General features: G+C 35.0%; 64 protein-coding genes and 2 pseudogenes (2 of these 66 only partly in view). 31 read left to right on the forward strand and 35 right to left on the reverse strand.

Features of this window, described 5'->3' with window-relative positions:
• The 3 genes from GKR88_01490 to GKR88_01500 all read right to left on the reverse strand — a co-directional run.
• A protein-coding gene (locus GKR88_01490) for a tyrosine-type recombinase/integrase (GenBank protein ID QMU63074.1) crosses the window boundary here: on the reverse strand, positions 1-411 show its start. The gene continues 486 nt to the left of window position 1, outside the view; the window shows 411 of its 897 coding nt (coding positions 1-411); its start codon is at positions 409-411; its stop codon lies beyond the left edge, outside the window.
• Complete coding sequence (locus GKR88_01495; GenBank protein ID QMU63075.1) at positions 408-1,355, reverse strand: tyrosine-type recombinase/integrase; 948 nt, start codon at positions 1,353-1,355, stop codon at positions 408-410. The genes GKR88_01490 and GKR88_01495 overlap by 4 nt, the downstream gene beginning before the upstream one ends.
• A gap of 141 nt (positions 1,356-1,496) precedes the next feature.
• A complete protein-coding gene (locus tag GKR88_01500) occupies positions 1,497-3,047 on the reverse strand; it encodes a hypothetical protein (protein QMU63076.1) in 1,551 nt (516 codons plus the stop codon).
• A 165-nt stretch (positions 3,048-3,212) separates the two neighbouring features.
• On the opposite strand from GKR88_01500, the gene GKR88_01505 reads away from it, so the two are divergent.
• A complete protein-coding gene (locus GKR88_01505; protein ID QMU63077.1) occupies positions 3,213-3,605 on the forward strand; it encodes a helix-turn-helix domain-containing protein in 393 nt (130 codons plus the stop codon).
• Positions 3,606-3,664: 59 nt separating this feature from the next.
• Here GKR88_01505 and GKR88_01510 read toward each other — a convergent pair whose 3' ends face one another.
• Together GKR88_01510 and GKR88_01515 are read right to left on the reverse strand one after the other, a co-directional pair.
• A complete protein-coding gene (locus GKR88_01510; GenBank protein ID QMU63078.1) occupies positions 3,665-4,606 on the reverse strand; it encodes a hypothetical protein in 942 nt (313 codons plus the stop codon).
• A gap of 52 nt (positions 4,607-4,658) precedes the next feature.
• Positions 4,659-4,871 (reverse strand): hypothetical protein, encoded by a 213-nt coding sequence (locus GKR88_01515; GenBank protein QMU63079.1) that lies wholly within the window; start codon positions 4,869-4,871, stop codon positions 4,659-4,661.
• 774 nt (positions 4,872-5,645) lie between these two features.
• Between GKR88_01515 and GKR88_01520 the strand changes: the two genes are divergently transcribed.
• Genes GKR88_01520 through GKR88_01530 form a run of 3 tightly spaced genes read left to right on the forward strand, consistent with a single transcriptional unit; the run spans position 5,646 to position 7,249 of the window.
• Entirely contained in the window at positions 5,646-5,915 is a 270-nt protein-coding gene (locus GKR88_01520) for a hypothetical protein (protein QMU63080.1), read from the forward strand.
• A 41-nt stretch (positions 5,916-5,956) separates the two neighbouring features.
• Positions 5,957-7,066: a hypothetical protein gene (locus GKR88_01525; GenBank protein QMU63081.1), complete on the forward strand. Its 1,110-nt coding sequence runs from the start codon at positions 5,957-5,959 to the stop codon at positions 7,064-7,066.
• Positions 7,067-7,249, forward strand: a complete 183-nt coding sequence (locus tag GKR88_01530; protein QMU63082.1) for a hypothetical protein — start codon at positions 7,067-7,069, stop codon at positions 7,247-7,249.
• Positions 7,250-7,301: 52 nt separating this feature from the next.
• Here GKR88_01530 and GKR88_01535 read toward each other — a convergent pair whose 3' ends face one another.
• A complete protein-coding gene (locus GKR88_01535) occupies positions 7,302-7,553 on the reverse strand; it encodes an XRE family transcriptional regulator (protein QMU63083.1) in 252 nt (83 codons plus the stop codon).
• A 129-nt stretch (positions 7,554-7,682) separates the two neighbouring features.
• Between GKR88_01535 and GKR88_01540 the strand changes: the two genes are divergently transcribed.
• Positions 7,683-8,231, forward strand: coding sequence for a hypothetical protein (locus GKR88_01540; GenBank protein ID QMU63084.1), 549 nt, complete (start codon positions 7,683-7,685; stop codon positions 8,229-8,231).
• A gap of 343 nt (positions 8,232-8,574) precedes the next feature.
• Here the strand turns inward: GKR88_01540 and GKR88_01545 are convergent, their stop codons facing one another.
• The 8 genes from GKR88_01545 to GKR88_01580 all read right to left on the reverse strand — a co-directional run bounded on the left by GKR88_01545 (position 8,575) and on the right by GKR88_01580 (position 13,966).
• Positions 8,575-8,940: a hypothetical protein gene (locus tag GKR88_01545; GenBank protein ID QMU63085.1), complete on the reverse strand. Its 366-nt coding sequence runs from the start codon at positions 8,938-8,940 to the stop codon at positions 8,575-8,577.
• A complete protein-coding gene (locus GKR88_01550; GenBank protein ID QMU63086.1) occupies positions 8,903-9,448 on the reverse strand; it encodes a hypothetical protein in 546 nt (181 codons plus the stop codon). The genes GKR88_01545 and GKR88_01550 overlap by 38 nt, the downstream gene beginning before the upstream one ends.
• Entirely contained in the window at positions 9,438-9,890 is a 453-nt protein-coding gene (locus GKR88_01555; protein QMU63087.1) for a hypothetical protein, read from the reverse strand. Before GKR88_01555 ends, GKR88_01550 begins: the two co-directional genes overlap by 11 nt.
• A complete protein-coding gene (locus GKR88_01560; protein ID QMU63088.1) occupies positions 9,890-10,360 on the reverse strand; it encodes a DUF2958 domain-containing protein in 471 nt (156 codons plus the stop codon). Before GKR88_01560 ends, GKR88_01555 begins: the two co-directional genes overlap by 1 nt.
• Before the next feature lie 29 nt (positions 10,361-10,389).
• Positions 10,390-10,725 (reverse strand): hypothetical protein, encoded by a 336-nt coding sequence (locus GKR88_01565; protein QMU63089.1) that lies wholly within the window; start codon positions 10,723-10,725, stop codon positions 10,390-10,392.
• On the reverse strand, positions 10,718-12,202 hold the full coding sequence (locus tag GKR88_01570; protein QMU63090.1) for a type IV secretion system DNA-binding domain-containing protein: 1,485 nt from the start codon (positions 12,200-12,202) through the stop codon (positions 10,718-10,720). Before GKR88_01570 ends, GKR88_01565 begins: the two co-directional genes overlap by 8 nt.
• 203 nt (positions 12,203-12,405) lie before the next feature.
• The gene (locus GKR88_01575; GenBank protein QMU63091.1) at positions 12,406-13,125 is read right to left on the reverse strand and encodes a hypothetical protein; all 720 of its coding nucleotides are present in this window, start codon (positions 13,123-13,125) and stop codon (positions 12,406-12,408) included.
• A gap of 19 nt (positions 13,126-13,144) precedes the next feature.
• Complete coding sequence (locus tag GKR88_01580) at positions 13,145-13,966, reverse strand: hypothetical protein (protein QMU63092.1); 822 nt, start codon at positions 13,964-13,966, stop codon at positions 13,145-13,147.
• A gap of 327 nt (positions 13,967-14,293) precedes the next feature.
• Between GKR88_01580 and GKR88_01585 the strand changes: the two genes are divergently transcribed.
• The 9 genes from GKR88_01585 to ettA all read left to right on the forward strand — a co-directional run bounded on the left by GKR88_01585 (position 14,294) and on the right by ettA (position 26,884).
• A complete protein-coding gene (locus GKR88_01585) occupies positions 14,294-15,907 on the forward strand; it encodes a Rieske 2Fe-2S domain-containing protein (protein QMU66610.1) in 1,614 nt (537 codons plus the stop codon).
• Positions 15,904-17,145: a sodium:proton antiporter gene (locus GKR88_01590; GenBank protein ID QMU63093.1), complete on the forward strand. Its 1,242-nt coding sequence runs from the start codon at positions 15,904-15,906 to the stop codon at positions 17,143-17,145. Before GKR88_01585 ends, GKR88_01590 begins: the two co-directional genes overlap by 4 nt.
• 4 nt (positions 17,146-17,149) lie before the next feature.
• On the forward strand, positions 17,150-19,099 hold the full coding sequence (locus GKR88_01595; protein QMU63094.1) for a Rieske 2Fe-2S domain-containing protein: 1,950 nt from the start codon (positions 17,150-17,152) through the stop codon (positions 19,097-19,099).
• 3 nt (positions 19,100-19,102) lie between these two features.
• The gene (locus GKR88_01600) at positions 19,103-20,284 is read left to right on the forward strand and encodes an NAD-dependent malic enzyme (protein ID QMU63095.1); all 1,182 of its coding nucleotides are present in this window, start codon (positions 19,103-19,105) and stop codon (positions 20,282-20,284) included.
• A 217-nt stretch (positions 20,285-20,501) separates the two neighbouring features.
• On the forward strand, positions 20,502-20,903 hold the full coding sequence (locus tag GKR88_01605; GenBank protein ID QMU63096.1) for a hypothetical protein: 402 nt from the start codon (positions 20,502-20,504) through the stop codon (positions 20,901-20,903).
• Positions 20,903-21,931 carry a Rieske 2Fe-2S domain-containing protein gene (locus GKR88_01610; GenBank protein ID QMU63097.1) on the forward strand — a complete coding sequence of 343 codons (1,029 nt, stop codon included), beginning with the start codon at positions 20,903-20,905 and terminating at the stop codon, positions 21,929-21,931. The genes GKR88_01605 and GKR88_01610 overlap by 1 nt, the downstream gene beginning before the upstream one ends.
• Positions 21,932-21,976: 45 nt before the next feature.
• On the forward strand, positions 21,977-22,768 hold the full coding sequence (locus tag GKR88_01615; GenBank protein QMU63098.1) for a hypothetical protein: 792 nt from the start codon (positions 21,977-21,979) through the stop codon (positions 22,766-22,768).
• A 158-nt stretch (positions 22,769-22,926) separates the two neighbouring features.
• Positions 22,927-24,951, forward strand: a complete 2,025-nt coding sequence (locus GKR88_01620; GenBank protein ID QMU63099.1) for a SidA/IucD/PvdA family monooxygenase — start codon at positions 22,927-22,929, stop codon at positions 24,949-24,951.
• A gap of 241 nt (positions 24,952-25,192) precedes the next feature.
• Positions 25,193-26,884, forward strand: coding sequence for an energy-dependent translational throttle protein EttA (gene ettA / locus GKR88_01625; GenBank protein ID QMU63100.1), 1,692 nt, complete (start codon positions 25,193-25,195; stop codon positions 26,882-26,884).
• A 108-nt stretch (positions 26,885-26,992) separates the two neighbouring features.
• Here the strand turns inward: ettA and GKR88_01630 are convergent, their stop codons facing one another.
• On the reverse strand, positions 26,993-27,643 hold the full coding sequence (locus GKR88_01630) for a hypothetical protein (GenBank protein ID QMU63101.1): 651 nt from the start codon (positions 27,641-27,643) through the stop codon (positions 26,993-26,995).
• A gap of 696 nt (positions 27,644-28,339) precedes the next feature.
• Between GKR88_01630 and GKR88_01635 the strand changes: the two genes are divergently transcribed.
• From GKR88_01635 to ssb, 4 genes are all read left to right on the forward strand, one after another.
• Positions 28,340-28,540: a hypothetical protein gene (locus tag GKR88_01635; protein ID QMU63102.1), complete on the forward strand. Its 201-nt coding sequence runs from the start codon at positions 28,340-28,342 to the stop codon at positions 28,538-28,540.
• Between the two features lie 143 nt (positions 28,541-28,683).
• Entirely contained in the window at positions 28,684-29,313 is a 630-nt protein-coding gene (locus GKR88_01640; protein QMU63103.1) for a hypothetical protein, read from the forward strand.
• Between the two features lie 21 nt (positions 29,314-29,334).
• Entirely contained in the window at positions 29,335-29,859 is a 525-nt protein-coding gene (locus GKR88_01645) for a helix-turn-helix domain-containing protein (protein ID QMU63104.1), read from the forward strand.
• Positions 29,860-29,864: 5 nt separating this feature from the next.
• Entirely contained in the window at positions 29,865-30,140 is a 276-nt protein-coding gene (gene ssb, locus GKR88_01650) for a single-stranded DNA-binding protein (GenBank protein ID QMU63105.1), read from the forward strand.
• Between the two features lie 714 nt (positions 30,141-30,854).
• On the opposite strand, the gene GKR88_01655 is transcribed toward ssb, so the two are convergent.
• From GKR88_01655 to GKR88_01675, 5 genes and pseudogenes are all read right to left on the reverse strand, one after another.
• Positions 30,855-31,421: a hypothetical protein gene (locus tag GKR88_01655; protein QMU63106.1), complete on the reverse strand. Its 567-nt coding sequence runs from the start codon at positions 31,419-31,421 to the stop codon at positions 30,855-30,857.
• 149 nt (positions 31,422-31,570) lie between these two features.
• A pseudogene (locus tag GKR88_01660) lies at positions 31,571-32,465 on the reverse strand (DDE transposase).
• 58 nt (positions 32,466-32,523) lie between these two features.
• A complete protein-coding gene (locus tag GKR88_01665; protein ID QMU63107.1) occupies positions 32,524-32,910 on the reverse strand; it encodes a hypothetical protein in 387 nt (128 codons plus the stop codon).
• Positions 32,855-33,604, reverse strand: a complete 750-nt coding sequence (locus tag GKR88_01670; GenBank protein QMU63108.1) for a hypothetical protein — start codon at positions 33,602-33,604, stop codon at positions 32,855-32,857. The genes GKR88_01665 and GKR88_01670 overlap by 56 nt, the downstream gene beginning before the upstream one ends.
• Positions 33,605-33,687: 83 nt before the next feature.
• Positions 33,688-34,164: an IS3 family transposase gene (locus GKR88_01675; GenBank protein QMU63109.1), complete on the reverse strand. Its 477-nt coding sequence runs from the start codon at positions 34,162-34,164 to the stop codon at positions 33,688-33,690.
• A 314-nt stretch (positions 34,165-34,478) separates the two neighbouring features.
• On the opposite strand from GKR88_01675, the gene GKR88_01680 reads away from it, so the two are divergent.
• Positions 34,479-35,474 (forward strand): transposase, encoded by a 996-nt coding sequence (locus GKR88_01680; GenBank protein ID QMU63110.1) that lies wholly within the window; start codon positions 34,479-34,481, stop codon positions 35,472-35,474.
• Positions 35,475-35,499: 25 nt separating this feature from the next.
• Here GKR88_01680 and GKR88_01685 read toward each other — a convergent pair whose 3' ends face one another.
• From GKR88_01685 to GKR88_01700, 4 genes are read right to left on the reverse strand one after another with little or no spacing between them, the layout of a single operon-like run.
• A complete protein-coding gene (locus tag GKR88_01685; protein QMU63111.1) occupies positions 35,500-35,844 on the reverse strand; it encodes an IS3 family transposase in 345 nt (114 codons plus the stop codon).
• A 41-nt stretch (positions 35,845-35,885) separates the two neighbouring features.
• Entirely contained in the window at positions 35,886-36,185 is a 300-nt protein-coding gene (locus tag GKR88_01690; GenBank protein ID QMU63112.1) for a transposase, read from the reverse strand.
• 40 nt (positions 36,186-36,225) lie between these two features.
• Entirely contained in the window at positions 36,226-36,903 is a 678-nt protein-coding gene (locus GKR88_01695) for a hypothetical protein (GenBank protein QMU63113.1), read from the reverse strand.
• Positions 36,904-36,905: 2 nt separating this feature from the next.
• Positions 36,906-37,067 (reverse strand): hypothetical protein, encoded by a 162-nt coding sequence (locus GKR88_01700; GenBank protein ID QMU63114.1) that lies wholly within the window; start codon positions 37,065-37,067, stop codon positions 36,906-36,908.
• Between the two features lie 240 nt (positions 37,068-37,307).
• Between GKR88_01700 and GKR88_01705 the strand changes: the two genes are divergently transcribed.
• Positions 37,308-37,694 (forward strand): hypothetical protein, encoded by a 387-nt coding sequence (locus tag GKR88_01705; protein QMU63115.1) that lies wholly within the window; start codon positions 37,308-37,310, stop codon positions 37,692-37,694.
• A 58-nt stretch (positions 37,695-37,752) separates the two neighbouring features.
• Complete coding sequence (locus tag GKR88_01710) at positions 37,753-38,646, forward strand: DDE transposase (GenBank protein QMU63116.1); 894 nt, start codon at positions 37,753-37,755, stop codon at positions 38,644-38,646.
• Between the two features lie 12 nt (positions 38,647-38,658).
• On the opposite strand, the gene GKR88_01715 is transcribed toward GKR88_01710, so the two are convergent.
• The 6 genes from GKR88_01715 to pheS form a co-directional block, all read right to left on the reverse strand.
• The gene (locus tag GKR88_01715; GenBank protein QMU63117.1) at positions 38,659-38,865 is read right to left on the reverse strand and encodes a hypothetical protein; all 207 of its coding nucleotides are present in this window, start codon (positions 38,863-38,865) and stop codon (positions 38,659-38,661) included.
• Positions 38,866-38,867: 2 nt separating this feature from the next.
• Complete coding sequence (locus GKR88_01720; GenBank protein ID QMU63118.1) at positions 38,868-39,287, reverse strand: IS1595 family transposase; 420 nt, start codon at positions 39,285-39,287, stop codon at positions 38,868-38,870.
• Positions 39,209-39,376 (reverse strand): hypothetical protein, encoded by a 168-nt coding sequence (locus GKR88_01725; protein QMU63119.1) that lies wholly within the window; start codon positions 39,374-39,376, stop codon positions 39,209-39,211. Before GKR88_01725 ends, GKR88_01720 begins: the two co-directional genes overlap by 79 nt.
• Positions 39,377-39,455: 79 nt before the next feature.
• Entirely contained in the window at positions 39,456-39,797 is a 342-nt protein-coding gene (locus tag GKR88_01730; protein ID QMU63120.1) for a hypothetical protein, read from the reverse strand.
• A 48-nt stretch (positions 39,798-39,845) separates the two neighbouring features.
• A complete protein-coding gene (locus tag GKR88_01735) occupies positions 39,846-40,382 on the reverse strand; it encodes a pyridoxamine 5'-phosphate oxidase family protein (protein ID QMU63121.1) in 537 nt (178 codons plus the stop codon).
• Between the two features lie 62 nt (positions 40,383-40,444).
• A complete protein-coding gene (pheS, locus tag GKR88_01740) occupies positions 40,445-41,464 on the reverse strand; it encodes a phenylalanine--tRNA ligase subunit alpha (protein QMU63122.1) in 1,020 nt (339 codons plus the stop codon).
• A gap of 206 nt (positions 41,465-41,670) precedes the next feature.
• On the opposite strand from pheS, the gene GKR88_01745 reads away from it, so the two are divergent.
• From GKR88_01745 to GKR88_01775, 7 genes are all read left to right on the forward strand, one after another.
• Positions 41,671-43,014 carry an NADP-specific glutamate dehydrogenase gene (locus GKR88_01745; protein QMU63123.1) on the forward strand — a complete coding sequence of 448 codons (1,344 nt, stop codon included), beginning with the start codon at positions 41,671-41,673 and terminating at the stop codon, positions 43,012-43,014.
• Between the two features lie 177 nt (positions 43,015-43,191).
• Positions 43,192-44,022 carry a hypothetical protein gene (locus tag GKR88_01750; GenBank protein QMU63124.1) on the forward strand — a complete coding sequence of 277 codons (831 nt, stop codon included), beginning with the start codon at positions 43,192-43,194 and terminating at the stop codon, positions 44,020-44,022.
• Complete coding sequence (locus GKR88_01755) at positions 43,985-44,497, forward strand: hypothetical protein (GenBank protein QMU63125.1); 513 nt, start codon at positions 43,985-43,987, stop codon at positions 44,495-44,497. The genes GKR88_01750 and GKR88_01755 overlap by 38 nt, the downstream gene beginning before the upstream one ends.
• A gap of 152 nt (positions 44,498-44,649) precedes the next feature.
• The gene (dinB, locus tag GKR88_01760) at positions 44,650-45,732 is read left to right on the forward strand and encodes a DNA polymerase IV (protein QMU63126.1); all 1,083 of its coding nucleotides are present in this window, start codon (positions 44,650-44,652) and stop codon (positions 45,730-45,732) included.
• A 428-nt stretch (positions 45,733-46,160) separates the two neighbouring features.
• Positions 46,161-47,156, forward strand: coding sequence for a transposase (locus GKR88_01765; protein ID QMU63127.1), 996 nt, complete (start codon positions 46,161-46,163; stop codon positions 47,154-47,156).
• 10 nt (positions 47,157-47,166) lie between these two features.
• Positions 47,167-47,574, forward strand: coding sequence for a GNAT family N-acetyltransferase (locus GKR88_01770; protein ID QMU66611.1), 408 nt, complete (start codon positions 47,167-47,169; stop codon positions 47,572-47,574).
• The gene (locus GKR88_01775) at positions 47,574-48,686 is read left to right on the forward strand and encodes an FAD-dependent oxidoreductase (protein ID QMU63128.1); all 1,113 of its coding nucleotides are present in this window, start codon (positions 47,574-47,576) and stop codon (positions 48,684-48,686) included. The genes GKR88_01770 and GKR88_01775 overlap by 1 nt, the downstream gene beginning before the upstream one ends.
• A gap of 30 nt (positions 48,687-48,716) precedes the next feature.
• Here GKR88_01775 and GKR88_01780 read toward each other — a convergent pair whose 3' ends face one another.
• The 4 genes from GKR88_01780 to GKR88_01795 all read right to left on the reverse strand — a co-directional run bounded on the left by GKR88_01780 (position 48,717) and on the right by GKR88_01795 (position 54,406).
• Entirely contained in the window at positions 48,717-49,643 is a 927-nt protein-coding gene (locus GKR88_01780; GenBank protein QMU63129.1) for an ATP-binding cassette domain-containing protein, read from the reverse strand.
• Between the two features lie 57 nt (positions 49,644-49,700).
• On the reverse strand, positions 49,701-51,782 hold the full coding sequence (locus GKR88_01785; GenBank protein QMU63130.1) for a M13 family peptidase: 2,082 nt from the start codon (positions 51,780-51,782) through the stop codon (positions 49,701-49,703).
• A gap of 17 nt (positions 51,783-51,799) precedes the next feature.
• Positions 51,800-53,956, reverse strand: a complete 2,157-nt coding sequence (locus GKR88_01790; GenBank protein QMU63131.1) for a prolyl oligopeptidase family serine peptidase — start codon at positions 53,954-53,956, stop codon at positions 51,800-51,802.
• A gap of 90 nt (positions 53,957-54,046) precedes the next feature.
• Positions 54,047-54,406, reverse strand: coding sequence for a DoxX protein (locus GKR88_01795; protein QMU63132.1), 360 nt, complete (start codon positions 54,404-54,406; stop codon positions 54,047-54,049).
• Positions 54,407-54,410: 4 nt separating this feature from the next.
• Here GKR88_01795 and GKR88_01800 point away from each other — a divergent pair, with 4 nt between their 5' ends.
• Positions 54,411-55,175, forward strand: coding sequence for a hypothetical protein (locus GKR88_01800; protein QMU63133.1), 765 nt, complete (start codon positions 54,411-54,413; stop codon positions 55,173-55,175).
• A gap of 179 nt (positions 55,176-55,354) precedes the next feature.
• Positions 55,355-56,362, forward strand: a complete 1,008-nt coding sequence (locus GKR88_01805; protein QMU63134.1) for a hypothetical protein — start codon at positions 55,355-55,357, stop codon at positions 56,360-56,362.
• On the opposite strand, the pseudogene GKR88_01810 reads toward GKR88_01805, so the two are convergent.
• Positions 56,346-57,510, reverse strand: a pseudogene (locus GKR88_01810) (IS3 family transposase). The gene GKR88_01805 and the pseudogene GKR88_01810 overlap by 17 nt on opposite strands.
• A 67-nt stretch (positions 57,511-57,577) precedes the next feature.
• Between GKR88_01810 and GKR88_01815 the strand changes: the two are divergent.
• Positions 57,578-57,671: the 5' end (the start) of a hypothetical protein gene (locus tag GKR88_01815; protein ID QMU63135.1), read on the forward strand. Its footprint extends 1,133 nt past the window's final position; 94 of the gene's 1,227 nt are visible here — the first part of the coding sequence; its start codon is at positions 57,578-57,580; its stop codon lies beyond the right edge, outside the window.

Consider the following 57,671-nt stretch of genomic DNA (forward strand, 5'->3'; position numbering starts at 1 on the left):
AATTGCAACCGACGGACAATTCGGAAATACAATATTTTCAGTTTGATATGAGTAGTATAAATCTTCCAGTTCATCGAAGTCTAAAAGGTTGTGATTGACCGTTCTTCGCTCACCTCTTACGTGGATATTTTGAATAGGGTTTTCAAAACGTATTTCTGTTTCAACCAGGTAATTGAAGTAAATTTTTAATGCGCCTATTTCACTTCTGACAGTGCTTTTAGAAACGGATTTCCCTTTTCTTTGTTTCTGAATATGTCCTACATATTCAATACAAGATTTATAGTCTATGGTTTGAGCATCATAATTTTGATAACTACACCAATCGGTAAACTTTAATAGATTGCGAGAGTAAGATTCTATTGTCGTTTTGGCGTAATCTTCTTTATGTAAATAATCTTTAAATGTCATCATGTAATAATTGGTTGTTGAGCATCCACCTCTTTGGCTAAATGCGTATACAGTTGTGTGCTTTCTAAAGACGCATGACCTAAAAAAGTACTAATAGATTTCATAGGTACTTTGTTTTGCATAAGGTGCGTGGCAATGCTATGACGCAATGTATGCAAGGTGATATTCTTGTTTTGGATATCTTCATTTTCAGTGGCCTCAATAATAGCTTTTAAACGATTGGCAATACTAATATCATTAATACGTCTACCCATCTGTGAAAGCAGTAAGGCATCCGTTTGGTAGTTTTTTATAAAAGCTGGACGTGCATCATATAAATACTCATCAATCATATCCAAGTTGTATTTATTAATTGGTACAAACCGTTCTTTGTAATTCTTGCCTTTTCTAACGTAGATACGTTGCTTTTCAAATAAGATATCTTCACAATTCACATGAACCGCTTCGTTACGTCTTAATCCACAACTATAGAGCAGTACTAATATCATCTTGTCCCGAAGCTGAAAATGCTCGTTCATGTGTGATACATTACAAGCCTCAAATAATGCTTTGATTTCATCTTGATTTAAAATAACTTTGTTATCGTGATAGTTGATTTTTTCGCCTTTGAGATGCACACCAAATTTTACGTTTGAATTATGCTCTTTGAGATAGATTAAAAATTTCTTTAAGGCTTGTTGGTGTTTGTTTAAAAAAGATTTGGAAAGTGAACCACCACGTCTTTGGTTGCCTCTATGGGATAAATATTGGTAATACTCTTTTACGATTTGGGTAGTGATTTTTGTAATATCGCTGTGCCCGTGGCACTCTAGGTAATGAAAAAACTCACGAAGATGATTTGGCAAATTGTAAACCGTAGAAGGAGCATAACCAAGCACGTCTAACCAGTTTTTATAACTATCAATCAGAGTAATAAACGTGTTGCTTTTTAGCTGTAATTTCTTCATTTTTATTTTTTAGCTTCCTTATGTTTCAATTTTTGTGGCGAATTGGCTCTTACTCTTTAATTATCAAACACTTAGGTTCGCCATTTTGCCAGTGGCGAACCTGTGGCGAGTGGCGGTCGAGAAGCTCGACACCTCATGTATTTAGCTCGCCTTTCTATCACCCATATTATCTAAATCTTCAATGCGTTTTATACAATTATCCAATGCTTCATTAATCTGCTTTTCTAAATTCTTGTACTCATTTGCATCCACAATTTCATAAGAAAAAGAATACCCTTTAATATCATTTCGTTTTTTGATATAGCCTTCTTGTACTAACAAGTGATGATATCTGCGTAATGTGGTTTCCGCTATTCGCATTTCCTTTCGGATATTTTGATTGGTAAATACAGTATCCTTTTTTTCTACCAAATACGTCTTGAGACGTTCGAGGTAATTTCGTGTTGCACCATTTAAAGGATCAGACTTACGTAACAAAATTGTTTTGATTAAGGCGTTAGCCTGTTTGATATCTTCTATACTCGTTTCAATATATTCTTCGCCAGTATAGATATCATATTTTTTCTCACGCCCATGCTGGTAGTAGAAAGTAATGGCTTCTATGAACTGCAAATAATGTGCATTGGTACGTCTTGGCTTAAATACCGATTTAGGCAGCGATAAATATTCTGCATAAGGATTTCGAATTGCAACAGATGATAAAAGGCGTTGGGCATTTCTTAACAGAGTTTGTGCTTTCAATTCATCATCTATATTAATCTTCCCTGCGGATAGTAACCTCTGATATTGCATGATACGTTCGTCTTGTGCTTCGCTTTCGTCTATGTAAAGCAAAAAGGAACGATTGGAATTATCCTCATACAGTTTTTCTTGGGTGGTACATCCTGCTACAGATACAGGACCTTCTACCGTTAAGTTTTTGGTCTTTCCTTGTCCACCAATTCCCTTTTGCACGACTGATTTTGTAATCTTCTTTTTGGTCTGTAACTCTAGTAGTGGATATAAAACATCATCTGCACCATCTAAGTCCTCAATTAATATCAATTTGTTTTTTAATTCATTTCGTTTGAAATAGTAAAATGAATTACTTGATAAAGACGTGAGGCTGAGCCTCTCTTCTTCGGGAATGAGTTCGGCTACTTTAGATTGTAGGTGTGTTTTTCCACTTCCACTAGAACCAAAAGAAATACAGTGTAGTGGATTGTCCATCTTTCTTGAAGTAAAGATAAGATACATCAACAGTCGGTTTCCGACTTCGCCAATCACACCACTAGTACCAATATGCTTATTGGTTTTCTCTAGCAAATTTTCAGACTTGAGAAAATCCATTGCTGAGCGTCTTTCTTTTTTAGATAACAAATAAGCTTCCGCTTCTTCGTCTTCCTCTTTGTCTAATAACTCAATTCGATATTTTTCAAGATGGTTAATGAGTTCTTGTAAACTTCTGCGGATAATAGAAGTTCCCACTTCTAAATATTCCGCTAACTTGCGAACCAGTTTTTCCACTGCATTAGAATTGTACAAATCAATGTTATGACGTAAGGCATGAAATTCATCTTCAATGGTATTTACTTTGAGGGTTATCCGCATGCGGTCTAATCCGAAAACGGATAAACCACCCAAAATATGGAAGTCTAAGACTTCGGTTGAGAATTTAAAATGATTAGGATTTGAAGTGTCGAGTTGATTCATAATGTATAGTCAATTATTTTAGAAACGTATTACACAATTAATTAAAGCAAATATAAACTTATAAGTTTATATATAAAAATAAAACTTGTGTTTTTTGCTGTTATAAATAATTTGACCTACATTTGAGTCGAAAATCGACACTTAATTATATAAAATAGCCTAAATATGGAGGCTACACACTTGTTTTTACTCCAAAACATCAAACGGATTCGTAAAGAAAAAGGACTCACCCAACAAGATGTAGTAGATGGTGCAGAGATGCTTGTACCTACCTATTCACGTTTAGAGCGTGGTGGTACGAATCCGAACTTATCTTCAATAGTCAGAATTGCAGATGCACTTGGTGTTGGTGTCATCGAGTTATTTCAATCCTCTGATATTAAAGATCGTTCGGTGGCTCAGAAAGTAGAGATGATAAATGACTTATCGGAATACAATAAAAACGTGATTAACATTATGCTTGATACGGTAATAGAGAAAGACCGTGTGGAGCAATTACAGAATGTAAAAATGAAACATCGTTTGGCAGAACTTAATGCCATTCGTGATAAAAGTTAACTTTTATTATTTACCTTTGTGATGTAATGAAAAAATTGGGTGCATAACATTTTGTCGTTTTAAGCAGCTTTATTTTTCTCAGTACAGATTAGGTTAACTACTTTGTTCCATTTATCACTCAGTTTAGTTGTTCTTAATGTGAGCATATTTTGAGCTCCAATTTTAGACCAACGTTGTCCAGAGAGTTTCATTCTTTTTTGAACAACCTCCCTGTTAGCTGCTTCTATGGCTCCAGATCCTATAATACCTGCTCCTGTATTTTGATATTGCTGATAGTCCATACGCGACCTATTTTCGGTATAATATGTGATAAGTTGGCTTTGTTGTTTACGTTGATTTTGCTTTGTCAATTCTAAGTTTTTGATATTCTCAATGACTTGATTTACTTGACTGTTTTTTAGTAGTTGCTCCTGTTGACCAACCCAACTGTTATATGACTCTTGATTAGAGAGACAAACCTTAGCAAAATCGTGTAAATGTTCTAAAGCATGATACCAATCCAATATTTGTGTGGCAAAAGGGTAATGTTGATCTACCCATTTCCATATCCATCTAGCACCATCACCAACAAAAATCAGTCGCTTATCAATACTCCTGTAACAGCCTAAGTATCTATCCATTCTATCTGTAAACTTATCAGCTTTGCCTAAATATGCTTCATACAACGAATGGCGTATCCATCCACGTTTATTTGATATGTCCATACAGCTACTCTGTTTAAAAATTCTGCCTAATTTTACTTCTTTCCAAGCCTCTTCCCGAGTGAAAAGCATCGACCCATCGACCATAGCATATATGCACTCTTGGTTATCTACCTTAAGAATATCAGGTTCAACGGCATCAACCTCCAATACTTTTTCTTGCTCTAATAAACCACCATAAAAGTCTGTGACTCTGTAAAGCTGCATCGCATTGACTGAAACACCTAGAAGATTCGATAAAACTTCATGACCATCTCCATAACAATCGTTTTGACCAATATAAATCATTTTGTCTTGCATATAGGGACTTATCTTAAATCCATTGACTTTTTCACTAAAGGGATGAGTGTTGTTAATCTCTATCTTTCCGTAACGTGATAAGTTTTTTTTTACGCCTGTCTTTAGATGGTTCGCTTATACTTCTCTCTAAAACCTCTCGACCATAGTCCGTCCATATTTGATCAAAAGTCTTTTCGTAATCATAGTAACTCTTTATGTTTGATAATTTTGCTATCGCTTGATAACGCTTCTTGGCTTGGGCTAAAAATTCCTCTTCGCTAATCATAATGGTGTCGCTTTTAAAAGTTAATCCTTAAAAATAACTATTTCGCGACAAGATGTTATGCACCCAAAAAATTAAATCCATTATTATCTTTTCTAATTCCAATTATCTTTATTGGTGGTTATATTTTATTTAAAAAATATGAACAAAATAATCAATTAGATTCCTTAAAAGAATTAGATGAAAAAATAATTCTAATCTTAAAAGATTCTAGTAGCGCTTCTTATAAGTATTTAAAAAAAGAATTTATAAATATACCTATTGATTCGGTAAAACCTCAAAAATGACTAGAAGAAATAATTTAAAAAAAATCTTAATTCCCTTTCTTTTGATTTTCGCATTATTTGATGCGTATTTTACATTTAAAGCAACGTTTGATACCACAAATAGTATTCTTCTTTCTATAATTATGATTTTAGTAATTAACTTATATATTTTGATGTATTATGCTTTACTAGATTTAGTGGATTCAAAAAAGATAAGGTAAGTGGCTCTTTTCTACAAATCATGTTTGCTTTCATGATATTCGGAGATACCATCTCATCCTTTTATGGAACTTACGTCGGTGTTTATAACAATAATCAAGGTGATTTTAGTAGTTTGGTTCAAATAGGATTTTTTCAATTTTTGATTTCTTTAGTAATATCTGTAGGTGTATCAGGTGGTACTTTTCTATTAGGAAGATTGCTTTTTAAAGATTCAAATTAAATTACTCGGCATTCTCTAATATTGACTTATATTATGGATTAGTGTATAGTATTAAAAACTATACACACAATGAAAAAATATATTTTATTAGCACTTAGTGCTTCCGTCTTTGTATGCTATTTAATTCATATTAACTTTTCTTCCTTGAAAGGCATTTATGTAATTGATGATAATTGTACTGCTGTTTTGAGAACTAGTGATAAATACACTATTGGAGATACTATTTATGTCGAAAAAACAAAATCGTTATTAAAAAATGTTTCTTATGATTGGTATTCGGTTTCTAAAAACCCCAAGAATAAAGGTGGATTAAAAAAAGCTATTATTACACATGATTAAAATTATGCTCATATCTTTGTTAGATATGAGCATATTTAAATATGAAAAAACTATTACTAATCATAGGCGGTATATTATTGTTAACTAGTTTCTATTATGTAGCCCGCATCGTTAATGACAATGTCGCTTGGGAAAAAGTAAAAAAAGAAAATACACCAGAAGCATACGATTTTTATTCAAATAATTTTAAACGGCATCTAACAGAATTAGAACCCTCAAGAGAAAAGTCTGCAATAAAGTTTATTCGAGAAAATATATCATTTGAAGAAGCTGAAAAATACATTGCCAGATATAAAATCAATGGATGCTGTTATGATCATTATACTCATTTAATTAAAAGTATTGCCTATAATACTGATGACTATAAGTGGTATAACTTTTATCTAAAATTACCTAAACTTAAAGATACACAAAAAATACTTGATTCTATTGAAACACTAGCTGACAAGTCATTATGGATTTTGACTAGAGCGAACGGCACTTGGCATAGATATATACAAAGGTTTCCTAAGGGAATTTATCAAAAAACGGCATTAAGAAATATAGATAATGAAGCATGGAATACAGCTTTGAAAATTAATTCAAAATATTCATTTAGTGAGTATGTTAGAAATTTTCCAAACGGTAGATTTTCAGAGACCGCAAAAAGTAATATTCATGAATTAGACTGGTTAGGTACAAAACAGTCTGATAATGTAGCAAGCTATAATTCTTTCTTAGATAGGTATCCAAATACAAAATATTATTCTAAAGCTATAAAATTGTTTGAAGATCGATTTGTTAATGATTTAATATCTGGTGTTTGCTATCAAGATATTCCAGAAAAACTAAAAACAAATACAATTACCAATTTCAATGGTTATTGGGTAAGTAGACAGCTATATAATGGTTTTAGTATTAGAAATAATAATGTCTTAGGGAGTAGTTTCGGTTACGTTTTCGCTAAAAAACGTCTTTGGTTTAAAAACAAAAAACATATCTGTTTCATTATTTATAGAAAAAATTACTCTGGTGCATTTTGTGATATTTATATTTATGAAATTATTGAAGAATTGCCCAAAGAAATTAAAGCTAGATGCTTAAAAAAATGTATTAAAAATGAGATACATATTTTTAAAAAGATAAAAGATTCTAACAACAAACGTATTTAAATGAATTATACCCTTACCTTCTTTGATACCTATTATCAAGATATTATCTGGTCGAAAACTGATTTTGAAAATACTACTGGAGCTTCAATGGAAATTGAGCATAATGTTAAAAATCATTTAGTATGGTTTGCTTTTGAACAAACAGCATACAAAATAGCTAAAGAAATTGGACTTGAGATATAGTTCTTTTTTCTTTTCATATTCTTAAAAAGCATCTTGGAAACAAGATGTTTTTTTATGCATCAAAATCAGAAAAGAACGTACTTAAACTCATCTTGTGAGCCTCCAATATTCTAAGCAGGCTTTCAAAGGTAAAGTTTGTTCCCTTTTCCATACGCCAGTACTGCATCCTTGAAATCCCATGTTCTATGGCAAAGTTCTCATAGGAGGTGTAGCCATTGTCTATTCTTATTTTTTCTAGCTTTTGGGCTACTTGTATAATTTTTGGGTCTAATGTTTTGCTTTTTGCTGTGGTCTTTGTTGCCATGAGTTCTACCGTTTTTAATAAAGGTAAAATTCATCTTTTTAGATATTTTACGTTACAACATATAAATTACCACATTATTGGTACATTTTTATTATGTTTGCCTTGTATAATTCTAAAAACATACTAATTATGAAACAATTACTAAAACTTTCTTTTTTTACTTTTTTGCTTATTTCTACACACGCTTGCAAAAGCCAAACAAAACTAAGTTCTGAAAAAGCCATGACAATTCTTACTAAAAATTTTAAAGTGTCTTGTAGTAAACGACTGCTATTTTCCTTTAATAGTTATAATAAGCAGTATAATACTAATATGAGAAACGCTACTTCAGCAGAAAAAAATGGACTCGTTACAATAAACAAAAGATTTATCTCTGGTATTGGTGGTGGTGGACGTTATGAAATAACTCTTAGACCAACTGAGGCAATGAAATCTGAATACTTTGTGGGAAACAAAAAGTATAGAATTGCTGATGGCGTTGTAACTGAAATTCTTGGGATTTCTCATGATAAGAATACCAATAAAGCAACGGTACGATTTAGTTATAAATACAGAACTAACGATCTATATTATCTGCGAGGTAAAATACATGGTAAGCGTGTGGCATGTTCTACAGAAACTTTTGAAGATGAAGCAACATTTACTTTGTATGATACGGGATGGAGATTAGATAAGTGATGTCTTTGATAGCGCAAATGTCCTTTACACCACTTCCTTTTGAGTGTGGCGTGAAAGGACATTTGGTTTGAATTTTCCTAAGTCGTAATTGCCAAATTTCATAAGGCAAAACTTTTAGGACAATCCAAAGCCAGATTGGGAGTTTGATAGGAACTTCCGCTACCGCTACATTTCCATATCAAACTCCCATCTGGTTGGGGATTCCCCAAACCCCTTTTCACACAACGATAAAAAACAGACAAGCCGACCTCAATGAGTCGGCTTGTCTGTCTGTATGCAAATCCAGTATAGCATTTAAGAAAATAATTTAATCGTAATTATTACTTAAATCTTGATTATGGAGTTAAAATTCGAGGTCATAACCTTTGGATAAATCCTGTTCTCGTTCATCTATTATTTCGCTTAAAGATTTGATACGCTCTAGGGTTTTATCTTTTAATAGTAAATGTTCGGGGTCAATGCCAAGACTTCGCTTTAGTCGGTAGCGTCTTTTTTTGTAATAAACCCCACAGAGTTTGTTGTTTATATGATAGGTTTTAATTTCAGCTTTTGACAATAGTTTTTCAAACTCAGATATGGACTGGCTTTTTTGAAATAATCCCTGTACTTTTTCAAATAAAATATCTTTATCCGATGGCATTGCCATTCGTTTTGTAAACTGGGTTTCCTTTTCAGAATAGGAGCGGACTAATCTTTTTTTTAAGTCCATGTTCCACAATACTATCTTCTAGTTGTGGGTAATTTTCGATTTGATAATTCTGGACTTCTTTTTTAATCTCTGCAAAGCATGATTTGGTTTTCCAACCACTAAAACCATCTAGTTTTAATTGAGATACCACCAAATGGGCGTGCCAGTTCTTGCCTTTGTCGAAGTGTACACCACCTACGCAGAGCTGATTCCCTTCGGTATATAAATCAATAAACTTTTGTACTAAATCTTTGATGATTTCCCTGTTGAGATATTGTGTAGACTTGTCTGAAAACGACACTACGATATGCTGACAGACTACAGATTTATTGGCGTAGTGGGATTGTCTTTGAGTTTCTAGTTCGTTAAATTGCTTAATCCATTTGTCTTTGTCATGAGAACGCAGGTGCTGTTTAAAAACAAGCCGATTACCCCTTGGGTCTTCAAGCGATTTCCGACCATCAAAAATATAATTAATGAGTTTCTTGGGCGAATTTCGGGTGGTATGACTGATGGCTTTAATAATCATCTAAAAGCGGTTCTATTTGACTAAATAACTGTTCCAGTTTGTCATACGAGGCTTTGAGCTGAGGGTATTCATTTTCAAATTGTAGGGTTTCAACCATATCGTAACAAAGCGAGAATAAGCGTTTGACTTCAGAAAAATTAGTGGATGTATTTCCAAATTGCTGTTTTCCATTAAGGGTATTAAGTGCAATGGTTTTGATAAAACTGGCTAGTTTTTTACCATTTTCTACTGCCAACTGTTTCAACAAATGCTTTTCGGCATTGGTAAAGACGATATTAACCGAACTGTGATTTTTAGCATAACGTTTGCGATACTGCTTTAGATACAATTTTCTAAAGGTTTTTCGTGCCTCTGTAATCTCTAAAGCAGTACCATGTTGTAATACACCTATCGCATCCAAATAGGCTTCAACATTGCTGTATGGAAACTCTTTTGTCTTCATTAGAATTCGATTTCAAATCCATGGTCTTTAGACACGTCTTGGCTGTCTACTTCTAGGGAATCAAGCCGTTCTTTGAGTTTATTGGATGTATTCTTTTCAGATTTAATAAGATGTTGTTTTTCAATAAGTTGATTGAAACGAGTTTCCTTAAAATGTATATCTCTTTCTATTCCATATCTTACTTCAGGAATGTATTCCTGATTTCCAAAAATAATCTTTGGAAATTGTCTCTGTGCTGATTCCAATTCATCAATAGAAAAAGCTCCCCATTCATCACAGATTGGCATATCGGGAACCAAACCACTTACATATCCAAAACACGTATTTGTTTCGGAGTTATATTCTGTTGCATACCATGTTGCCGAACCACAGGGGTCAAAAAATTTGGTAACGATAATAGGGTTTTTGTCTTCTGATTGATCGCCAATCTCAGTAAATCGTTTTTTTAATTCTTCTGTTATCAATTTCATAATTGTAAGGTTTTAATCGTCATTTATTTTTAAAGTTCCATTCCTGTTTCTTGGGAAAGCCCCTCGTTATCTTGCTCTAGTCCTTCCATACGTTCCTGAAATTGTTGCTCTTTTTCAGCCGCTTTTCGACTTTGGAATTCCCTATGAAGATCCATTGCGGATTCCTGCTCTTTCGCAATCTCCTTATTGCGTTTTTTCCGCTCTATTTCACGATGTTTACTACGCTCTTGCGCTATATCCTTCGTTTTTTTACTTTGGGTATAGCGCTGAACTCTGATCTCCAGTTTTAGAGACAAAAAGGTCAAACCATCTTCTGCCCACTGTAGAATTTTCCCTGGATCAAATAAGGTGCTTGTTTTAGCCATTGTCAGAGGTGTTTGAATCCGTATTACCAATAAACTCATCTACAGGAAGTAGTGGTGGCATTTGCTGGAAGCCACCTTGAATTGGTGGTGCTTGCTCTTCTGCCCACGTATTGATTTTCTTATTTTGGTAATACGCCTTAATGCGTTTTAAAAGCATTGGAGGTTGTCCACTACTAATAAAAATACCACCGTCTTTGGTATTTTTATGCATGACTTCCTGTGGGGTTAATACTTCCCTATGATGGGTACGATCATTTTCTTTATACGAATATTTCCCAAGGGATTTACTAATCTCTGTGGCTGTAGCCAAGTTTGTTCCTCCGAGATATAAAACACTGCCTGTGTTGGCTTTTAGAGTTTCTGCACCTTGTTGGGTATAGAGGTCTTGGCATTGACTAAAGGACTGATAACCCCATATTCCGTATGCTTTATACTTACGAATTTGAGAGCTAATAAAAGGAATAAACTGCTTGTTTTTGGTTTTCAAACTTCCCGCTTCATCCACTAAAAAAGCGATGACATTATCGGTTTTTGTAGGAATTCCAGCTTCAATAATTTGGGTAAACCATTCTTTGAGGAATAAGGAATTAAGCCCTTTGAGATAATCCTGTGCCATCACGCTACTTTGAATCCATAAAATACGTTTCTCATCACGATACGAACCCATATCTAATGTAGTACGTGCTGTGGTTTTTATGACGTTCTCATCTTGCCAATTCTTTAAAACTGAAAGTGTATTAGACAATGCAGAATTTAAAAATTTGGCATCGTTTTTTATCAGCCCTCGATAACTGGTATAGAGCATATCATCCCCATATTTTGCTACCAAGACATTCATTTTTTTTACGTTTGCCTGTATGAGTGTTACCAGATAGCGAACATTGTAAAGGTTGGTATATCTATTGGTGCCTAATTCTGCTTGTATGTACTTTAAAAGCCAAATCATCATTCCAATAATAGCTGAAGCGGTATTGTTCCAAATCGGTTCTTTGACATTAGTACCACCTTCAATAGCCACGAGTTCCTCTGAAAAACGGTTAATTCTATCTAATGGTAGGTTTTCGATAGGATTCCAACCGACTGTGGATTGGGTGGCATCGGCGAAATTGATAATATCCTCATCATAGCCCAATTCTTGTTCCATATAAGGCATCGCCATATCTCTTGCCTGTTTCGTTTGGTCAAAAACTACAAAGGAGGTATCCACCATTTTTGATGCACCAAATAATTGCTGTGCAAAAATTTTAGAAGTTTTACCAATACCAGTTTTTCCAATGAGTAAAAGTCCACCATGTAAACTTTGTTTCATGGAGATAAATTTCTCACCAATACGGATACCATTACCTTTGCGGTGTTTGTATTTCAAAACCTTTCTGGAATTACCCAGTTTGCCTTTGTAGGCGTGTTTTCCGCCGACAATCCATTGTAAAATGGCATCTAAACCATCACTTATACTATCTAAAATATCATGTATCATAATGTTGTTTTTTATTTTTTTGTTACTAATTACTTTATACTTATTACTATCTACTTTATACTATTTCAAATTCGTATCAATCAGCTTCTTAAATGCCCCATTAAAGGCGGTAAGGATCAGTTCACTTGCCCTAGTAAGGCAGTAAATAGCTATTAAAAATATTTTTAAAAAAAAGCCGAGTATTGTAAAAAATGTTTTCATCGTTATAGTTTTACCGTTTTTTGATTGCCAATAGTTAGGGTTCCACCTCGTGATTCAATAACAGCTCGATAAAGTGCTACCATCGCCGAGAAATGCTGTTCTTCTTCTGGACTTGGCAAGTGGATAAGTTCAACGTTTATACCCTTGTAGTTATCTGCAAGGCGAACCATAGATTCAAACCTTGCCTGTACATCCTTTGGGTATTTTAAAAGCCGACGTGCTTGTCTGGGGTCATAGATTGAGAAAATAGGACTATGTTCTTTTAAATCGGATATCAAAATAAGTTTACGAACACCTTGTTTTGAAGCTAGTCTATTAAGTTCGGTAACAATAGTACCAAAGATGGCTGAGTATTTTAGTGGCTTATCATTAACGCAATACTTGGCTAGAGTATCTCTGAACTGGGTGGATAATGCTCGGCGTGAACGACGTCTTGAATCCTCGTTTGAAAGCCATCCAGCACTAGATTTTGATAATGTAAATGCATGACGTTCTGTATAACGTGTGTCTATAATTGGGATATAGGATATTTCAATACCATCAAAAATATTGTCGCTTTCCAAGCGGTCTAATATAAAATCTGCTTTTGGGCGAAAACCATCCGCTTCACTTAAATCAACAGCTACAGTAAGTGAGTGTAGTGTCGATGGGGTCTGATTAGCACATCCTAAAACTAGGATGGCTAATACTGTTATTATTACTAAGTGTTGTAAATATTTCATTGTGATTTGTTTTAAAGGGTTATGAATTTGTATTTGGTTTATCGGTGTAATTTTGGAATTCTACGTTATCGAAATACGTCGTTAGTGGTGTTGGAGTTTCGGAAAAGGCATTGGGTTGCACCTTATCTTTACGTGTTATTAAATTCTCGTTACACCACATGGCAAAGGCTTTTAGATACTCGGCAGATATCACTTTTTCGTAGCTGTGAGCCATCAGTAATATCCCATCCAATTGACTGAGTTTGTCATTCTTCTCTTTCAGAAGTAGGGTCAATCGTGTTTCTGTATCCTTGAATTCTTTAGTTAGCGTTTTAATCTGGTCGCCAATCTTTTTATGATTGTAATAATCAGAGAAAGTCTGCTTGGTGGGTTTTGTCATCAATGTGAGTAATACACCACATAAAAAAAGTGTAAGGTTGATGATCAAGAAATTAAATTCAGAGGTATGTTCTGTGCCCTGTCCTAGATTAGCGTTATAGGATAGGCGTAGTGCAGAGAAGCTGTAGAGTAATCCAGATACAAAAGTGATAATCCCTAGGCCGACTAACCATTTCTTTAGTTTAGTATCAAACAGGCGTAAAACATCAGGGAAAATATGGGCGATTATAAAGAAACAAATCGCCAATCCTGCACTCGATACTAATGCTCCAAAACTATTGCTTGAGATTAACAGGAATATTTTGTAGTTAATCATTACTTCCGAAAATGAGAGTAGCACTAAGAAAAATAAAGCAATACGCCAGTTACGAATCAGATGTCCAAGATTGCTATCAAAATCACGCTCTTTCTTTTTTAGGACTCTAAGGTCTTCCTGTAAGTCCTCATGTTTAGAGGTGAGCATGGCTTCTTCTTTGGCATAGCTTTGCTCTATGGCTTGTTTATCGGTAACGGCTCGTTTTGCACCAATGGTTACGATTATATAAAATTCACTTTATAGTCATGAAAGAACATAGAAATATCCACTATTAAATATTCCTATGTCTTTATAAATTTTCAACTTATGTCATTTCCTTAAAACCCTTGTCATTATTGGAAAGTTCCAATGTTGGAACCTTTTTGTCGTGGTTTTAATAGTGTGTGCTGAATAAGTTCATTTATACGACCTTTGTAATAGAATTTTTATTTTTTCAACAGAAACATTATTTTAGTACCCATAAGAAAAACCATGATGTCAACCAAACGAATTGAAATTGCCAAAATAGCTGACCTTGTAGCAAAAGAACCTGCATATGCTCTGGTAAAAAATACGGATCTTGTTATTATAAAACACGAAAAAGGAATATCGGTACTTTACGGGAGGTGTCATCACAGAGGAGCTTTATTAGCAGACGGGCATATAGATGGGCATAATTTAATTTGCGGAGTTCATGGTTGGGATTATCGCTATGATACCGGGGTCAGCGAGTATAATAATGATGAAATATTACATAAATTTCAAGAATATATAGAAGGAGATTCGCTATTTGTCGATGAGAATGAAATTGATACCTTCGAAAAAGAACACCCACAACCTTTTAATCGCAATGAATATCTGGGGACCTATGCAGATACCCATCCTGAAGATACGGAACCATATACGGATTACATAAGAGAACTTGCTAAAAATGGTTTAAAAAATGTAGGTCATCATGGGTTTTCAGCCTCTATGGGAGTTGATAGAAACACCCTGCCAAAGTGGGATGACATTCAATTTTTACCTGCACAACTGGCAACCAGACCGTTGCTAGATCATGAAGAAGTAAATACCAAAGTAGTGATCGGGTCAAAAGCTAAAAAACCATTAGCATTAGACATTCCGATTTTTGTTAGTGATATGAGTTTTGGTGCCTTATCTCGCGAGGCAAAGATATCATTGTCAAAAGGAGCAGAAATGGCAGGAACGGGAATCTGTTCCGGAGAAGGAGGGATGCTACCACAAGAACAAGAAAACAATTCAAGATACTTATATGAATTAGCTTCAGCGCAATTTGGTTTTTCTTGGGAAAAACTGGACAACGTACAGGCTTTTCATTTTAAAGGAGGGCAAGGAGCAAAAACAGGAACCGGAGGACACTTGCCAGGGACTAAAGTAACCCAGGAAATAGCCAAAGTACGCGGATTAAAAGAAGGAGAAACCGCTATCTCTCCGGCAACTTTTCCAAATTTTTACGGAGTAAAAGACTTTAAAAATTTTGCCGAACAGGTAAGAGAACGCACAGGAGGGATTCCGATTGGATTTAAAATTGCAGCCAGTCATATAGAAAAAGACATTCAATTTGCCTTAGATGTAGGCGTAGATTATATTATCCTCGACGGAAGAGGTGGAGGTACGGGATCTGCCCCCACCATTTTAAGAGATCATATCAATGTACCTACGATTCCTGCTCTGGCAAGAGCCAGAAAATATTTAGATACCGTTGGGGCTACGGATATTACATTAGTCATTACGGGAGGTTTGAGAGCGGCAGAAGATTTTGCAAAAGCATTAATGTTAGGAGCGGATGCCATAGCCGTTTCAAATTCGGCCTTACAAGCTATAGGTTGCCTAGGAATGAGAGCCTGCGGTACCAACAATTGTCCGGTAGGAATTGCCACACAAAAAGAATCACTAAGAAGCAGGCTAATCATTCAGTCATCTGCCAAACAGTTGTATAATTATTTTACTGCGGCAAATGATTTGATTAAAGTAATTTCCAGAGCTTGCGGATATGATGGTATTTCAAAATTTAACCCTAACGATTTATCGACATTTGATACAGATATACATAAACTAACAGGCATCAATTACGCCGGAATTCAATAATTATGTTTCAAATACTTATAGGTATTACCGCATTAGCTGCTCTTTTGAGCTTTATCAATGCGAAATTTTTAAAATTATCCGGAACTATCGGAATACTTATTCTTTCTATCATTATATCATTTTCAATAGGAAGCTCTATATATCTTTATGATAAAGAATATTTCATGAGCATTTATCCATCATTAAAACAAATAGATTTTAGAAAAATATTGTTTGACTTTTTATTAGGAATATTATTGTTTGCAGGAGCTATTCACGTAAACCTAAATAGCCTCTTAAAAGAGAAAGGTTCTGTTATAATTTATGCAACCTTTGGTGTACTAGTTAGTACTTTCATAATAGGTACAATATTTTATTACCTCGTACTTTTATTTGGCTTTGAAATAAGTTTCTTTTATAGTTTAGTCTTTGGAGCTTTGGTTTCTCCAACCGATCCGGTTGCGGTACTGGCATTATTAAAAAAAGCAGGAGCACCGGAGCATATGGAAATAAAAATAGTAGGAGAATCACTTTTTAATGACGGTATTGGAATAGTTGTTTTTTTATCACTTCTATCTTTAGCAACACTATCACATGAACTCGAAATTACTCATATCGCCCAAGAGTTTAGTATTGAAACAGGAGGCGGAATATTAATGGGGCTGATTTTAGGATACTTAGGAAAAATATCTATTAGAAGTGTTTCTAAAGAACCCATAATAGCGGTACATATTTCATTAGCTATTGTTTTAGGTGGCTATAGTTTATCATCTTTACTTCATATTTCTGGCGCCATTGCAATGGTAGTTGCAGGGTTAATTGTAGGAGATAGTTTACATTCTGAAAAATTTTCAGAAGAATTTAAAAATCATATGAATATCTTTTGGGAAATTTTAGATGAAATTTTTAACGCAATACTTTTTGTTCTTATAGGTATTATAATCATTATGGTCGATTTTAATATTTACTACCTTTTACTGGGAGGGGTTACCATTATTATTGTTTTACTTTCAAGATACATAGCCATTTATCTATCAAATTTTCTTCTTAAAAAATCAAATAGAGCGAATGCTAAAGAACGTATTATTTTAACATGGGCTGGTTTAAAAGGAGGGATATCAATAGCATTAGCACTTACATTACCAGACGGTGAAACAAGGGATATTATTTTATATGTAACTTATGTAGTTGTTGTTTTTTCAATTATTACACAAGGATTAACCATTGAGAAATTAATTTCAAAATCATTAAAGAAATAGTTAAATGGAGAAAAAAATTATTTGGCATAAGGTACTAAGTAATAAAAAAGAACTCCCTGAAGGTCGTGTAAAAACAGTTACGGCAAATCATAAAGGGATCTGTCTGACACATTATAAAGGCAAATTTTCAGCATTGGATAATAGCTGTCCGCATCAGGGCGGCCCGCTGGGAGAAGGTTCTATAGAAAATGGGCTGTTGCGGTGTCCGTGGCATGGCTGGGATTTTGACCCTTGCACGGGAGCACCTCCGGGAGGGTATGATGACGGAATTGATACCTTTCCGGTAAAAGAACAGGACGGTGCAATTTTTGTTGGAGTTGAAGAAGAAGCTCCTCATGAAGAAACAGTATCTGACGTAATGATAGAAACAATGGTGAATTGGGGAATTGACACTGTTTTTGGAATGGTAGGACATAGCAATCTGGCAGTAGCAGATGCTATGAAAAGGCAAGAAGAAAAAGGAAAATTAAGATATTTTGGGATTCGCCATGAAGGTGCTGCTTCTTTTGCTGCTTCCGGATATGCAAAACTTACGGGAAAACCGGCTGCATGTTTTGGAATTGCAGGGCCCGGAGCTACAAATATGTTTACGGGAATGTGGGATGCCAAAGTAGACCGCGTACCCTTATTAGCGCTTTCCGGACAGGTAAATACACAAGTAGTAGGCACCGGAGCTTTCCAGGAAGTAGATTTAGTGAACGCCTTTGGAAGTGTTTCCGAATTTAATCATGCCGTTCATACCAACTCAAATCATAGTGAATTAATGTCTTTAGCCATTAAAAACGCATTAGTGAAACGAGATGTTTCGCATCTTACTTTTCCGGATGAAGTGGCATTTAGTAAGAAACCGAAAAGAGAAAAAGCACAAACTCCGGAAAACCGTATCACACCGTTCAATATTTCTCCTCCAAAAGAGATGTTACGGAAAGCAGTGGAGTGTATCATCAATGCAAAAAGACCTGCCATTATCGTAGGTCATGGAGCACGTTTTCAAATGAAAGCTATCACCGCTTATGCGGAAAGCCTGAACTGCCCGGTGATTACAACATTTAAAGGCAAGGGCCTAATTGCAGACGACCATGAATTGGGTTGCGGTGTTTTAGGTAGGAGTGGAACGCCCGTTGCTTCCTGGTTTATGAACGAATCCGACTTGCTAATCGTTTTTGGAGCGTCATTTTCCAATCATACGGGGATTACCCCTAAAAAACCTATTATCCAGGTAGATTTTGACCCTATGGCATTGAGCAAGTTTCACAAAGTGGATGTAGCACTTTGGGGAGAGATATCTGAAACCATTGCACTGTTGGAAACCCAAACAAAAGGAAAGACAAAAACGATAAACCAACGCAAAGAAATTGCCGAACGATGGAGTTATTGGAGAAAGGAAAAAGAAAGCAGATTACGAGATACCGGTAGTAAAAGATTGAGTTCTATTGCCGTATTTGATGCCATGAATACAGTGGTCCCGGAAGATGCTGTAATTGCAGTTGACGTAGGAAACAATACCTATTCTTTTGGCCGTTATTTTGAGCCTAAAAACCAGGCTGTTTTAATGTCAGGCTATTTAGGATCTATTGGATTTGCATTACCTGCAGCTATGGGAGCATGGGCAGCAAAAGGGCATGAAAGACCCATTTGGTCAGTATCGGGAGATGGAGGCTTAGGACAATATTTGACGGAAATAACTACCTTGGTAAAGTACGATATGAATATCAAACATATTGTTCTTAATAATTCGGAGCTCGGAAAAATATCTAAAGAACAACGATCAGCGAAAGTAGATGTTTGGCATACGTCGCTTAAAAACCCAAGCTTTGCCCAATTTGCCGAAAATTGCGGAGCACTGGGAATCAGAGTAGAAAAGCCCGAAGAGTTAATCCCGGCAATGGAAAAACTTAAAAACCACAATGGTCCGGCACTTTTAGAAGTTATGACCGATGTAAATTTAATATAAACTATGGATTATTTTGAAAAATCATTAGTACTACACAAACACTTAAAGGGAAAATGGGAAATTAATTCCCGGTTCCCTCTGGAAAACGCCGATGATTTATCAGTAGCGTATACCCCGGGTGTAGCATCGGTCTGTGAGTCTATTGCCAAAGATACTTCTATGGCCTATGACTTGACAATGAAAGGAAATACGGTGGCCATTGTTTCCGACGGATCTGCGGTCTTGGGATTAGGTGATATTGGCCCGGAAGCAGCCATTCCTGTAATGGAAGGGAAAGCTATTTTATTTAAAAAGTTTGCCGGAATTAATGGAGTTCCGGTAGTGATCAATGCCCATACTTCAGAAGATATTATTACTACAGTAAAAACGATAGCCCCTACTTTTGGGGGGATAAATTTAGAAGACATCAAAGCACCAAAATGTTTTGAAATTGAAAAAGCACTTCAAGATATAGGGATTCCTGTTTTTCACGATGATCAGCACGGAACTGCCATTGTACTGTTGGCAGCATTGATCAATGCCGGTAAGGTAATCGGAAAACCTGTTGAAGAAATGAAAATTGTAGTTAACGGAGCAGGAGCAGCCGGAACCGCGATTGCCAGATTGTTGCGTTGTGTGGGACACGACCCTAATGTTTGTGTCCCGGCAAATGATGTACTGGTTTGTGATTCAAAAGGTATTATATCCAGAGACAGAACGGATTTAAACGAATACAAAAAAGAACTTTTGGCTTACAGCAACAAACAGCATCTTTCGGGAAGTTTGAAAGATGCTTTAAAAGGAGCAGATTGTTTTATAGGAGTATCTAAGGGAAATCTTTTAGACGGAAATGATATTCGATCAATGAATACCGATGCAATTGTACTGGCAATGGCTAACCCCATTCCTGAAATTATGCCGGACATTGCAAAAAGAGGAGGGGCAAGAATTGTGGGTACGGGACGTAGCGATTTTCCAAATCAAGTGAATAATGTATCTGTTTTTCCGGGAATTTTTAAAGGTGCTTTAAAAGCCAAATCAAAGCGAATTACAGAGATTATGAAAATAGCGGCAGCACATGCCTTAGCCGGTTGCGTTAAGAATATATCGGAAGATAATATACTGCCAAGCCCTTTATCTTTGGAAACAGCAAATATTGTTGCAGATGAAGTTGCCAAAGTAGCCTTAGCAGAAGCAACTCTTTAATGATATAAAAAATGATCATTATTTTAATTATTATAAACGCATTACTGATTTACTTTTGTATCGGTATCTTGTTCGGGATTTATTTTCTGTTTAAAGGAGCAAGTCAAATAGACCCTCTGTTAGCAAATAGTAAAAAAAGAGTACGGATCTTGTTATTCCCCGGAATAGTGGCAGTTTGGCCTTTTTTAATATCAAAATCGAGAAAAATAAAATCGTTATGACGTCAGGGTTACGAAAAATACATGAGTACAGTTGGTTAATTATAGCAATAGCAATACCGATATTGATATTTTTTTCCGTTAAAGATTTGACAATTCTTTCTTCAAATCAAAAGAAAGCACATACGATAGAGGAGACAAAAAAAGAAAGTATAAAAAGTATTGAAAATGAATTGATAAAAGTAAGATTGTACGCAAATTCTATAGAAATTATTTTAAAGACAACACTAAAAAATGCCTCTTCTGTCCTCTACACAACAGATACCGAAGGAGAAAAAGACGGAATTATTGGACAAATAACTCATGCAGGGATTTATCATTTTGAGATTGGTGAGTTACCAAAAGGAATTGTTTTATATGACGCAATAAAAAAAGAAATTATCACTAAAATGCTATTTTAATGGGGTTAGATTATCAATTAGTACTTTGGAATAAAGACAAAAAAAAATACGACACAATAATTGTGTTCGGCATGTTATTGTATATAGTATTATTTGGAGCTATTACACTTATTTTTAATACCGAAACCAGTGTAGAAACGTTAGTGATTAGAGTTTTTGGATCTCTGGCGATGATAATGCTACACATCATTTTATCTATCGGGCCGCTTAGCAGGTTAAATACAAAATTCTTACCCATCTTATACAATAGAAGACATTTGGGGGTGAGTATGTTTCTCGCTGCTATGATTCATGGCGTATTTTCGTTCATACAATTTCATACGTTAGGAGATGTAAATCCTGTTTACTCGCTCTTTACATCTAATATGGAATACGATTCACTGACAAATTTCCCGTTTCAGGTATTGGGATTTTTTGCCTTGTTGATCTTATTTGCAATGGCAGCTACGAGTCATGACTTTTTCTTAAAAAACCTGTCTCCAAAAGTGTGGAAACAACTCCATATGCTAGTCTATATTGCTTATATATTGATTATAGCACATGTGTTTCTAGGAGCTTTCCAACAAGAAGCCTCGCCTTTTACCATAGGAATAGTGTTACTCGGATTTATAATGATCACCAGTTTGCATATTATAGCGGGACGGAAAGAAAGTAGGATAGATCAAAAAAGACTTCCGGAGAAAGAAGGCTGGCTGCAGGTGTGTGATGTTAATGAAATTGAAGAAAACCGGGCAAAAATTTTTACCGTAGAAAAAGAACGGGTAGCTGTTTTTAAATACGATGGAAAACTCTCTGCTATTCATAATGTATGTAAGCATCAGGGAGGTCCTTTGGGAGAAGGAAAAATTATTGACGGTTGCATAACCTGTCCGTGGCACGGATATCAATATCTTCCCGGCAATGGGCAGTCGCCACGACCGTATACTGAAAAAGTAGCTACTTATGAGGTAAAACTGATACAAAATACAATCTATATCAATCCAAAAGCATTTGCAGAAGGTACGGCTATTGAACCGTGTAATTATTAAGAATGCAACGAAACAAGTTTAAAACACTTTAAAGCAGGCATAGAAATGAAAAAAAACGATGAATTTTATGTTCCTTATATAGAAGGTAGTTTAGGAAGAAATACAAAAAAAACAATTAAAAAATTTGTATTAGCAGCTCTGCTTATATTAGTTGCCGGAGGGCTGATTTTTAGCTTTTCTCAAAAATCATTTAAGAATAGCACCTTCGAATTAACCAGTGAAACCAAAATAGTAGGCGTATATCACGAAATGCCTTACCCGATGTTACAGGTAGAAGTGGCGAAAAATACACATAAAAATATTTTACTTTTGGGATTTGGTAAATCAAGCGCGCACCCGTTTTTAGAAAAAATACAGGGTGAGGTTCAGGATTTAAATGGAAAAACCCTGAGTATTGAAGGAAACCTGATTTATTATAACGGAAAAACCTTATTGCAAATTACCGACGAAGAAAAAGTAACTTTAGTGAATGAATCCAAAGCAAAAATACCCGTTAGAGAATTAGTTAGTGAAATGACACTAAAAGGCGAAATTATTGACCCTAAATGCTATTTTGGAGTGATGAAACCGGGTAAGGGAAAAATTCACAGAAGCTGTGCTGTTCGATGTATTTCCGGGGGGATACCTCCTGTTTTAGCAACTACGGATCAAAATAATATTTCCGAATATTATTTAGTTACCGATATTCACGGAAACCCTGTTCATAAAGAAATTTTGCCATACATAGGAAAGCCATCCGAGATAAGGGGAGTGGTAGAAAAAATGGGAGATTGGTACTTCTTGAAAATTGATATCGCAACTATTACTACAAAAAATACCCAATCGGCATTTTATTAAGTTTTCCGGAGCTATATGTGATGAATACATAAACTGAAATTATAAAAGCATTACGAAAATTGGTATAGGGGAAAATGGGATTTGCATGAGTTGTTTTTATAAAAAATAGTACCTTGCAAAAATAGTACGCACACATAATAGCTAATCAGTAAAGCCCTATGAAGTATCCGCATATTTTTGACCCCCTGGACTTAGGTTTTACAACTTTAAAGAACAGAATTTTAATGGGTTCTATGCATACCGGGCTGGAAGAAACTAAAAACGGAGGGGAACGGATTGCAACATATTATGCTGAACGAGCCAAAGGAGGAGTAGGGCTTATTGTTACAGGCGGTATTGCACCCAATATACAAGGGTGGACAGCACTGTTTTCTGCAAGAATGTCGACTAAAAAACATGCAAGGCAACATCAAAAAATAACCGGAGCCGTTCATGATGAAGGAGGAAAGATCTGTATGCAAATTTTACATGCAGGGCGCTACGGATACCATCCTTTTAATGTTGCTCCATCCGGAATTAAAGCACCCATAAACCGTTTTAAACCTTTTGGATTAACAAAATCAGGGATTAAAAGAACCATCAGAGATTTTGTAAATTGTGCAAAGCTTTCAAAAACCGCAGGCTATGACGGTGTAGAAATTATGGGTTCCGAAGGCTATCTCATCAACCAATTTGTTGTAACACATACCAATAAAAGAAAAGACAGGTGGGGTGGATCGTATGCAAATAGAATGCGTTTCCCCATCGCGTTAGTAAAATCAGTTCGAGAAGCTGTTGGCGAACATTTTATTATTATATACAGGCTTTCCATGCTGGATTTGATAGCAAAAGGAAGTACCTGGGAAGAAGTAGTCATGTTGGGAAAAGAAATTGAAAAAGCAGGAGCTACCATTATCAACACGGGAATCGGGTGGCATGAGTCCAGGATTCCTACGATAGCTACTTCGGTTCCAAGAGCAGCATTTACATGGGTAACTAAGAAAATGAAGGAAGAAGTTTCCATTCCGTTAATTACATCCAATCGAATTAATATGCCAAAAACGGCCGAAGCAATATTGGCCAGGGGAGATGCGGATATGATTTCAATGGCACGCCCGTTTCTAGCGGATCCGGAATGGGTGCATAAAGCAGCACAAGGAAAAGAAGATGAAATTAATACATGTATTGCTTGTAATCAGGCATGTTTAGACCACGTATTTCAGCAAAAGGTGGCAAGTTGTTTGGTAAATCCAAGGGCCTGCCATGAAACAGAATTTAATTATGACAGGGCCGAGAGAGTAAAGAAAATTGCAGTGGTTGGAGCAGGACCGGCAGGCTTGTCTGTAGCTACTATTGCAGCGCGGAGAGGCCATCAGGTAACGTTATTTGAAGCAGCCGGTGAAATAGGAGGGCAGTTTACTATTGCCAGGCAAATTCCGGGAAAAGAAGAGTTCTATGAAACCATTCGTTATTTCAAAAAACAAATAGCATTGCATCATGTTATATTAAAATTACATACAAAAGTAAGTGCGGAAGACCTTCAAAAATCCGATTTTGAGGAAATCATTATTGCAACGGGAATCAAGCCCAGAATGCCAAAAATAGATGGAATTGATCATGAAAAAGTACTCAGCTATTTAGATGTTTTAAAAGATAAAAAACCTGTTGGCAAAAGAGTTGCAGTAATAGGTGCCGGAGGTATTGGATTTGACGTCTCGGAATATTTACTACACGAAGGAACATCAAGCACATTGGATTTAAACAAATGGTTACAAGAATGGGGAATTGATAAAAGCATGAGAGCCAGAGGGGGTATTGCCGGGGTAAAACCTGTTATACAGCCGGGGAAAAGAGAGGTATATATGTTGAAGAGAAGCAAAGGAAAATTTGGGGAAAAGCTGGGGAAAACCACAGGCTGGATTCATCGGAAAAATTTGAAAAAACAAGATGTACAATTTATTGACGAAGTACAATACACAAAGATTGATAATCGGGGATTACACTATATTCGGAATAAAGAATCAAAAATTTTGGAAGTTGATACGATTGTTATCTGTGCGGGACAAACTCCTTACAGAGAACTATATGAAGCACTAAAAAATACGGAAAAAAGAGTGCATGTAATTGGCGGGGCGTATGTTGCTGCCGAGTTAGATGCGAAAATAGCTATAGATCAGGGCAGCCGCTTGGCAGCAAAAATTTGATTTTTTATATTTGCTTTTCACTATTAAAAAGCAAGTATGGATAAAAATGGAGTTTTGGCGTGGGCAACCATTATTATGATTGTTGTCGGGTTGGGCCTTATAGGATTAGGGATTTTTCGTTACGATGATACTGCCGGTTGGGGGTTTGGTGCTGTGGGAGTTGGTTTTTTTGCAATTGCCTGGGTTTTTAATGCACTTAAAGGAAGGGTATAATTTTTTACTACAATAAACTACTATCAAAATGTCAGATGATAAAAAGGTTATTTTCTCCATGTCAGGAGTTAGTAAAACGTATCCAAATACAAACAAACAAGTTTTAAAAGATATATATTTAAGTTTTTTTTACGGAGCTAAAATTGGTATCCTGGGGCTCAACGGATCTGGGAAATCCACCCTGTTAAAAATTATTGCCGGAGTGGAAAAAAACTTTCAGGGGAACGTTACTTTTTCTCCGGGATATAAGGTTGGTTATTTAGAACAAGATCCGCAATTAGATCCGGAAAAAACAGTAATTGAAGTTGTCAAAGAAGGAGTTTCGGAAACAGTAGCCATTTTAGATAAATATCATAAAATCAACGATATGTTCGGTTTGGAAGAAGTGTATACTGATGCGGATAAAATGGATAAGCTCATGGCACAGCAAGCGGAATTACAGGATAAAATTGACGCATCAAATGCTTGGGAATTAGATACCAAACTTGAAATAGCTATGGAAGCACTAAGAACTCCGGATTCCAATACAAAAATTAAAGTACTTTCGGGAGGAGAGCGAAGAAGAGTGGCTTTGTGCAGATTGTTACTACAAGAGCCCAAAATTTTATTGTTAGACGAGCCAACCAACCATTTAGATGCGGAATCCGTACATTGGTTAGAACATCATTTGGCTCAATATAAAGGAACTGTAATTGCCGTTACGCATGATAGATATTTCTTAGATAATATTGCAGGCTGGATTTTAGAATTAGATAGGGGAGAAGGTATTCCGTGGAAAGGAAATTACTCATCCTGGTTAGATCAAAAGTCAAAACGACTGGCTCAGGAAAAGAATACGGCTTCAAAACGTCAAAAAACATTAGAAAGAGAATTGGAGTGGGTACGGCAAGGCACTAAAGGAAGGCAAACCAAACAAAAAGCACGTTTAAAAAGCTATGAGCGTTTGATGAATCAAGATCAAAGCCAACAAGAAGAAAAACTCGAAATATTTATTCCCAATGGGCCACGGTTGGGGACTCATGTGATTGAAGCAGCAGGTGTTTCCAAAGCCTATGGCGATAAATTGTTATATGAAAATTTGACATTTAATTTGCCTCAAGCAGGAATTGTTGGAATTATTGGGGCTAATGGTGCCGGAAAGACCACTATTTTTAGAATGATTATGGGAGAAGAAAGTGTTGATACGGGAAGTTTCAGCGTAGGAGGGACTGTAAAGATTGCCTATGTAGATCAATTACACACGAATATAGATACTGAAAAATCTATATGGGAAAATTTCTCTGATGGACAAGATTTGATCATGATGGGAGGGAAGCAGATAAACTCAAGAGCTTATTTAAGTCGTTTTAATTTTTCAGGAAGCGAGCAAAATAAGAAAGTAAACACATTATCGGGGGGAGAGCGCAACAGATTGCATCTGGCAATGACCTTAAAAGAAGAAGGGAATGTATTATTACTGGATGAGCCAACCAATGATCTGGATGTAAATACATTACGAGCTTTGGAAGAAGGTCTGGAAAACTTTGCAGGCTGTGCTGTAGTGATTAGTCACGACAGGTGGTTTTTAGATAGAATTTGTACACATATTTTGGCTTTTGAAGGAGACAGCCAAGTGTATTTCTTTGAGGGTTCTTTTTCTGATTATGAAGAGAATAAGAAAAAGCGATTAGGAGGCGATCTAATACCAAAACGAATTAAGTATAAGAAACTAATTAGATAAAATAATGTACTGATAAACCTCACAGGCTTTTAAAACTTGTGAGGTTTTGATGATTTAACCCTCATTTTTTAACCTCGAAACCGGATTTAGTCTGCATTTACTTTTGTGCTAAGCTCTTTTACTGATGGCTTTTTTAACAGGTTTTCTTCTTCTTAGAATCTTGTCTCTGGAAACTTTAGCATTTTTCTTTGCCCTATAGTAGTAGAAATTGTCATCTTCTCTAAATCTTCTGTAATTATTTCTGAACTCACTTCTATAAAAATAAGGATCGTTATAAGCACAAATAGCTCCTATATTAACATTAAACTCTGCCGAATAATCATCGTAATAATAGTCATTATAGTAATTAGTATATGGTACTTGTCCGTAAAACCTCGGATTTCCCCACCTGTTGTATCGAACTTGCAGATTCCCGAAACGGGTTAATCTTCCCCTATGGTATCTCATGTATATAGAACCAATTTTCCGCACATTTCCTCTGCGATCATAATTGATATAAACATTTCCAACTCTTTTGATCCTTCCCTGATCATCTCTGTAAATGAGAATTCTTCTGTTTCTTCGTCTGATATATCCAGAGTCAAAATCGAAGTCACCGTTTAAAAAAACATGAAATTTAATTCCCCTTTCAACAAAAGTAACAGCATCGCTATAACGATTTTCAACCCCAATGATCTCAGCTGATTTTTTGCCATTTTTGGCTTCAACATAAGAAACCATCATGAACATTCCTAATAAAAATAGTACACCTTTTCTCATAATTTGTGATTTAGGGATTTGCCTACTCTTTTTGCTTTTCGGCTTCCGCATTTTCAGTAAGGATTTCAAAGAGCATGCCAAAAAATGGTTGTATTGTTTTTTAGTAAATTATAATGGGTTTTTATGAAACGGCCCGTTTAGATAACTTAGAAGAATCATTAGAACATTTTGTAAACCTTTTAATTTTTCAATCTTTAATTCATTTAACCAATAAGGATAAAGCATTAGAGCCCTTCAATATTCAGTTTAAAAAGATCATCAGGTATCATAATGGATGGTCGAATTTTTTACGACTCTTTTTAATATTATTAAGCTAAGTACATGACAAAAATTTTGTCAAGTTAATATTGTTTTGATTTACATGGTTTAACAGCACAGAAGCGATATAATCCAGTCCATATTTAAAAATACTTTTGGCCATTCTTCCGTGTTCTTTTATTTTGATAGGGTTTAGTTGATGTAAATATATACCTATTGTGCCGTGAATCTTGAAACAGGGCGTTCGCCCTGATTAAAAGAATGTTGTGTAGGAGATGGTAGTAGGTCTACCAAAGTCGTTGTGCAAGCGAAGTCTTTAAACCGCCCCTCGGTGCTTGGATAGTAATAGAAAGGTATTGAAGGGAAAGGGGAAAAGGCTAACAAGATTAGTCAGGTGCGAATAAGAGAGATGAATGCAAATGAACCACTGAAGAAGTAATGAGAGATATTTACCCCACTGTCAAAAGCTGGTTATTGTGTGCACTTGTGATAACTGTAACGGGAACTTGCATACTGGTTACAGGGCAGTCGTTATTGAGGTGGCATGACTCTTATTTAGGCTCTTACATGGAACACGGGAAGTCCTTATTAAATGCTAAGCGAAATACTCAAACAAGATATCCCTGTAAGGTAGAATAACAAAGTTAATAAGGATGGCGGATGAAGCCGTAGTAGTGATGAAGCTTCTGTAATGGAAGTAGAGCAAAGGGCTTCAGTTATACAGTTTTAAATGATTTAACAACTTAAAAAAAAAGGAGGATGACTTCATTATTTGAAACAGAATTAAAAACGGTACCGATTACCAAACAAATGGTTCGGGAAGTCTACCGGAAAGTTTTGGCGAACAGGGTAGTGCAGGAGTAGATAAAGAAAGTCTGGAAGCCTATCAGAAAGACTTACTTAAAAATCTGTACAAACTATGGAATCGACAAGCATCAGGCAGTTATTTTCCCAAACCAGTACGAGAGGTAACAATACCCAAGCCAAATGGGGGCGAACGTAAACCAGGTATTCCTACAGTAGAAGACCGCATAGCCCAACAAGTACTCAAGACGTATTTAGAACCCAGATTAGAAAAGGTTTTTCATGAAAACTCATATGGATATCGACGATCCAAAAGTGCGCACGATGCCGTGGATGAAGTCCGCAAGAACGTTAAGCAATATTGGTGGGTCATTGATATAGATATCAAGAACTTCTTTGATGAAGTCAACCATGAATTATTAATGAAAGCCTTAGAACGTCACGTAGAAGAAAGATGGGTAAAGTTGTACATCAAACGTTGGCTGGAATGCCCCAGTCAGTCAGTAGATGGTACACTAACACCCAAAAACGGAAACGGGACACCACAAGGAGGCGTAATTAGCCCTCTTTTAGCAAATCTGTTTCTACACTATGTTATTGACAAATGACTTCCAAAACAAAGTAAGTACATGAAATTTGTACGCTATGCAGATGATATTATTGTGCATTGTTACTTAGACTGGGAAGCAAAACGCTTGTTGAAAGCGATACGAAAACGACTAGAAGAATGCCATTTACGTTTAAATGAAGAGAAAACAAAACTGGTGTACTGTCAAACTTACAGAAGAAAACGAGTAAGAGGCTATCCAAAGCAGTTTGATTTTCTAGGTTTTACGTTCAAACCACGCACAACCAGGGCTACGTTGACCATTTGTACCATCGAATTGACGGCACAAGCGCCGCCTAAAAAGGGATATCCACTCGTTCCTCAAAGCTATGGAGATTATATCAAGCAATTCAGGTTAGATTACGGATATACCCAATTTGAAATAGCTATGGAATTCGAAGTTTACAAATCCACCATTGACAAATGGGAACGAGGAACTTGCAATCCCAATGAGGAAAACCAACAAAAAATTATCGAATTTTTGGGCTACAACCCAATGCAAAAAGCAATAACCCAGTCTGCCGACAGGCAGGCATTAAAAAAATAGAAATTATGAATACATTAAGAAACAGAGTACAATTGATTGGAAATTTAGGAAAAGACCCAGAAGTGATTACTTTAGAAAGTGGTAAAAAACTAGCCAAATTTTCACTAGCTACCAATGAGAATTACAAAGATGCAGATGGCAATAAGCAAAGTCGTGTTGACTGGCATTCCCTAGTCGCCTGGGGCAAGACTGCTGAGATTGTCGAAAAATATATCACGAAAGGAAAAGAAATTGCCGTGTATGTATCTGTGTTTATTAATACAGAAGCATTACAATCATAATCTTTTCTGGAATGTACACCAACTACCCGATATTCTCCATCATTATTTTTGAACCAAACAGGAGATCCACTATTTCTAACCTGAGTATACAAATCATAAGACAGTTTGGCGTTTTCTATCTCAAAATTGTTGGTTTCTTCAGTCCAAATTTCATAATCGTTCTTATCTCCAGGAGAGCCTGTTAATGTTATAGGAGCTTCGATATCTTCTTTTTTGTTAATGAGCTGTATGATATAATGGCCGCCAACCGCTTTATAGGCAGCAGAATCTGGTAATATAATAATAGAAAAGTCTTTACTTATTTTTCCGGAAAGCCAATAACCGCTATTAAAAAATTTCGATTTTCCTCTTTTTAGCCTTAAGGATTGTTTGAATAAATAATTGTCTTTATCAATACTACCAAAATACATATCGGCATGATGTACTGATGAAAAGACAAAAGGAGCAGATTTGCTAAGTAGATAAAACGCGGTATTATGACCCGCTGTTAATACCACTCTGGGATGTATTAACATGCCTGTTCCCTTTTTTTTGCTAAACCAGCCTCTACGCATTTCTATATAACAGGTATAAGCATTCGGAATATTGTTTCCGACAATTCTTGTTCGGTTTGACGCTTTTGGAGCGCATTTTTTCTCTTGCGACCAGGAACATTCTTGCGAAAATAAAAATAGGGCAAAGATAGAAAAGGCTAACAATGGTTTCATATATACGTTATTTTGAGTTGCTTCTGTAGATATTTACTAACGGAATATCCCATGCTATTTGGAGGAAAATACGATGTCCGTTAGGAAAAATCTCATTTCCATTATCTAAAGTTATTTTTCGCAATTGCGGAGTATATTGGTAGCCCAACGCAAATGTTAGAGGAGAATTTTTTAGTCCGTAAGTGATAGAACCGCCAGGTGAAAAAACATGTTTTATTTCAACCTTATCCGGTAAAGTAGATGAATCGTCATGTACCCTAAAATTAAGCATTGCTCCCAAATCCAGTAGCTGCGCAAAAATTCCTATAGAGGAACCGTTTTGAATTTTCTTGGTCGGATCAGGTCTCTTTTTTACCTTCCAAGTAAATTCAAATCCAATAGGTAAGGTAATTCCGGACACAAAGCCGTTGTTATTCTCTATAGATTCAGTACTAACAAAATATCCTGGTTGTGAGGTAATGCTTATGGTACTGGTATATTCCTTTTTATGAATAAAACTTACTGAAGGAGCTACATGTTTCTTTATAATTTCTTTTATCGCATCGGAATCTTCTGAATTAATGACATCTGACATAAAAGATATGTACTTGTCAATTTTTGTTAAGACCTCATTGTATGCAGCATTATCTCCGTATAATTTTTCAAGAATTAAGAGGGTGTAATGGAGCGAATTACTATAATTTTTTTTCCGGGTATTATCGGCTCAAGTAAATTTTATGGGTATTAAGCGAATAATTTTTCAAGTCTAAAGAGGAAAAATTGTGTATCTCTTACGCCTCTTTGATTGGCTCTAAAGAGTTTTATTTTTGAATTAAAAGACTCTGCATTTGCATTTGTATTCCTATTGTCAAAAAAGTTTAAGATGGTATTAAAATGATGTTTAATACTGTTCATTGCTGTATTGAAATTTTTAAATTCCAATTTTTCTGTATCCTCAAACCAATGTTCAAATCGTTGTTTGGCTTTTACTTTACATTTTTCTTGATAAATGCTTCTAAATTCTAAAGTGTGTTTATAGGCTTGTTGGATGTTTGGATAAAGATTACATAATAATTCTGCTCTTTGTTTTTGATTAGGTGTCCAATCGTTTGTCTTTTTAGCTAAAATATATCTACTTCTAGCCAAAAGTTGCTTTTTTGTATCACCATTAGATAGCACTATGGGTTTGTGTTTCTTCCTTGCTTTTTTAGCAGCTTCAATGGCTTTGTTTTCATCTTCTATTGCTTTCCACCGATGCTGTACTCTAACATGCTGTAAAGCTTCTGTTACCAGTTTTACCACATGAAATCTATCGGTAACAATTTTAGCATTTGGAAAACAAATCTTAGCTGTTAAATTCATATTATTTGCCATATCTAAAGTTACTTCTTTGACTTGTTTGCGTTGTTCTAAGGGTATTCTTTCAATAGCAGTAATAATATCATCACTTTTAATTCCTTTTACACAAGCCACTAAAGTTCCTTGTTTACTTCGTCCGTTCTTGTTGGTCAAATAGGTAATAAAGTTCACCTTTAGATAGACTTACTTCATCAAGACTTAAATACTCTCCTATATTCTTCGGATAAATAAGATAATCTTCACAATGGGGCTTTTGATTCCAACTATCAAACCCACTTATCTGTTTCTTATAATGGCGTTGTAAAGTTCGTGGGTAAATACCGTAATAACTCGCTATATTACTGATCGTATCTTCTCGGGCCTCTACCTGTAGCTTTTAAAAAATCAGAAAGTTCTGACGTTAATTTAGAACCTTCTGCAATGAATGAATAATCATTTTTAATCGCTCCCTTTTTAGTCTTCTTATCTCGCCATCGTCTTGTTTTTATATGTAGATAAACTGCTTTACCGCGTATGGGAAAATCTTGAATCTGTTTACTGCTAATAAAACCTTTGGACTCATAATTACCCTTTGAGTAACCCTCTGGTAGAATATTCTTCTCTTCTAAATAAATGTGAAAAGCATCCTTTTTAACTGAAATATCTCCTAATTCTTCAAAAAATACAATATCAAAATGAAGTAATAAATCTTGAGGGAGGATAGATGCTAATAATTCTAAATGCATCGTCTTTTTTTATGCATCTAAAATAATCAATCCCCATAAATTGTCGTTGACCCGTATTATCGTAAATATTCAATACGTAATCTGCCAGCTCCAGATAATCGTCCAGTTGGGAATTTTCATTACGTATTTTTTCAACGGTTTTAGTAATAATTTTCATGTAGCCGATAAAATTATCACCAATATTTTCTTCAGTAAGATTTGATGTATAATCACGTATTTCCACTAATGCTGTTAGTATTTCCGAGAATATTGATTGCACCTTTTCAAGATTGTTTTTTAAAGGATGTATTTTAGAGAAATCTATGTTAGGAAAGAGGTCTTCGATAAATGTAGGATCGGATTGATAAATCAGTCCAATAAAAAAGTTCCATTCGGATAGGGTATTTAATTGCTTAAATTGCTCGAAATTTATCCAAGGGTTTTTTGTAAATTCTTCTGGTGTTTTTTTAATATCAATAAAATTGCTTTGAATCAGGTTAATTCCGTGGATTAAAACGCCTATGGTCTCATGAGGTTTTCGTTCCAAGCAGTTGAGAAAGCTTTTTTTGTAATAGGTATTATCCAAATAATTGAATAAGTCTACAGGATGGTAATTGTGAATTAATTTGGAAGCAATATCTACGGAAAGCTTAAACGTTTTATAATACGGATGCTGGGAAATAGAGTGTGTGTTTGTATGCTTTAGCAACGTCAATCTATCATTAATGTCATCATTGGCCTTATGATTATCTATATGATGGATAAGATTGGATATGCAACAAAAAATGGTACAAAAAGTTAAGCTACATTTTTGATTTGATATAATTTTTCAAATTCGATGATATTTTTGTAACCAAGAGCAGAATGTCTTCTGTATCTGTTGTACCAAGTTTCTATGTATTCAAAGACTTTAATTTGAAGACTTTTGTTGGATATAAACTTATTGTCTATCATTAGTTCTGTTTTGATTGTTTTAAAAAAAGATTCAGCTACTGCATTATCCCAACAGTTTCCTTTTCTACTCATACTGGGTGTTACATGATAACTTTTAAGGATATTAACAAACGCATGAGATGCGTATTGTACACCTCGATCAGAATGAAAAATCATACCTTCACAAGGCATTCTGTTGTTTACAGCCATTCTCCATGCAGCAATGATAGTTTGTCTTGCTTTGAGTCCATTGCTCAAAGACCAACCAATGACTTTACGATCAAACAGGTCAATAATTACCGTTAAGTACAGCCATCCTTGTGCAGGCTTTAAATAGGTAATATCAGAAACCCATTTCTGTGCAGCAGCCTTTAGATTAGCAAATAGAAATAATTACTTAAAATAAAAACATAATAGTTATGATGAAATTTCTTTTTTTGCTTCTTTTTTTCTTTGTTAATAACTCTTATTTTGTTGATAACCAAAAACACAAAAGAACGGAGTGAACTTTAGCGGCCAGCTAGCTTTTTAGAGCCATCCCCCGTATTAGTCTCCGTTCTTTTTAAAAGTTACTTAGAACCATATAGAATTTCAGTTTCTGCCCTTATTAAAGGTCTTAGTTTAAGTAACTATTATTAATATCTAATTACAAAATTATGAAAACAAATGAAATTATCGGAATCGATGTCAGTAAATTATTAATTGATGTTTGTATCTATTCTAAACAAATTGTTCAACAGTTTGAGAACAGTAAATCTGGATTTAAATTAATGCTAAAGTGGAGTTTTAAAAATTCGTCTTTCTCTAAAGAAGAAACCATGTTTGTATTTGAACATACAGGAATGTACTCTCATTTATTATCTGTGTCTTTAACTGAACAAAAATTATCTTTTTTCATAGCTTCTGGTTTAGAAATTAAAAGATCTATTGGTATTGCTCGTGGAAAGGATGACCAAATTGATGCCAAACGCATTGCTCTATATGGGTATCGATTAAAAGAAGAACTTAAACCCAGTAAGCTACCTAAAAGAAGTATATTACAACTAAAAAGTCTCTTATCTTTAAGGACAAAACTTAACAAACAAAGAGCTGGTTTTAAAGTTACTTTGAAAGAACAAAAAAGAATTTATAAAGCAAAAGAGTATAAAATAATCTTTGACGTTCAACAAAAAATGATTGCAGAACTAACCAAACAAATACACAAGATTAATACTCAAATGCAAGCTATTATTGACCAAAATATAATGTTAAAAGAAACCTATAAACTTGTTACTAGTGTTAAAGGTATAGGAATGCAAACTGCTATAATGATGATTGTGTTTACTGACAATTTTTCAAAATTTGAAAACTGGAGAAAGTTTGCCTCTTATTGTGGTGTTGCTCCTTTTCCTTACCAATCTGGAACTAGTATTAAAGGACGTACAAAAGTCTCTCATTTGGCTAATAAAAAATTGAAAGCAATTATTAATATGTGCGCTATTTCTGCTATACAACATAACCCAGAAATGAAATTATACTATCATAAAAGAATAAAACAAGGCAAAAGTAAAATGAGTACCGTTAACATTATTAGAAACAAATTAATAGCAAGAGTGTTTGCCGTTGTCAAACGACAAACACCCTATGTAGATACTTTTAAATTTGCTGCATAAATTAGTAAAAATAATATCTCAACTTTTACTTGTTTTTATCATAGAATACGGTAGCTTTAAAATCTCTATCCAATACATTATCAGCTACTGGATATTGATGCTTAGAATCTGTCGTGACAACAAATTTCTTTTTACGAACTGCTTTAATCCCGTGTTTTTTCATCAATCGTGCTACCCTAGACCTAGATACTTTAAACCCTTTAGCTTTGAGTTCCTCTGTAATTCTAGGACTTCCATAAGTAGATTTACTTCGCTCACAGATACGGTGAATCTCAGAGAGTAGCATACGATTTTTTCCATCTCTATCTGATGGAACATAATTCTTACTCCTGTAATAACTGTTTCTACTAATTTTAAAAATTTTACACATCTTCCCAACCGGATATTCTCTACTGTAATCTTTGATAAATTTCAATACTTCCGATCGCTCTTGGAGAAGATGCTCACGGCATTTTTTAAGATATCCCGCTCCATGGTAACATCCTTGAGCTGTTTACGTAATCGCTCTAACTCTTTCTGATCTTCTGTGAGTTGTTTGACGCCATTACCGCTAAAAGCTAAATCAGGACGCTGTTCTAATTCTCTACGCCATCTGTAAATAAGATCTGCACTGATTCCCAATTCCATGGCAATCTGCTTTGTGTTACCTCGTACATTGCTTAATTCTACTGCTTTAATTTTAAACTCTTTACTGTATTTTCTTCGTTTCATATGGTTAAGTTATTTTAGATAAAATTAGCTTAACTCTTTGTCACTCTAAATGTAGCAAGTCCAGATTTTCCAATATAGCCGACAAATCGTCATTAAAAATCTCTTTAAACTCATTGCCAAGCTCTGGAAACTTGGTAGGATCTAACTTCTTTAGTTTTTCAAACGTTCCTGGAAGTAATATCTCCAATTCTCCCACTTCTCCAATGGTAGCTTCAAAGGTTTGCATGTAGGTAAGTAGCTGGGCTTTTTTAAATTCTTCTGCTATGTATTTTACCAAGCCGTCCAGAAGTTTTGTTTGTGTATCTGCGTTCAAAGCAAAATTACCAGATAAAGCGTCTGGAAGAATACTAAATAAAGAGCTTCCTGTAAAACCTGAAGAGTTGAACCCACTTATTCCATTTATAGGCGAGAATAGTTCGGCATTGAGGCTATTTGTTACAAAAGTATTGTATTTTTTGATAGCAGATTTGGCATATTCAATGTCAAAGTTATCTATGGAAGAATCATAGGGATTGATGATAAATTTTTTAAGGTTTAGTAATTGTTTTTCTTCTTCTTCAGAAAGTTTAATGAATTTATTTGTTTGTGAATCAATAATAGTTTGAATAGATACTAAATCCAGTGTATTGATAAATTGAGCATCATAAAAAGCATTTTGACCAATCGATGTTAACACAACCAGTAGCGTACAAATAGATAAAAAAAATCTTTTTTTCATGATTAATTAATTTTCTCTCCTATTTTCATTTTTAATCCAGAAGGAGTTATCGTGTAAATATTATTATCTTCTATTCTGTAAGAAGATGTTTGAAATTTAATTAGCCCACTTTTTCCATCCAAAGATGAAGCTCTGAAGCCTCCAACAACTTCGCCATTACTCAAGTCTATAACTTGATTATTTTGAATGTAAATAACATTACTTAGGAAGGCATAATACATAGCATCTTCAATATTTTCATCTTTTATTGAGGTTGTATCCTTAGGAATATTTGGAACGTCTATAGAATAACTGAAGAACTTTACATCTGTAGCTATTTTTTCTGTTACTTTGTCCGCTGTAAATATTTTCGGGTCAACGACAATTTATGGGGATTGATTATTTTAGATGCATAAAAAAAGACGATGCATTTAGAATTATTAGCATCTATCCTCCCTCAAGATTTATTACTTCATTTTGATATTGTATTTTTTGAAGAATTAGGAGATATTTCAGTTAAAAAGGATGCTTTTCACATTTATTTAGAAGAGAAGAATATTCTACCAGAGGGTTACTCAAAGGGTAATTATGAGTCCAAAGGTTTTATTAGCAGTAAACAGATTCAAGATTTTCCCATACGCGGTAAAGCAGTTTATCTACATATAAAAACAAGACGATGGCGAGATAAGAAGACTAAAAAGGGAGCGATTAAAAATGATTATTCATTCATTGCAGAAGGTTCTAAATTAACGTCAGAACTTTCTGATTTTTTAAAAGCTACAGGTAGAGGCCCGAGAAGATACGATCAGTAATATAGCGAGTTATTACGGTATTTACCCACGAACTTTACAACGCCATTATAAGAAACAGATAAGTGGGTTTGATAGTTGGAATCAAAAGCCCCATTGTGAAGATTATCTTATTTATCCGAAGAATATAGGAGAGTATTTAAGTCTTGATGAAGTAAGTCTATCTAAAGGTGAACTTTATACCTATTTGACCAACAAGAACGCACGAAGTAAACAAGGAACTTTAGTGGCTTGTGTAAAAGGAATTAAAAGTGATGATATTATTACTGCTATTGAAAGAATACCCTTAGAACAACGCAAACAAGTCAAAGAAGTAACTTTAGATATGGCAAATAATATGAATTTAACAGCTAAGATTTGTTTTCCAAATGCTAAAATTGTTACCGATAGATTTCATGTGGTAAAACTGGTAACAGAAGCTTTACAGCATGTTAGAGTACAGCATCGGTGGAAAGCAATAGAAGATGAAAACAAAGCGATTGAAGCTGCTAAAAAAGCAAGGAAGAAACACAAACCCATAGTGCTATCTAATGGTGATACAAAAAAGCAACTTTTGGCTAGAAGTAGATATATTTTAGCTAAAAAGACAAACGATTGGACACCTAATCAAAAACAAAGAGCAGAATTATTATGTAATCTTTATCCAAACATCCAACAAGCCTATAAACACACTTTAGAATTTAGAAGCATTTATCAAGAAAAATGTAAAGTAAAAGCCAAACAACGATTTGAACATTGGTTTGAGGATACAGAAAAATTGGAATTTAAAAATTTCAATACAGCAATGAACAGTATTAAACATCATTTTAATACCATCTTAAACTTTTTTGACAATAGGAATACAAATGCAAATGCAGAGTCTTTTAATTCAAAAATAAAACTCTTTAGAGCCAATCAAAGAGGCGTAAGAGATACACAATTTTTCCTCTTTAGACTTGAAAAATTATTCGCTTAATACCCATAAAATTTACTTGAGCCGTTTTTCTTTCAGATCATTATAATTGTTAGCACCATCTGTTGTAGCCGATGACTTCCTGTCAATCGATTGGTCTACATGTCCATTGGTGGTTTGTTTAGTAAGATTGTCTAACAATTTCATTTTGATATATCCTACTGTTTTATTGGGTTTGTGTTTGTACTTTTCTGAGGCTTCTACTTCTTTAGATTCAACCATGACTAATCTGCTGCCTGTTTTTGACTTCCTTTACCTCGTTTGTATTTACCATCATTCTCTGCTAACTCTACAGCAATTCGCTCACGATCTTCTTTATTGGGGACAATCTCAAAGAAACCTTCATCAAGCTCTACTTGATCACTAAGTCTATAGTTATCATCTCTCTTTCCCATGGCATGACGTATCTTATGAAGCATATACCATATGGGCTCATAATAAGCATCCCCTAGTTGACGCTGTACCTCCAAAGCAGAGAAACTTTTCTTTGTACTGGTCAATAAATCATTCCAAAATACCAATGAGTGATAGGGTAGCTGAGAGCCATGTAAAAGCGTACCACTCTTTAATGTGGTTCTATAGTTACACTTCTTACTGGGTATTGACCTCGTGTGGATATCCAATAATGCTCTTGGTGCTGGCATCTCTTACAGGTGACACCCTTTTTATCTCTTTGGGATTTAAAATGTGCTTTACAGCTTGCTTCGTGTGGAAATTCCTTGAAAAAATTCATGAATCATCATAATATTAAATATCTAATAATCAGAAAGATACGGAAATTTATCGCTTTATACAAAGATTCCGATAGTCATTTAAAGTTTTGTTTCAGGGTAGGCGTGTCCACTTGTTGTTCTATGATATTTTAATCTTTGCTTATGAGTTCCTTGAATACCTAAGTACATTGAACTTAGTCTTTGCTGACCATCTAAAACTCCAATAATTTCAGGATATAGAAAATCTCCGGTTTTTCTTATATTATAAGGATTTCTTTCATCGAACTCATTTAAACTTCTTGGATTTAAGCGAAAATTAGAAGTTTTTAGATATGTTGAAAGCTTTTTTGAGTTGCATAGCGCTACGGAAGGAAAAAAAGATAAAAACAGAGCTAAAAATAGCAATTTTTTAGCAAATTGAAAAAGTTTAAATGAGTTCATTAGTAAAAACTATGCTATCAAACTATATAATATCAATTGAAACAATTTTTATAAGCCGGTAGGTTTTCCATCCAGACTTTTTGTATTTTTATCTTTCCAATAGGCTTTTATTCCTGCTTCCCCTTTTTCAGTGGCCCAATCATTTAGCTGTTCCCGTTCACCAAGATACTCATAAAAAGGAATTGCCATTCCGCATGAAGTTAAAATACTCTCAATTTTAATATCAAAAATTTGTCGGGCACCCGGAATTTTTGGGAATAGCTTTTCTAAAGAGTTCCATGTTGCACTGTCAGGATAAATAGCACTTCCCTTCCCATAAATTCTCAGTATATTAGGAGCTCCTTCAAAAGCGCAAAGCATAATGATTATTCTAGGGTTTTCCAGTAAATGAGCAGCAGTTTCATTACCGCTCCCTGTAACATTTAACCAAACCAATCTATTGTAATCTAATACTCTTAAGGAATCCATTCCTTTTGGAGAAATATTTATTCTGCCTTCTTTCGGAGCAGTAGCTACAAAAAATATTTTTTGAGCTTTAATAAAAGTTTGTAAACTGGGGTTTAAAGAAGTATATAGTTTTGCCATTAATATGGAATTTGCAGAACTAAATTACAAATTATGAACCAATATTCTTTTTATTTTTAACATTAAATAACAGATTTAAATTGCTCTAGAAAACGTACATCATTTTCATAAAACATCCTAATGTCGGGGATTTGATACAATAACATAGCAATACGCTCAATTCCCATCCCAAAAGCATAGCCACTATAAATGGTCGAGTCAATTTTACAGTTTTCCAAAACATTGGGGTCTACCATTCCGCAACCCATAATCTCCAGCCAACCTGTTCCTTTAGTAATTCTATAATCGGTTTCCGTTTCCAAACCCCAATAAATATCTACTTCGGCACTAGGTTCGGTAAAAGGGAAATAGGAAGGGCGTAATCGGATCTTAGATTTTCCAAACATTTCTTTGGTAAAGTACAAAAGCATCTGTTTTAAATCGGCAAAAGAAACATCGGTATCTATATACAGTACTTCGACCTGGTGAAATATACAATGTGCTCTGGCAGAAATATCTTCGTTTCTAAAAACACGCCCGGGAGAAATAGTTCGTATAGGAGGTTTGTAATTTTCCATATAACGAATCTGTACGGACGAAGTATGAGTCCTAAGTAAAATATCAGGATTTTTCTCAACAAAAAAAGTATCCTGCATATCTCTGGCCGGATGATACTCGGGTAAATTTAATGCTGAAAAATTATGCCAGTCATCCTCAATTTCAGGGCCTTCGGAAACGGTAAAACCAACCCTGTTAAATATCTCAATAATTTGATTTCTAACTATAGATATCGGGTGACGGACTCCTAATTCTATAGGTTCGGGAGGTCTGGATAAATCACCATAAATACCAGCATCTTTAACAGAGCTTTCAATTGCTCCAGTTAAAGAAATTACTTTTTGTTCCACGCTGTTTTTTAATTCATTTAAGGCCTTCCCAAAATCTTTTCTAAGCACAGCATCCACATTCTTAAATTCGGCAAAAAGATTTTTTAATAATCCCTTACTCCCTAAATATTTAATTCTAAAAGCTTCTACTTCTTCTTTTGAATCAGTGCGAAATCCTTTTACCTCTTCTACCAATCCTTTTATTTTATCTAACATTAGTAACAATCATAAAATAAGGGAGCAAATTTACGTTTTTTAAAAAAAATACATCCATGTTTTTGAAGGAAAGAGAAAAATTTATCGAAATCGATTGAAATATGACATTTTAACTATCTAATAAGAAATAAAATTATTTTTAGACGTGTGTTTTTAGCTATCTTTGCAGCTTAAAAAAATAAATTACTAAATTATTTAAAATATCAATGGAGGCTAAAATCAATGCTTTTATGGATTTGGTGAAACAGAGAAATCACCATGAGCCTGAATTTATACAAGCCGTACAAGAAGTGGCAGAAACAGTAATTCCTTATATTGTAGAACATAAGATGTATCACGGGAAAAATATATTATTAAGAATGGTAGAGCCTGAAAGGTTGGTTTCTTTTAGGGTAAGCTGGGTAGATGATTCCGGAGAAATACAGGTTAATAGAGGATATAGAGTTCAAATGAACTCTGCAATTGGCCCTTATAAAGGAGGATTGCGTTTTCATCCGACAGTAAATGCAAGCATATTGAAATTTTTAGCCTTTGAACAAGTGTTTAAAAACTCATTGACCACCTTGCCCATGGGGGGTGGTAAAGGAGGTTCGGATTTTGATCCGAAAGGAAAATCTGATAATGAAGTGATGCGTTTTTGTCATGCTTTTATGAGTGAATTATTCAGGCATATAGGTCCAAATACGGATGTTCCTGCCGGGGACATTGGTGTCGGAGGAAGAGAAATTGGGTATATGTTTGGCATGTATAAAAAAATAAGAAATGAATTTACCGGTGTTTTAACAGGTAAAGGAGCTTCCTGGGGAGGCTCTTTAATCAGGCCGGAAGCAACAGGGTATGGAAATGTCTATTTTGCTGAAAACATGTTAAAAACAAAAGGAGATTCATTTAACGGAAAAAAAGTGGTTATTTCAGGTTCGGGAAATGTTGCACAATATGCAGCGGAAAAGGCAACGCAATTAGGGGCCAAAGTAATAACTTTATCAGATTCTTCAGGATATATCTGTGATGAAGAAGGAATAGATGCTGAAAAATTAGCATTTGTAATGGATCTTAAAAATGTAAAAAGAGAAAGAATTTATAAATATGTTGAAAAATATCCTAGTGCAAAATTTGTAGAAGGAGAAAAACCTTGGTCTGTAACATGTGATATTGCCCTACCTTGTGCTACTCAAAATGAGTTAAACGGAAAAGAAGCAAAAACACTTGTAGCAAATGGCTGTGTGTGTGTAAGCGAAGGAGCAAATATGCCCTCAACATCGGAAGCAATTCACGAATTTCAAAAAGCAAACATATTATTTGCACCGGGAAAAGCTTCTAATGCAGGAGGGGTCGCAACCTCCGGTTTGGAAATGAGTCAGAACTCATTAAGACTAAGCTGGTCAAGAAAAGAGGTTGATGAAAGATTAATGGACATTATGAAAGATATTCATGATGCTTGTGTAGCACATGGAAAAAATGAAGACGGTTCCATAGATTACATAAAAGGTGCTAATATTGCCGGTTTTGTAAAAGTTGCAGATGCTATGTTAGCACAGGGGATTGTGTAACCCACTTATGGGAGAAATGCCTTTAAATTTAATATTAATTTGGTTTCTAAGAAAAAAAACTACCTTTGCCCGTTAGTCTATTTATATTAGAGACCTTTGCAGAATTGATCTGTATACCGGAATTAGTATAAATATACTTAAAGAGTATTTTTGTAATATAATAATTAATTAAAAGGGATGAAAAAAATAATTATTTGTTTTTTATGTATTGTTGTGAATGCTGTAAGTTATGGACAAATTGCCATTGGTACAACGACTCCTAGTCCTTCTGCCGTTCTGGATGTAAACAGTACCACCCAAGGCTTTTTACCACCAAGAATGACAAAAGCTCAAATAGATGCCATTGCATCACCTGCCGAAGGGCTTATTGTATATTGTACGAATTGCAATGCAAAAGGACTTTACCTTAACAATGGAAATGAGTTTCTAAACGTGACAAGTGGCACGAGTATTTTTGCCTCAGAGGTGGCTGCTATTGTGGCTGCGTCTGATAATCCTGCAGATGGCAATCCGAGTATAGCTGATCTGACCAGTGCGGGTTTAACAGGCTTGGTAGCAGGAAATCTGGGAGCTTATGAAATCGCTATTGATGCAGCTACTCCTGCTCCTACAACAGTTGCAGAATTGCAAACCATTATTAATAATGTAAATGTAAGTGAAGCAAGTGCTGCTGTTTTAGCTCAAATCAGTAGTGATGAGGATAGCGCTACTCAAAACTCAACAGTAACCATAGCACAACTAAACCTGATTGTACCTGCTTTGACAGGAATAAATGCTGCCAATGAAACAGCATATAGAAATTATATAGATGCCAATCCCAACAGCTTCTCCAGTCCTGCAACACAGACAGAAGTACAGGCAATGATACTTTTAGTGAACAATTCATCGACCGTTTCAACAGTTGTCGGAGCCGGAGGCGGCATTTTTATGGACCGAAATTTAGGAGCTACTCAGGTTGCTACAAGTTCCAATGACAGTAATGCTTTCGGAGACTTATCAATGGGGTAGAAATACCGACGGACATCAGTCCAGAAGTCCCTTGAGTGCTCAAAGTGGCGGACCTGTAGCCAGTGGCAGCGAAGGATCTAATTTTATACTAGCTTCTGCTACCAGTGATTGGTTAAGTACACGTGATGATACACGTTGGAACGGGGATACCAAAGGATCACATGATCCTTGTCCTGATAGTTTTAGAGTTCCTACCGAAGCAGAATGGCAAACAGAATTTGCTGCGTGGAGTACCAATAATGCTGCGGGTGCTTTTAGCAGCCCTTTAAAATTAACTACTGCAGGACGTCGCCATCCAAGTTTAGGTTCTCTTGAGCACCTTAGTGAAGGTTACTATTGGTCAAGTACAGCTAATTCTAACCCAGGATACGGAGCTGCCAGTATATTAATGTTTAGTTCAAGTAGTGCATCCTTTAACCTTAATTTCTCAAGAACCTATGGTATGCCCGTACGCTGTATCTATGATTCAAATTAAGAAAAAAGATCATCTTGGTCTGTAAAATGCGATATTGCCTACCTTGTGCATCTCAAAAATGAGAGTTTGCAAATCAATAACTGCGGGATCTCCATTAAATTTTCCGGGTCGGTAAGTTCTTTTATAAACATAAAGTTTTGTAGATTTATTGGGTGAATGAAACCACTCAATATCGAAAAATCATTCATATAGATATGGATGCATTTTATGCTTCCGTAGAACAATCAGATCGTCCCGAATTAAGAGAAAAGCCGGTTGCCGTAGGCGGAGGAGAAACCCGGGGTGTGGTATCGGCAGCCAGTTATGAAGCTCGTGAATTTGGTGTTCGATCTGCCATGAGCGGAGTATTGGCAAAACAAAAATGTCCGCATATCATTTTTGTAAAACCTCGATTTGAGCGCTATAAAGAAATTTCTTCAAAAGTCAGAGAAATTTTTTATGAGTATACAGATTTAGTAGAACCACTCTCATTGGACGAGGCCTATTTAGATGTAACTGAAAACAAAAAAGGAAATCCGTCAGCGAGTTTGATTGCCCGGGAAATTCGAGATCGGATTTATGAAAAACTACAATTAAGAGCATCCGCAGGAATTTCAATCAATAAATTTTTAGCAAAAATTGCTTCTGATATTAATAAGCCTAACGGGCAAAAAACCATCAACCCGGAAGAAGTGCTCTCTTTTTTAGAGAAACTTCCCGTAAGTAAGTTTTACGGTGTGGGAAAAGTTACTGCAGCAAAAATGCACAACCTGGGAATATTTACCGGTCTCGACTTAAAACAAAAAACATTGGAAGAGCTTACAAAGCTTTTCGGAAAATCAGGAAAATCTTATTATTATATTGTGAGAGGCATTCACCATAGTAAAGTAAAACCGGATCGAATCCGAAAATCCATTGCTGCCGAAAGAACATTTTTTGACAATATTTCTTCGGAAATTTTTATGCTGGAAAAACTAAACAAAATTGCAGAAGAGTTGGAAAAAAGAATGGTTGACTCAGAAACCAAAGGGAAAACCATTACACTAAAAATAAAATATAGTGACTTTACACAACAGACCAGAAGCAAAACCATTCATCGATTCATTCAAAAAAAAGAAGCTATTATGGCGATTGTAGAAGAACTACTATATCAAGAAAAATTAAAAAACTCTGTCCGGTTACTGGGTATTTCTTTTTCTAATTTAGACACGGAAAAAAAAGAACCTATATGGGTACAATTGCAATTTGATTTTTAAAAAATAAAACCGTTTGGATTGGATACTATAATGAGAAAATAAAACCTAAATATGAAGCTTACGATCATCAGAACTAATCATACAAACATCCATTTTATCAACTTGGTCAAAGAACTCGACGACTATTTAAAAATAGCCGACCTTTAGATTAGCAAATAGAAATAATTACTTAAAATAAAAACATAATAGTTATGATGAAATTTCTTTTTTTGCTTCTTTTTTTCTTTGTTAATAACTCTTATTTTGTTGATAACCAAAAACACAAAAGAACGGAGTGAACTTTAGCGGCCAGCTAGCTTTTTAGAGCCATCCCCCGTATTAGTCTCCGTTCTTTTTAAAAGTTACTTAGAACCATATAGAATTTCAGTTTCTGCCCTTATTAAAGGTCTTAGTTTAAGTAACTATTATTAATATCTAATTACAAAATTATGAAAACAAATGAAATTATCGGAATCGATGTCAGTAAATTATTAATTGATGTTTGTATCTATTCTAAACAAATTGTTCAACAGTTTGAGAACAGTAAATCTGGATTTAAATTAATGCTAAAGTGGAGTTTTAAAAATTCGTCTTTCTCTAAAGAAGAAACCATGTTTGTATTTGAACATACAGGAATGTACTCTCATTTATTATCTGTGTCTTTAACTGAACAAAAATTATCTTTTTTCATAGCTTCTGGTTTAGAAATTAAAAGATCTATTGGTATTGCTCGTGGAAAGGATGACCAAATTGATGCCAAACGCATTGCTCTATATGGGTATCGATTAAAAGAAGAACTTAAACCCAGTAAGCTACCTAAAAGAAGTATATTACAACTAAAAAGTCTCTTATCTTTAAGGACAAAACTTAACAAACAAAGAGCTGGTTTTAAAGTTACTTTGAAAGAACAAAAAAGAATTTATAAAGCAAAAGAGTATAAAATAATCTTTGACGTTCAACAAAAAATGATTGCAGAACTAACCAAACAAATACACAAGATTAATACTCAAATGCAAGCTATTATTGACCAAAATATAATGTTAAAAGAAACCTATAAACTTGTTACTAGTGTTAAAGGTATAGGAATGCAAACTGCTATAATGATGATTGTGTTTACTGACAATTTTTCAAAATTTGAAAACTGGAGAAAGTTTGCCTCTTATTGTGGTGTTGCTCCTTTTCCTTACCAATCTGGAACTAGTATTAAAGGACGTACAAAAGTCTCTCATTTGGCTAATAAAAAATTGAAAGCAATTATTAATATGTGCGCTATTTCTGCTATACAACATAACCCAGAAATGAAATTATACTATCATAAAAGAATAAAACAAGGCAAAAGTAAAATGAGTACCGTTAACATTATTAGAAACAAATTAATAGCAAGAGTGTTTGCCGTTGTCAAACGACAAACACCCTATGTAGATACTTTTAAATTTGCTGCATAAATTAGTAAAAATAATATCTCAACTTTTACTTGTTTTTATCATAGAATACGGGGAAGATCATGATTTTTACAATCAGTTTAATGGTTTGGATAATATAAAGTATGCCATTATTGCTTATGTCAATAATAGTAATAAACCGGTAGGTTGCGGAGGTTTTAGAAAATTTAATGATGAATCTGTGGAGCTAAAAAGAATGTATGTAAAATCCAGCTACAGAAGATTCGGAATTGCCGGAAAAATATTAAGCTCATTAGAAATTTGGGCTAAAGAAAAAGGGTTTAAAAAATGCATCATGGAAACCGGAAACCGGCAAATAGAAGCGTTAAAATTTTATCAAAAATCGGGTTATCAAAGAATTGCAAATTATGGGCCATATACTCAAATAAGCAACAGTAATTGTTTTGAAAAAATACTGTGATGAATTATAGCTATTGGGAATATAAAGAATGGTTTTCAAAAAACGATTTTGTCATTGTCGGCAGCGGAATTGTGGGTTTGAATTGTGCCATTCATCTTAAAAATCGATTTCCAAAAGCAACAATTTTAATTCTGGAAAGAGGGTTACTGCCACAGGGAGCGAGCACAAAAACCGCAGGTTTTGCCTGCTTTGGAAGTGTATCGGAACTCGTAAGCGATCTCAAAATTCATTCCGAAGAAGAGGTTTTTAACCTGATAGAAAAACGCTGGAAAGGATTACAACTATTAAGAAATATATTAGGAGATCATCGTATCGATTATCAACATCATTATGGATACGAACTTTTTTTGGATCATTATTTATTTGAGGAATGCAATGATAAAATACATTCTTTAAACCGGCTTTTATCTCCTGTTTTTAAAAAAAATGTTTTTTCTACAACTGCAAATATTTTTGATTTCCAAAAAATAGTTCCCAAATATATCCTCAATCATTTTGAAGGGCAGATAGATCCTGGCAAAATGATGGTACAATTACTTCGACTATCTCAACAAAAAGGAATAAAGATCTTACATAATGTTACTGTTGAGAAATTTTCCGAAAGTGCAGATAAAGTAACTCTTCAAACAAACCATGGGGCGTTTATAACATCCAGATTACTACTTGCTACCAACGGTTTTTCAAAAGAGCTGATTAGCGAAAATATAGAACCGGCAAGAGCTCAGGTATTAATAACAAAACCGATCAAAGATTTACACATTAAGGGAGCTTTTCATTTGGATGAAGGATATTATTATTTTAGAAATATCAATAACAGAATTTTGCTTGGAGGAGGGAGAAACCTGGATTTTTTAGAAGAAGAAACCACTGAATTTGGTCAAACAAAAGTAGTTCAAGACAAATTGGAAAAAATCTTAAGGACTATTATTTTCCCCAACACGACCTTTGAAATAGAACGACGTTGGAGTGGTATTATGGGTGTTGGAAACAAAAAGAAACCCATTGTAAAACAAATCTCCAATAACGTATATTGCGGAATTCGATTAGGAGGCATGGGTGTTTCCATTGGATCTCTGGTGGGTGCGGAACTGGCAAATTTAGTGGATTTTTGAGCAAACTTGTACTATTCATATACAATAAACCTATTTTTCAAAATTCAGGTAAACCGTTACATTTTCATCAACTTTTGCTGTATGTTGAAAAAACACTTTTTGCTTTTGAAGCTCCGCTTCAATCAACCAGTAAAATCCTTTGAAATAGGACTTTAAAACAGTTGCTTTATAGTTTGAAGAATTCGTCATCTTCATTTGATGTGGATATAAAAGCACGGACTCTCCATTAATTTTCAACACATTTACATCATCAAATAAAGCAGCAACATAATGTTCCGGAGGATTTTGATAAAGGTTTAACGGTGTGTCGATGGCAATTATTTTCTGCTCTTTTATTACGATCATCTGATCAGCAAAAGACAAAGCATCATGTCCGTCATGCGTGGCGACAATGCAGGAAATATTCTTTTTTTTGAGATACGTAAAAAGTTTTCTCCGAAGAGAATTTTTCTTAAAATTATCAATCTGACTAAAAGGTTCATCCAGTAAAACCAGTTCCGGTTCTTTTGCTAAAGCCCTGGCAATAGCAATTCGTTGTTGTTGTCCTCCACTTAAATTTTTGACTTTTTCATCAGCAAATTCAATCATTTCTATTACTTCCAAAAGCGCTCTTGTTCTGGCTTTTTTTTCATCCGGATAAAACCCAGACAGAAATTTCCCAATATTTTCCGAAACAGAAATATAGGGCATTAAATCAAAGTCTTGTGCGACATACTTGAAAAACTCCATTCCCGGAACCAGGTGAAAAGCCGGTCCTAAAATTTGTCGATCTTTCCAGAACAGTTCGCCGCTGTTTACATCGAGTAATCCATAGATGATTTTTAGTAATGTTGATTTGCCACTACCGCTTTCTCCCATTATACATAAGTGTTGTCCGACACCCAAGGAAAAGGACATATTGTCTAACACCTTTTTTTGGTTATTATACCGGAAGGATATATTATTGATTTTAAGCATAAAAAAACTGCGAACTATTGGACATAATTCGCAGTGTAAATTTACATAATTATCCGGTTACCAAATAGCAACTCTGTCTTCCGGTTTCATATACATTTTATCTCCTTCTTCAATATTAAAGGCTTTGTAAAAGGCATCGATATTTTGTAACGGCATATAAGCTCTGTACATACCGGGAGCGTGGGGATCTGTTTTAATTTTGTTTTTCAGAGCTTCATCCCTCATTTTAGTTCTCCAAACCGTTGCCCAGGACATAAAAAAGCGCTGTTCCGCAGTAAATCCATCAATAGGTTCCGGTTTTCCGTTTTTCTCATAGAATATTTGTAGTCCTTCATAAGCGGCTTTTAATCCTGCCAAATCTCCTATGTTTTCTCCAAGAGTAAATTCGCCATTCAGTTTTACATCATCAATTGCAGTAACCGCACTGAATTGATCTGACAATTTTTTCCCTAAAACGGTAAATTTTTCTAAATCTTCCTCTGTCCACCAGTTATTTAAATTCCCATCGCCGTCAAAACGAGATCCCGAATCATCAAAGCTATGCGAAATTTCATGCCCGATGACTGCTCCTATTCCACCGTAATTTACTGCTTCATCCACTTGATAATTATAAAAAGGAGGTTGTAAAATAGCAGCAGGAAAAACAATCTCGTTATTTACCGGATTAAAGTATGCATTTACTGTTTGAGGAGACATATTCCACTCGGTTCTATCTACCTCTTTTCCTAGTTTTGCTATGTTTTCTTTAAAATCCCATTTTGCAATATTTATGGAATTATCAAAATAAGTACCCCCCTCTTTAATTCCTTTTACTTCTAGGGCAGTATAGTCTTTCCATTTATCGGGATATGCAATTTTAACAGTCAACTTATTCAATTTTTCAATCGCTTTTTTCTTAGTTTCTTCACTCATCCAAGCTAAACTATTGATTCTTTTTTCAAAACCAAGCATTACATTCGCAATCATTTCTTCCGCCTTTTTCTTGGCTTCCGGAGGAAATTTTTTCTCTACGTATAATTTACCTAAAGCTTCACCAATAGCGCCATTTGTGTTTGCTAAAGCGCGTTCATCTCTGGGACGCTGTTGTTTTGCTCCCTGTAATTCTTTGCTGTAGAAATCCCAATTTGCTTTCTCCAGATCCGTAGTTAACAGTCCGGCAGCAGTATTGATAACAGTCCAACGCAAATACAATTTAATATCTTCAAGAGTACTTCCCTTTAAGATATCGTCCATTACTTTCATATACTTTGGCTGCATTACAATTACCCGGTCAATATCACCAATACCAATTTCTTTAAAATAATCGGACCAATTAATAACTGTAGTCATTTCGGATAGTTCTTTAATAGTAGCAGGGTTGTATAATTTACGTATATCTCTCTGCTCTTCTTTTGTCAACCTAGGCTCGGCTAAACTCAATTCATAAGCTAAGATCTTTTCCGCATTTCTTTGTGCGGATGCTTCATCAGCACCAAACTTTTGAAGCATTCTGGCAATGTGAGCTTGGTATTTTTTTCTCTTTTGCTCTGTATCCTCATCTTGGTCCATATAATAGTCTCTGGTTAACCCTAACCCTGCAGGCACTATATAACCTGCATTTATTTTACTATTTTTCAGATCATTAAAAACCGCAAAGTTGAAAAATCCTGCACCTCCGTAAGGAGTGAAATTGATTAATAATTTTTCCAGATCTTTCAAATTTTTAATTTGATCTATTTTTGCCAAAAACGTTTGAATAGGTTTGATTCCCTGTTCATTTCTCGCCACCGTATCCATAATGGATTGATAATAAAATACGGCTTTTTGCTGATCAGAGGTTCTCGTATAGTTTCCTTCGGCATCTTTTAGCTTTGGAAAATTATCTTCTTCAATAGCGTCATTTAAAATTGTTAAGACATCCGCATCCGTCGTTTTTCGGAGCTCTCCGAAACTTCCCCAGCTAGTCCTGTCAGCAGGAATTTCCGTCTTATCAAGCCAATTCCCATTTACGTGTCTAAAAAAATCGTCATTAGGACGAACACTTGTATCCATATTCTCTACAACGATACCCGCAACTTTTCCTGAAGTGTCCTTTTTACAAGCCACTATTCCAAGAGCTAATACAGCAGAAGTAAAAAGGATTTTGTTTGTTAAATTCATGTTACTTTGATTTTGGTTTATGATTTGATTTTGGTTTTAGGAGGATTTGGTAATTTGTCGAACCCCATATTAAATAAGGTAAATCCGAAAATATCCGAATATTGTTCGATCATTTTTGCAACAGGGGTTCCGGCGCCGTGACCGGCATTGGTTTCTATTCTAATGAGCACAGGGTGATTTCCGGATTGTTTATCTTGTAATTCGGTAGCAAATTTAAAACTGTGTGCAGGGACCACACGATCATCATGATCTCCGGTGGTTACCAGAGTTGCAGGATATGCCGTTCCTTCTTTTACATTGTGTACAGGTGAATATCCTTTTAAATATTCAAACATTTCTTTGCTCTGTTCTGCGGTTCCGTAATCATATGCCCAACCGGCACCGGCTGTAAATGTATGATAGCGCAACATGTCTAAAACACCCACTGCAGGTAAGGCAACTTTCATTAACTTGGGGCGCTGTGTCATGGTAGCTCCCACTAATAGGCCTCCGTTAGACCCTCCTCGAATGGCAAGGTAGTCAGATGACGTATATTTTTTTTCAATTAAGTATTCTGCTCCTGCAATAAAGTCATCAAATACATTTTGCTTCTGCATTAGCGTTCCGGCTTTGTGCCATTCTTTTCCGTATTCGCCGCCACCGCGTAGATTGGGAACCGCATACACTCCTCCCTGCTCCATCCAAACTGCATTTGCAATACTAAATGAGGGGTTTAAACTAATATTAAATCCGCCATAGCCATATAATATAGCGGGGTTTTTACCATCTAATTCAATGCCTTTTTTGTGGGTAATGATCATCGGAATTTTTGTACCGTCTTTAGAGGCGTAAAAAATTTGTTTGCTTTCGTAATCATCCGCATTAAAATCAATTTCCGGCTTCCAGTACAATTCCGATGCCCCGGTTTTAATGTTGTATTTATAGATACTGGAAGGAGTATTGTAATTTGTAAAAGAGAAATAATCAAATTTTGCTTCTTTTCCCCCCCCGAAACCACCTGCATTTCCCACACCGGGTAATTCAATTTCACGAATTAAGTCTCCGTCAAAGTCATATTGCAATACTTTAGAAACAGCATCTACCATATATTCGGTAAAAAAATAACCTCCGCCACTTGACGGATTTAATACATGTTCTGTTTCGGCAATAAAATCTTCCCAGTTATTGGAAGTTGGATTGGCGGCATCTACCGTTACAATTTTCTGATTTGGAGCATCTAAATTGGTTACTAAATAAAGTTTTGATTCTTGATTATCAATAACATACGTATCACTTTCAAAATGATCTAATATGGTAATAAGCGGGCTATTCTTTTTTGTCAGATCTTTAATAAACAATTTGTTTCCGGAAGTTGAGGTGGAGGCAGAAATAATCAAATAGCGATCATCTTCAGTCAAATAACCGTATACATATCTGTGTTTTTCTGCTAAAGTGCCCCCAAAAATAACAGGGTCTTTTTTCTGAGAAGTTCCTAATTTATGATAGTATAATTTATGTTGATCTGTTTTGGCAGACAGTTCACTTCCTTTGGGCTTATCATAACTTGAATAGTAAAAGCCCTCATTCCCTTTCCAGCTAATTCCTGAAAACTTCACATCTATCAATGTATCTTCTTTTATTTTCTTAGATTCAACATCAATGACTATAATTTTTCGCCAGTCACTTCCTCCTTCCGAAATAGCATATGCAGCCGTTTTTCCATCTTTAGAAAAGCTAAGGCTGCTCAATGAAGTAGTTCCATCTTCAGAAAATGTATTTGGGTCCAGAAAAACCTCTGTCGCTGTTCCTTCTTTTTTTCTATATACCACATATTGATTTTGCAAACCGTTATTTTTGTAAAAATACGTATAGTCTCCTTCAACAAAAGGGGCGCCTATTTTTTCATAATTCCAAAGTTCGGTTAAGCGGTTTTTCAGTTGTTCTCTGTATGGAATTTTGTCTAAGTAATCAAAAGTAACTTCATTTTCTGCCTTTACCCAGGCTTCCGTTTCCGGACTTCTGTCATCTTCCAGCCAACGATAGTTATCGGTTACTTCTGTTCCAAAATAAGTATCGACTACAGGCTTTTTTGCTGTTTCAGGATATTTCACTTCAATATTTCTTTGAGTTGCTGCTTCTTTACATGCTGTGTATACGGTGACAGCAAAAAGAATAAGAATGATTTGTTTCTTCATTATTTATAGTTAATTAGTCTTCTAAATTAATATAAAAAAAAACTCTTGCATGTTATAAACAAGAGTTTTTAACAGAATTTAACGTTTATATCAATCAAATAGTGATTTAAAGCGATTCCAATTTGCATAAATCAATAGTAGATTCAAAACAGCTACTATAGCGGCAAACAAAATTCCTTCCGGAGCATATTTTAAATGAAAAGCTACAATATTGAAAGATGCAGGGGCCAAAATAATCAAAGCGAAAGGTATCGCTTTATTAAAGACTAAAAGTAAGCCTGCCAGAATATACAGGATTCCTAATACAGGAAAAACATAACCACCGGCATCAAGGGCTCCTAAAAAAGCACCTGCTTCTGCTGAAGGCGGAGGAGGTGCGGGCATGAAGTCTAAAAACTTATTAGCTCCAAAAATTAACATTGCCAATCCTAAAAGATAACGGGCAATCATTGCAATGCTTTATCATTATAGGTTTTACCTTAAGAATAAAGGAGGTGAGCAAAAAAACTCAGCTCAAAATTCTAAAATATCTATTTATATAGGTGCCAATGACCAAACCAGAAAGGAAATAACTCCTTTCATATCAGGTAAAAAAAAGATATACGGTATTGATATAGCCAAGTATCGGTACGACAAATTTAAAAAGTTTCCGCTATTGGGCAGTATTTCTTATGCTTTCATAAATGCAACCGAAGGCATAAAAAGAATAAATCCCAACTTTTATAAAGAATGGGGAATAGCCTCACAACATCAGTTATATAAAGGCGCATATCATTTTTATCGCAATAACGCAAATCCAATCAAACAAGCTGATTTTTTCTATAAAACCATACAGCCGGTTATTAATAGTAATTCTTTACCTCCTGTATTAGATGTGGAAGCATTGGGGTTTTCAGATACAAATTATGCAAAAAACAGTTATCAGGAACGTGTCTTAAAATTCTTAAACCGTATTGAAAAACTAACCAAAAGAACACCCATTATTTACACCAATTACAATTTTGGAGAAAAATTCTTTACTAAAAAAGAATTTAGCAAATTTCCTTTGTGGATTGCAGACTATAATAATAGTGATACTCCAAGAATACCTGATATATGGAAAGATACAGGGTGGTTGTTTTGGCAAAAAACAAATCGCTATGATGTAGACACCACCTTATTTGACCTCGACCTGTTTAACGGAAATGCAAATCAAATGCAACAATTAAATACACAATAACAGTATTTCTTCTTTTTAAGAATTGCCCTACACGAAAATATGTTCAAGGTACATCACGGCATCTCAAATGCAATTAGATTTTTGCTGGTTAGTAGTTCTTAAAAAGAAGAAAATATAAAAGGTGACACCCGAAAAACCTGTAATAGAGTAGGGACTAATTATATTAATACTAAAAAATTATGCCATTAAGTATTCCATACGATCCGTCACTTGTTCTGGGAAATATTGTTACCAAAAATAAGTTAGATGCACTCGTAAACATTGCAACACTAGAAGCTCCGGCAAATGAAGCCGAAAGCGCTATGAATTCCTTAATTTCTTTAAGGAGAAGTATGGATATGACCATACAGGATATGATTAACATGGGTATTAACCCCACAGAAGCTCAGTACACAGAACGCAAAAACTTAGACAAACAAATTTCTGATGCCGTAACAACGTATACGCAAGCAAGAATAAATACTGAGAAAAAAATTCAGCCTTTAAAGGCCAAAATTCCTATGGTAAGCGAATCATTGGAAAGTCCGATTAATTACAATCGTACTCAAATTAAACAAATGCCGCTGGCAGCAGATTCTTTAAGGATGAACTGTCAATACTTTTCTTTTGACAAGAATAGCCAGGATGCTGTTTCTCAGGCAAATACCATTAGTAGTTTTGTAAGTGGAGAGCTACAATATTTAGGGAAAGGTGTTGAAGCAGAATCCAGATCTTCAGCACAATCACAGGTAAATAGCCAATATTCTAAACATGATATTGCAGGAACATTAGTTATCAGCATTAATTGTACGCATAAGGAAGCAACCTTGTTAGCCCCGTTTATTTTAGATGTGGATAAAGGTATCAGAGTATGGAATCGAATGTTTCCTGGCGATATGATTAAACCCGACAGTCTTTCCAGTATTATGAGTATTGCCAGGCAAGCAGACACCAAAGAAGAGAAGTCTATGTCTATTTTATCCGGAGCTACGTTTGGGTATTCTTTTGTGGGGATGGTACATATTTTAAAGTCTTCTAAAACGCAGTCCAGTCAGGAAATGTCATCTCTGGCAAGCTCTATTCAAGGGCAGTTAGAAGCTAATTTGTGGTTTGAAAATGCTTCCGGAGGTTTAGGAATGGATAGCAGTACTTCTAACAGTATGGATATGCAACAAAAAATGGTACAAAAAGTTAAGCTACATTTTTGATTTGATATAATTTTTCAAATTCGATGATATTTTTGTAACCAAGAGCAGAATGTCTTCTGTATCTGTTGTACCAAGTTTCTATGTATTCAAAGACTTTAATTTGAAGACTTTTGTTGGATATAAACTTATTGTCTATCATTAGTTCTGTTTTGATTGTTTTAAAAAAAGATTCAGCTACTGCATTATCCCAACAGTTTCCTTTTCTACTCATACTGGGTGTTACATGATAACTTTTAAGGATATTAACAAACGCATGAGATGCGTATTGTACACCTCGATCAGAATGAAAAATCATACCTTCACAAGGCATTCTGTTGTTTACAGCCATTCTCCATGCAGCAATGATAGTTTGTCTTGCTTTGAGTCCATTGCTCAAAGACCAACCAATGACTTTACGATCAAACAGGTCAATAATTACCGTTAAGTACAGCCATCCTTGTGCAGTCTTTAAATAGGTAATATCAGAAACCCATTTCTGTGCAGCAGCGGTAGCTTTAAAATCTCTATCCAATACATTATCAGCTACTGGATATTGATGCTTAGAATCTGTCGTGACAACAAATTTCTTTTTACGAACTGCTTTAATCCCGTGTTTTTTCATCAATCGTGCTACCCTAGACCTAGATACTTTAAACCCTTTAGCTTTGAGTTCCTCTGTAATTCTAGGACTTCCATAAGTAGATTTACTTCGCTCACAGATACGGTGAATCTCAGAGAGTAGCATACGATTTTTTCCATCTCTATCTGATGGAACATAATTCTTACTCCTGTAATAACTGTTTCTACTAATTTTAAAAATTTTACACATCTTCCCAACCGGATATTCTCTACTGTAATCTTTGATAAATTTCAATACTTCCGATCGCTCTTGGAGAAGATGCTCACGGCCTTTTTTAAGATATCCCGCTCCATGGTAACATCCTTGAGCTGTTTACGTAATCGCTCTAACTCTTTCTGATCTTCTGTGAGTTGTTGACGCCATTACCGCTAAAAGCTAAATCAGGACGCTGTTCTAATTCTCTACGCCATCTGTAAATAAGATCTGCACTGATTCCCAATTCCATGGCAATCTGCTTTGTGTTACCTCGTACATTGCTTAATTCTACTGCTTTAATTTTAAACTCTTTACTGTATTTTCTTCGTTTCATATGGTTAAGTTATTTTAGATAAAATTAGCTTAACTCTTTGTCACTCTAAATGTAGCAAGTCCAAGCCATGTATGTTCAAAAAAAGATACAGGCAGAAAAAAAAATACTGGCGATACGGACAATGCCAGTAGCCACATCCAAACCCATAGAAAGCCCGATAG

It is taken from the genome of Flavobacteriaceae bacterium (assembly GCA_014075215.1).
Lineage (GTDB): Bacteria > Bacteroidota > Bacteroidia > Flavobacteriales > Flavobacteriaceae > Polaribacter.

Bases quoted from the DNA above. Each gene is read 5' to 3' on its own strand.
- GKR88_01495 (QMU63075.1), bottom strand. From the start codon at position 1,355: ATGAAGAAATTACAGCTAAAAAGCAACACGTTTATTACTCTGATTGAT.
- GKR88_01500 (QMU63076.1), bottom strand. From the start codon at position 3,047: ATGAATCAACTCGACACTTCAAATCCTAATCATTTTAAATTCTCAACC.
- GKR88_01505 (QMU63077.1), top strand. From the start codon at position 3,213: ATGGAGGCTACACACTTGTTTTTACTCCAAAACATCAAACGGATTCGT.
- GKR88_01510 (QMU63078.1), bottom strand. From the start codon at position 4,606: ATGCAAGACAAAATGATTTATATTGGTCAAAACGATTGTTATGGAGAT.
- GKR88_01515 (QMU63079.1), bottom strand. From the start codon at position 4,871: ATGATTAGCGAAGAGGAATTTTTAGCCCAAGCCAAGAAGCGTTATCAA.
- GKR88_01520 (QMU63080.1), top strand. From the start codon at position 5,646: ATGAAAAAATATATTTTATTAGCACTTAGTGCTTCCGTCTTTGTATGC.
- GKR88_01525 (QMU63081.1), top strand. From the start codon at position 5,957: ATGAAAAAACTATTACTAATCATAGGCGGTATATTATTGTTAACTAGT.
- GKR88_01530 (QMU63082.1), top strand. From the start codon at position 7,067: ATGAATTATACCCTTACCTTCTTTGATACCTATTATCAAGATATTATC.
- GKR88_01535 (QMU63083.1), bottom strand. From the start codon at position 7,553: ATGGCAACAAAGACCACAGCAAAAAGCAAAACATTAGACCCAAAAATT.
- GKR88_01540 (QMU63084.1), top strand. From the start codon at position 7,683: ATGAAACAATTACTAAAACTTTCTTTTTTTACTTTTTTGCTTATTTCT.
- GKR88_01545 (QMU63085.1), bottom strand. From the start codon at position 8,940: ATGGACTTAAAAAAAAGATTAGTCCGCTCCTATTCTGAAAAGGAAACC.
- GKR88_01550 (QMU63086.1), bottom strand. From the start codon at position 9,448: ATGATTATTAAAGCCATCAGTCATACCACCCGAAATTCGCCCAAGAAA.
- GKR88_01555 (QMU63087.1), bottom strand. From the start codon at position 9,890: ATGAAGACAAAAGAGTTTCCATACAGCAATGTTGAAGCCTATTTGGAT.
- GKR88_01560 (QMU63088.1), bottom strand. From the start codon at position 10,360: ATGAAATTGATAACAGAAGAATTAAAAAAACGATTTACTGAGATTGGC.
- GKR88_01565 (QMU63089.1), bottom strand. From the start codon at position 10,725: ATGGCTAAAACAAGCACCTTATTTGATCCAGGGAAAATTCTACAGTGG.
- GKR88_01570 (QMU63090.1), bottom strand. From the start codon at position 12,202: ATGATACATGATATTTTAGATAGTATAAGTGATGGTTTAGATGCCATT.
- GKR88_01575 (QMU63091.1), bottom strand. From the start codon at position 13,125: ATGAAATATTTACAACACTTAGTAATAATAACAGTATTAGCCATCCTA.
- GKR88_01580 (QMU63092.1), bottom strand. From the start codon at position 13,966: ATGCTCACCTCTAAACATGAGGACTTACAGGAAGACCTTAGAGTCCTA.
- GKR88_01585 (QMU66610.1), top strand. From the start codon at position 14,294: ATGTCAACCAAACGAATTGAAATTGCCAAAATAGCTGACCTTGTAGCA.
- GKR88_01595 (QMU63094.1), top strand. From the start codon at position 17,150: ATGGAGAAAAAAATTATTTGGCATAAGGTACTAAGTAATAAAAAAGAA.
- GKR88_01600 (QMU63095.1), top strand. From the start codon at position 19,103: ATGGATTATTTTGAAAAATCATTAGTACTACACAAACACTTAAAGGGA.
- GKR88_01605 (QMU63096.1), top strand. From the start codon at position 20,502: ATGACGTCAGGGTTACGAAAAATACATGAGTACAGTTGGTTAATTATA.
- GKR88_01610 (QMU63097.1), top strand. From the start codon at position 20,903: ATGGGGTTAGATTATCAATTAGTACTTTGGAATAAAGACAAAAAAAAA.
- GKR88_01615 (QMU63098.1), top strand. From the start codon at position 21,977: ATGAAAAAAAACGATGAATTTTATGTTCCTTATATAGAAGGTAGTTTA.
- GKR88_01620 (QMU63099.1), top strand. From the start codon at position 22,927: ATGAAGTATCCGCATATTTTTGACCCCCTGGACTTAGGTTTTACAACT.
- ettA (QMU63100.1), top strand. From the start codon at position 25,193: ATGTCAGATGATAAAAAGGTTATTTTCTCCATGTCAGGAGTTAGTAAA.
- GKR88_01630 (QMU63101.1), bottom strand. From the start codon at position 27,643: ATGAGAAAAGGTGTACTATTTTTATTAGGAATGTTCATGATGGTTTCT.
- GKR88_01635 (QMU63102.1), top strand. From the start codon at position 28,340: ATGAGAGATATTTACCCCACTGTCAAAAGCTGGTTATTGTGTGCACTT.
- GKR88_01645 (QMU63104.1), top strand. From the start codon at position 29,335: ATGAAATTTGTACGCTATGCAGATGATATTATTGTGCATTGTTACTTA.
- ssb (QMU63105.1), top strand. From the start codon at position 29,865: ATGAATACATTAAGAAACAGAGTACAATTGATTGGAAATTTAGGAAAA.
- GKR88_01655 (QMU63106.1), bottom strand. From the start codon at position 31,421: ATGTCAGATGTCATTAATTCAGAAGATTCCGATGCGATAAAAGAAATT.
- GKR88_01665 (QMU63107.1), bottom strand. From the start codon at position 32,910: ATGCATTTAGAATTATTAGCATCTATCCTCCCTCAAGATTTATTACTT.
- GKR88_01680 (QMU63110.1), top strand. From the start codon at position 34,479: ATGAAAACAAATGAAATTATCGGAATCGATGTCAGTAAATTATTAATT.
- GKR88_01685 (QMU63111.1), bottom strand. From the start codon at position 35,844: ATGTGTAAAATTTTTAAAATTAGTAGAAACAGTTATTACAGGAGTAAG.
- GKR88_01690 (QMU63112.1), bottom strand. From the start codon at position 36,185: ATGAAACGAAGAAAATACAGTAAAGAGTTTAAAATTAAAGCAGTAGAA.
- GKR88_01695 (QMU63113.1), bottom strand. From the start codon at position 36,903: ATGAAAAAAAGATTTTTTTTATCTATTTGTACGCTACTGGTTGTGTTA.
- GKR88_01705 (QMU63115.1), top strand. From the start codon at position 37,308: ATGCATTTAGAATTATTAGCATCTATCCTCCCTCAAGATTTATTACTT.
- GKR88_01715 (QMU63117.1), bottom strand. From the start codon at position 38,865: ATGGTTGAATCTAAAGAAGTAGAAGCCTCAGAAAAGTACAAACACAAA.
- GKR88_01720 (QMU63118.1), bottom strand. From the start codon at position 39,287: ATGCCAGCACCAAGAGCATTATTGGATATCCACACGAGGTCAATACCC.
- GKR88_01725 (QMU63119.1), bottom strand. From the start codon at position 39,376: ATGAATTTTTTCAAGGAATTTCCACACGAAGCAAGCTGTAAAGCACAT.
- GKR88_01730 (QMU63120.1), bottom strand. From the start codon at position 39,797: ATGAACTCATTTAAACTTTTTCAATTTGCTAAAAAATTGCTATTTTTA.
- GKR88_01735 (QMU63121.1), bottom strand. From the start codon at position 40,382: ATGGCAAAACTATATACTTCTTTAAACCCCAGTTTACAAACTTTTATT.
- pheS (QMU63122.1), bottom strand. From the start codon at position 41,464: ATGTTAGATAAAATAAAAGGATTGGTAGAAGAGGTAAAAGGATTTCGC.
- GKR88_01745 (QMU63123.1), top strand. From the start codon at position 41,671: ATGGAGGCTAAAATCAATGCTTTTATGGATTTGGTGAAACAGAGAAAT.
- GKR88_01750 (QMU63124.1), top strand. From the start codon at position 43,192: ATGAAAAAAATAATTATTTGTTTTTTATGTATTGTTGTGAATGCTGTA.
- GKR88_01755 (QMU63125.1), top strand. From the start codon at position 43,985: ATGACAGTAATGCTTTCGGAGACTTATCAATGGGGTAGAAATACCGAC.
- GKR88_01765 (QMU63127.1), top strand. From the start codon at position 46,161: ATGAAAACAAATGAAATTATCGGAATCGATGTCAGTAAATTATTAATT.
- GKR88_01775 (QMU63128.1), top strand. From the start codon at position 47,574: ATGAATTATAGCTATTGGGAATATAAAGAATGGTTTTCAAAAAACGAT.
- GKR88_01780 (QMU63129.1), bottom strand. From the start codon at position 49,643: ATGCTTAAAATCAATAATATATCCTTCCGGTATAATAACCAAAAAAAG.
- GKR88_01785 (QMU63130.1), bottom strand. From the start codon at position 51,782: ATGAATTTAACAAACAAAATCCTTTTTACTTCTGCTGTATTAGCTCTT.
- GKR88_01790 (QMU63131.1), bottom strand. From the start codon at position 53,956: ATGAAGAAACAAATCATTCTTATTCTTTTTGCTGTCACCGTATACACA.
- GKR88_01795 (QMU63132.1), bottom strand. From the start codon at position 54,406: ATGATTGCCCGTTATCTTTTAGGATTGGCAATGTTAATTTTTGGAGCT.
- GKR88_01800 (QMU63133.1), top strand. From the start codon at position 54,411: ATGCTTTATCATTATAGGTTTTACCTTAAGAATAAAGGAGGTGAGCAA.
- GKR88_01805 (QMU63134.1), top strand. From the start codon at position 55,355: ATGCCATTAAGTATTCCATACGATCCGTCACTTGTTCTGGGAAATATT.